Below are 53,550 nucleotides of genomic sequence, written 5' to 3'. Positions count from 1 at the left end.
CCGCCCGCTGCCGCACGGCGCCGCATTCCTGTCGCGGCCTGGCTGCTCGGCGTGCCCGGTCTCGCGGCCCTGGGCGCCGGGCTCGCTTTGCTCCTCGGCGACTTCTCGGGCCTTCACCCCATCCTCGCCGAACCCGGCACCGCCCTCGCGCTGATCGTCTCGGCGCTGGCCCTGCTCGGCAGCGCTGCATTTCCGCTGGTGCTCGCGCACCTGGCGCGGCAGGACGGCCCCGCGCCCGGTCAGTAGAAGCGCGCCTCTCCCGGCGGACGGGTCTTGAAGCGGCGGTGCACCCAGTAGTACTGCTCCGGCATCGTCCGCACCTTGGCCTCGATCCACGCGTTCATGCGTGCGGTATCGGCCTCCACGTCGTCACTGGGAAAGTCCGGCCAGGGCTCGCCGATCTCCACCTTGTAGCCGCCGCCACCGGGCAGGATGTGGGTGACGCAGGGCAGCACGGCGGCGCCCGACAGCCGCGCCAAGCGCGGCAGCCCGGTGATGGTGGCGGCGGGCACGCCGAAGAAGGGCACGAAGATCGCGTCCTTGCGGCCGTAGTCCATGTCCGGCAGGTAGTAGAACGGCCGCCCTGCCTTCATCGCCTTCACGGTACTGCGCACGCCGTCCTGGCGCGACAGCAGCAGTTGGTCGCCGAAGCGGCTGCGGCCGTGGTAGAGCCAGCGGTCCAGCACCTTGTTCTTCTGCCGCGCGTAGATGCTGACGAAGTCGCCCAGCATCGACAGCCGCGTGCCGCCCATGTCCAGCCCGAGGAAGTGCGGCGTCAGCAGCAGCACCGGCCGGCCTTCGGCCTGCAGCGCGCGCAGCCGCTCCAGCCCTTCGACCGCCACCAGGCGCTCCAGGCGCGCCGGGCTGGCCCACCACAGCAGGCCGCGTTCGAGCAGGCTGCGGCCGATGATGCGGAAATGGGCGCGGGCAAGGCGCCGGCGTTCGCCGTCGGACAATTCCGGAAAACACAGCCTCAGGTTGGTGGCGACCACCCGCCGGCGCGGCACGGCGAACAGGTAGAGCAGCAGGCCGAACAGTTCGCCGATGCGCGCGAGCAGCGGCAGCGGCAGCCAGTGCAGCAGCCAGAACACGGCGACGCCGAGACGGGTCAACATGGCGTTCCCTGACGGAATTGGAGCGGGCTCATTGCGCCTCCTTGGCACGTGCGCCCTTGGGACGCTTGTAGCGGTGGTAGCCCCACAGGTACTGGGCGGGACATTGCAGGATCAGGCGCTCGATCTCGCGGTTGATGGTGGCGCAGCGCGCTTCAAGGTCGCCTTCCAGCGGCTCGGTGGGGCCGAACATGCGGAACACGTAGCCCTCGCCGCGCGGCAGGCGTTCGGCCCAGCAGTAGATGACGTGCACGCCCTTCACCTCGGCCAGCCGGGCGCCGAGCGTCATCGTCCATGCCGGTCGGCCGAAGAACGGCACCCACATGCCCTCGCCCGCGGCGGGCACCTGGTCGGGCAGCATCCCCACCGCCTCCTTGCTGCGCAGCGTCTTCACCAGCGCACGCACGCCCGAGATGTCCGCCGGCGCGATGCGCATGTTGCCGCGCGCGCGGCCCGCTTCCATCAGCGGCTGCAGCGCAGCCTTGCGCGGCGGGCGGTAGAGCACCGTGATCGGGGCGTGGGCGGCGTAGCAGGTAGCGGTGATCTCGAAGCAGCCCAGGTGCGGCGTGAAGAACAGGATGCCGGCGCCGGCCCTCTCGGCGGCCTCGACCAGCTCCCATCCTTCCACCCGCACCACCTTGGCGACGACCTGGTCGAGCGGCCGCAGCCACAGCCAGGGCAGCTCCAGCGCCTGCCGCCCCGCTTCCGCCACCGCGGCATGCAGCAGCGCGCGGTCCTCGCGCCCGGTGGCGAGTGCGAGGTTGCGCCGCAGGCGCCGGCGGTAGCCGGGGGCGCACCAATAGACGAGCCAGCCCATCCAGCCGCCCAGGCGGTGCAGCCACGACAGCGGCAAGCGGGAGGAGAGTCTAAAAAGAAGGGAAACGAGCACGTTTACGGGATTTTTCAATTTGCGTGGCGGGCGCGGCTTTGACGCCGCGGGTCGGCAGCCTATAATTATCGCTTAGCCGCCGAGTTAATTCGACAACTTGCAGGGCGGCCGCCATGTTCCCGGACTACTCCGTTGCGAACGGGCACCAGAAATACTGCTAAAGCGTCGGCTGCTCGCCGAAATCCCCGGAGCTGGCCACGACGCCACAGAACCGGGGATTTTTGTTTTTCAGGAGCAGAACGCATGGCAAACGAGTTTCTCTTCACCTCCGAATCGGTCTCCGAAGGCCACCCGGACAAGGTTGCCGACCAGATCTCCGATGGCGTGCTCGACGCCATCCTGGCCGAAGACCCCAAGGCGCGCGTCGCCTGCGAAACCCTGGTGTCCACCGGCCTGGTGGTGATCTCCGGCGAAATCACCACCTCCGCCCACCCCAACTACCGTGAGATCGCGCAGGATGTGGTGCGCCGCATCGGCTACGACAACTCCGACATCGGCTTCGACTACAAGTCGTGCGCCGTGCTGGCGGCGATCAATCGCCAGTCGTCCGACATCGCCCAGGGCGTGAATGAAGGCGAAGGGCTCGATCTCGACCAGGGTGCCGGCGACCAGGGCCTGATGTTCGGTTACGCCACCAACGAAACCCCCAGCCTGATGCCGCTGCCGATCTACTACGCGCACCGCATCATGCAGCGCCAGGCCGAAGTGCGTAAGGACGGCCGCCTGCCCTGGCTGCGCCCGGACGCCAAGAGCCAGCTCACGGTGAAGTATGTCGACGGCAAGCCAGTGGCGATCGACACCGTGGTCGTGTCGACGCAGCACAACCCGGAAGTGTCGCACGCGCAGATTTCCGAGGCGGTGATCGAGGAGATCATCAAGCCGGTGCTGCCCAAGGAGCTGATGCAGGGCGAGGTGCGCTACCTGATCAACCCCACCGGCCGCTTCGTCATCGGCGGCCCGCACGGCGACTGCGGCCTGACCGGGCGCAAGATCATCGTCGACACCTACGGCGGCGCGGCCCACCACGGCGGCGGTGCGTTCTCCGGCAAGGATCCGTCCAAGGTCGACCGCTCGGCCGCCTACGCCGGCCGCTACGTCGCCAAGAACGTGGTGGCCGCCGGCCTGGCCGACAAGTGCGAGGTGCAGGTCGCCTACGCGATCGGCGTCGCCAAGCCGGTGTCGCTGATGGTGAATACCTTCGGCACCGGCAAGGTCGCCGACGACAAGATCGTCGACCTGATCCGTGCCCACTTCGACCTCCGCCCCAAGGCCATCATCCAGACCCTGGACCTGCTGCGCCCGATCTATTCCCGCACCGCCGCCTACGGCCACTTCGGCCGTGACGAGCCGGAGTTCACGTGGGAGCAGACCGACAAGGCCGCCGCGCTGCGCGCCGCCGCCGGTCTCTAAGCACCGTACTGCCGCGGGCGTGCGCGCCCGCGGCACGGCTTACTGGAATGTGGACAGACGTTCGCCCGCGCCCTGCAGCGGGCCCAGCGGGTTGCGGCTGACGCCCACCTCGCGGATCGAGGGCTGGCCGGACCACTGCTTGAACACCACGTGGTTGTCGATCAGCACCACCAGCGCATTGAAGCGCCAGCCGGTTGTCAGCGTTTCGCGGTGGAAATTGAGGAAGTCGCCCCAGAAGCCGCCGACGCGGTTGCGCTTGATGCGGCTTTCCTCCAGTTGGTAACCCACGCAGCGCTCCTGCGCCAGCACGCATTTGCGGATCGCGGTGGGCACCTCGCCGTCCGGGATCAGGCGGTCGCCCGGCAGCACGACATGCGCGATCTGCGAGTAGTTGAGGATCTGCACGTTGGGCGTGGAGGACGGGTTGAAGCCGAGCTGGTGCACCGCCTCGCGGTCGGTCGCGCCGAGTTCGATCTTGTCGAACGCGGCTTTCGCTTCTTCAAAGGTGTTCCACGGCGACACCGTTTCCTGATGGCTCTTCGGCAACATCGCCGAACAGCCTCCGACCACCAGAACCAGGACGACCACGTCGAATCTCGTTTTCATCGTCATTCCCCCCTCGTTCTGCCGATGCGGACGGCATCGCGCGTTTTGCCGGTTTTGACCGGCCGGCCGATGTGCCGTTCTCGGCGGACACCATCGCTAACAAGACGCCACGCGAGGACGGCGGGTATATAATCGACGACCACCGAGGAGCGCTGCGAGACGTCCGTCCCAGGCTCGGTCCCTTCAGAACTGCGCTCACCTAATAACCCGTGCCGGGCACGGGGTGACGAGGTGAGATCACCGTTGCACCCCCTCCCGGCCACACGTTCAAGGATTACGACATGAACACTGTGGCTGACATCAAGGATTACGTGATTGCCGACCTGTCGCTCGCCGACTGGGGACGCAAGGAAATCCGCATCGCCGAAACCGAAATGCCGGGCCTGATGGCGATCCGCGAGGAATACGCCGCCCGCCAGCCCTTGAAGGGCGCGCGCATCACCGGCTCGCTGCACATGACCATCCAGACCGCGGTGCTGATCGAGACGCTGACCGCGCTCGGCGCCGAAGTGCGCTGGGCCTCGTGCAACATCTTCTCCACCCAGGACCACGCCGCCGCCGCCATCGCCGCTTCGGGCGTGCCGGTGTTCGCGGTCAAGGGTGAATCGCTGGAAGACTACTGGGACTACACCCACCGCATCTTCGAATGGAAGGACGGCGGCTACAGCAACATGATCCTCGACGACGGCGGCGATGCCACCCTGCTGCTGCACCTGGGCGCCCGCGCCGAGCAGGACATCGCGGTGCTGGACAAGCCGGACAGCGAGGAAGCGACCGTGCTGTTCGCCAGCATCAAGGCCAAGCTCAAGACCGACCCGACCTGGTACTCCACCCGCCTCGCGCAGATCAAGGGTGTCACCGAAGAGACCACCACCGGCGTCCACCGCCTGTACCAGATGCACGCCAAGGGCGAACTCAAGTTCCCGGCGATCAACGTCAACGATTCGGTCACCAAGTCCAAGTTCGACAACCTCTACGGCTGCCGTGAATCCCTGGTGGATGGCATCAAGCGCGCCACCGACGTGATGATCGCCGGCAAGATCGGCGTGGTGCTCGGCTACGGCGACGTGGGCAAGGGCTGCGCCCAGTCGCTGCGCGGCCTCGGCGCCACCGTGTGGGTTACCGAAATCGACCCGATCTGCGCGCTGCAGGCGGCGATGGAAGGCTTCCGCGTGGTCACCATGGAAGACGCCGCTGCGCTGGGCGACATCTTCGTCACCACCACCGGCAACGTCGGCGTGATCACCCACGAGCACATGAAGGCGATGAAGAACAACGCCATCGTCTGCAACATCGGCCACTTCGACTCCGAGATCGAAGTCGCCAGCCTGCGCCAGTACGAGTGGGAGAACATCAAGCCCCAGGTCGACCACATCATCTTCCCGGACGGCAAGCGCATCATCCTGCTGGCCGAGGGCCGCCTGGTGAACCTCGGCTGCGCCACCGGCCATCCGAGCTTCGTGATGAGCAACTCCTTCGCCAACCAGACCCTGGCGCAGATCGAGCTGTTCACCAAAACCGGCGACTACCCGGTCGGCGTGTACGTGCTGCCCAAGCAACTGGACGAGATGGTCGCCCGCCTGCACCTGAAGAAGATCGGGGCGAATCTCACCGTGCTGAGCCAGGCCCAGGCCGACTACATCGGCGTGCCGGTCGAAGGCCCGTACAAGCCCAACCACTACCGCTACTGATCGCGGCGGCGGGCGGCCTGCGGGCCGCCCGTCCTCTGCCGAAAGGGCACGCGCGATGAAATCCTTCCACCGCCGCAGCAGCCGTCCGGCCGCGGAGCGGCCGCTTGCGCCCGCCGCGGTCGCGCGCGGCCTGCCACGTGCCGACCAGTTGCTGGTGCAGCAGGGCTTGGCGCCTTCGCGCACCGCGGCGCGGGTGCTGATCGAGGCCGGGCGCGTCAGCGCCGACGGCGTGGCGGTGACCAAGCCGGCACAGGAGCTGCCGGAATCGGTGACGCTGACGGTGACGGCGGACGAAGCCGACCGTTTCGTGTCGCGCGGCGGACTCAAGCTCGCCGGCGCGCTCGCGGCGAGCGGGCTGGACCCGACGGGCCGCATCTGCCTGGATGTCGGCCAATCCACCGGCGGTTTCACCGATTGCCTGCTGCAGGCCGGCGCCGATACGGTGGTCGGGGTCGAGGTCGGCCACGGCCAGCTGCACCCGCGCCTGGCGGGTGAGCCGCGCTGCATCACGCTGGAAGGCGTCAATGCGCGTCACCTGACGGCGGCGAATCTGGCCGGGCACTGCCCGCCGGGCGGTTTCGGCCTGATCGTCTGCGACGCCAGCTTCATCTCGCTGACGCTGCTGCTGCCGCAGTGGCCGGCGCTGCTTGCAGCCGACGGCGACATCCTGGCGCTGGTCAAGCCGCAGTTCGAGGTCGGCCCGCAAGGGCTTTCCAAGGGCGGCATCGTGCGCGACGCCTCGCGCTACGCCGAGGTCGAGCGCAAGCTGCGCACGGCCGCCGCGGCTGCCGGGCTGGAGGTGCTCGGCTGGTACGACTCGCCCATCACCGGCACCGACGGCAACCGCGAATTCTTCATCTGGATGCAACATGCACAAGACTGAACTTTCCATCGAATTCTTCCCGCCGCAGACGGCCGAGGGCGCAGAGAAGCTGCGCGCGGTGCAGGCCCGGCTCGCCGAGCTGAAGCCCACCTTCTTCTCGGTGACCTATGGCGCCGGCGGCTCCACCCGCGAGCGCACCTTCGCCACGGTCAAGGAGATCGCCGCCAGCGGCAGCGAGGCCGCGCCCCACCTGTCGTGCATCGGCTCCACCCGCGACAGCATCCGCGCCATCCTTGCCGAATATGCCGACGCCGGCGTCAAGCGCATCGTCGCGCTGCGCGGCGACCTGCCCTCGGGCGTGGTCGATCCGGGCGAGTTCCGCTACGCCAACGAGCTGGTGGAATTCATCCGCGCCGAGACCGGCTCGCGCTTCCGCATCGAGGTTGCCGCCTATCCGGAATGGCATCCGCAGGCCAAGACCCCCGCCGACGACCTTGCCGCCTTCAAGCGCAAGATGGACGCCGGCGCGGATTCGGCGATCACGCAGTACTTCTACAACCTCGACGCCTACCTGCACTTCGTCGACGCGGTGCGCAAGCTCGGCATCGACAAGCCGGTGGTGCCGGGCATCATGCCGATCGGCAGCTTCTCCAAGCTGGCGCGCTTCTCGGATGCCTGCGGCGCCGAGATCCCGCGCTGGATGCGGCGCAAGTTCGAGTCCTACGGCGACGACGCCGACGCCATCCGCGCCTTCGGCCTGGATGTGGTCACCGAGCTGTGCGAGAAGCTGCTCGCCGCCGGCGTCCCCGGCCTGCACTTCTACAGCATGAACCAGTCCGCGCTCACCACCGAGATCTGCAAGCGCCTCGGGCTGGCCTGAGATAGAAGGCCCCCAAGCGGGGGCTCAGCCGAGGCCGGCGGAAGCCGGCGTCGGCGGGCGCATGCCGCCCAGCGCCGGCATGCAGGCGCGCATCATCGCGTTGAACACCCGCAGCTTGGCCGGATAGTGGCGCGCGTGCGGATAGACCAGATACACCGGCAACGGCGGTGCCTCCCATTCCGGCAGCAGGTGGCACAGCTTGCCCCCCGCGACATCGTCGGCGACGACCCACGCTGACGTCACGCAGGCGCCCAGTCCGGTCAGCGCCGCGGTACGCAGCGCGTACAGGCTGTCGGTGCTCAGCCGCGGCCGGATCGGGAAGCGGCTGCGCTCACCGTCGCCGCTACGCACCAGCAGCACCTCATCGCGGTAGTAGGTGCGCAGCGCCAGCCACGGCATCGCCGCCAGCGCTTCGGGGGCCGCGGGCGGCGCGCCCTCGCCCCACGCGCCCGGCGCCGCCACCACGATGCGCGGCACCTCCGCCAGCCGCACCGCCACTACCCCCGGATCCGCAACCTCGCCGACCTGGATCGCGCAGTCGATGCCCTCGGCGAGAAAGTCCGGGCGACGGTCGTGCAGCAACCACTCCACCGCCACCTCCGGATAGCGCCGCAGGTAATCGACCAGCGGCGCGATCAGCTGGCCCTGGCCGAAGGCGTGCGGCACCAGTACCCGCAGGTTGCCGCGCGGTTCGTCGCGGGCACCATGCAGGTCGGTTTCCATCGCCTGCCAGCGCTCGATCAGGTCGCGCGCATGGGCGTAGCAGCGCTCGCCCTCGCCCGTGAGTTTCATGCCGTGGGTGGAGCGCTGCAGCAGCTTGAGGCCGAGCGCGCGCTCCAGCGCCTGCAGCCGCCGGCTCACCGTCGGCTGGGTGATGCCGAGCTGCTGCGCCGCCGCCGACAGGCTGCCGGCTTCGACGATGCGCACGAGGGTACGCAGCAGTTCGACGCGATCGGCGCCGGCGAGGGGTTCAAGGCTGAGTTCGCTCATGCGTCAAACGTATAACAGTCCTGCATCCCCCGCCACTACAAACCCGCATCGTCAAAAGGAAGAATTCATCCGTCGCCCCACACCCCGGAGCTTTCCATCATGGCCAACATTCAGGCTGCGTATGCAGCCTTCGTTCCCGCCGAGGCGGGGCCACGTCCGACGCTCGTACTGCTGCTCGCGGCCGGCGCCGGACTCAGTGTCGCCTCGATCTACTACAGCCAGCCGATGCTCGGCGTGCTCGCCGGCGACCTCGGCGCCGACGCCGCGCGCGTCGGCCTGATTCCCACGCTGACCCAGCTCGGCTACGCCTGCGGCATCCTGCTGCTGGCGCCGCTCGGCGACCGCCACGACCGCCGCGGCATCATCGCCCTCAAGGCCGCGCTGCTCGCCCTCGCACTGCTGGCCAGCGGCCTCGCCCCCGGCGTCGGCCTGCTGCTCGCCGCCAGCCTCGGCGTCGGTCTCGCCGCCACGCTGGCGCAGGACATCGTGCCGGCCGCTGCGGCGCTGGCGCCGGAGCGGCAGCGCGGCCGCATCGTCGGTACGGTGATGACCGGACTGCTGCTCGGCATCCTGCTGTCGCGGGTGGTCAGCGGCTTCGTCGCCGAGCAGTTCGGCTGGCGCACGATGTACTTCATCGCCGCCTTCGCGGTCGCCGCGATCGGCGTGGTGGCCTGGCGCGGCATCCCGCACATCCCACCCACCACGCGGGCGAGCTACCTTGCGCTGCTCGGCTCGCTGCGCGGGTTGTGGATGGCGCATCCGGCGCTGCGCCGCGCGGCCCTCGCGCAGGGACTGCTGTCGGTAGGCTTCAGCGCCTTCTGGTCCACCCTGGCGGTGATGCTGCACGACAGCTTCCAGCTCGGCAGCGCCGCGGCGGGCGCCTTCGGCCTGGCCGGCGCGGCGGGTGCGCTGGCGGCGCCGCTCGCCGGCCGCCTTGCCGACCGTCGCGGCCCCCAGCCGGTGACCGTGCTCGGCGCGGCCCTGGCACTGCTGGCGTTCGCAGCGATGTGGCTGGCCCCGCTGCTGCCGCCTTCGGCCCGGCTCGGTCTGATCGTGGCGAGCGCAATCGGCTTCGACTTCGGCATCCAGGCCGCGCTGGTCGCCCACCAGAGCATCGTCTACAGCCTGGACGCCGGCGCGCGCAGCCGCATCAATGCGCTGCTGATCACAACCATGTTCGTCGGCATGGCGGCGGGCTCGTCGCTCGGCAGCCTGGCGCTGGCCCACGCGGGCTGGAACGGCGTAATCGGCGTGGCGGTCGCCGCCAGTGCGGTTGCGCTTGCACTTCGCCTCGGTGCGCGGCGCTGACCCGGCCTCAGCGCGGCATCAGCATATTGAAACCCGCCCCGGCGCCCGCCGCCGCCGGGGCGTAAGATGCTGCAACGCACCATCCGAGCACCGCAAACCCTTCTGCCCCATGCCGCTTCCGCTCCTCGCCCTCGCCATCGCCTCCTTCGGCATCGGCACCACCGAATTCGTCATCATGGGTCTGCTGCCCGAGGTCGCCCGCGACCTCGGCGTCGACATCCCGCGCGCCGGCATGCTGGTGTCCGGCTACGCGATGGGGGTGGTGATCGGCGCGCCCATCCTCGCCGTGGTGATCTCGCGCATGCAACGCCGGCGCGCGCTGCTCGGCCTGATCGGCATGTTCATCGCCGGCAACCTGCTGTGCGCCTTGGCGCCGGACTACGCCGCGCTGATGGCGGCGCGCATCGCCACCGCGTTCTGCCACGGTGCCTTCTTCGGCCTCGGCGCGGTAGTCGCCGCCGGGCTGGTCGCGCCCGAACGTCGCGCCCAGGCGATCGCGCTGATGTTCACCGGGCTGACGCTTGCGAACGTGCTCGGCGTGCCGCTCGGCACCTTGCTCGGCCAGCACGCGGGCTGGCGCGCCACCTTCTGGGCGGTGGTGGCGATCGGCGTTGCCGCGGCGCTGACGCTGCACCGCTGGCCGCCGCACGACCTCGGCGCGGGCAGCAGCCGCGGCCTGCTCAACGAGGTGCGCGCACTGCGCCGCACGCAGGTGCTGCTGGCGATGCTGATCAGCGTGCTGTCATCGGCCAGCCTGTTCAGCGTGTTTACCTATATCGCGCCGATGCTGCTGGAAGTGACCGGCATCTCGCCGCGCGGGGTGACGCTGGTGCTGCTGCTGTTCGGCGCCGGCCTCACGCTCGGCAACCTGCTCGGCGGGCGGCTGGCGGACTGGCGGCTGATGCCGGCGGTGATCGGCATCTTCGTCGCGGTGATCGCGGTGCTGGCGCTACTGCCCACGGCGCTGCCGGTGCCGCTCGGCGCGGTGACGGTGGTGTTCCTGTGGGGCGTCGCCGCCTTCGCGCTGATCTCGCCGCTGCAGATGCGGGTGGTGAACGAGGCTGCCGGCGCGCCCAATCTGGCCTCCACGGTCAACCAGGGCGCGTTCAACCTCGGCAACGCCATCGGCGCATGGGTGGGCGGCGTGGCCATACGGCAGGGGGTCGGCTACGACGGCATCCCCTGGGTGGGGGTGGCGCTGGCCATCCTGGCGCTGGCGTTCAGCGTCGGGTCCCACCGCCTGGAGGCGCGCTCCCTCGCCGCCGCTCGGCCGGCAACCGAGGGCGGCCGCTGACCGCTGCTCAGGTGCGGAAGCGGCCGACGGTGGCACCGACCGTCGCCGCCAGTTCGTCGAGCCGACGCGCGGCGTCGGCCGCCTCGGCAGACGCGAGGCGGCTTTCCTCGCTCATGCGCGCGATCTCGTCCACGTGACGCACAATGTCCTGCCCGGCGCTGCTTTGCGCCTGCAACGCCTGGCTGATGTCGGTCACCGCGGCCGCCGCGCGCCCGGCCCCCTCCTGGATCGCCTGCACATGGCCGCCGGCCTCGCCGGCAAGCGCCTCGCCCTGGCGTGCCTCCTCCACTGCCGCTGCCATGCCCTGCGTGGACATCGCGGCCGCCTGCTCGATGCGGGCCATGATCGCGGCGATGTTGCCGGTGGCGTCCCCGGTGCGCTCGGCCAGCCGCCGCACCTCGTCGGCGACGACCGCGAAGCCGCGCCCCTGCTCCCCGGCACGCGCCGCCTCGATCGCGGCATTGAGCGCGAGCAGGTTGGTCTGCTCGGCCACCTCGCGGATCACCGCCACCACCTGCGTCACCTCGCGCAGCCCGCCGACCAGGCGGTCGATCAGCTGGCCGGCATCGCCAACACGGCCGGCAATGCATTCCATCGCGCCGAGCGTGTCGCCCAGCACCCGGCCGCCCGCCCCCGCACGTTCCCCCGCGGCCACCGACAGCTCGCGCGCTGCGGCGGCGTGGCCCGACACCTGGCTGATGCTCGCGGTCAGCCCTTCCAGCGACGCCGCCATCGCGCCAGTCGATACGTTCTGGCGCTCGGCGCGGGCGGCCACTCCCAGCGCTGCGCGCGACACCTCCGCCACCGCTTCGTGCATCTGCGCCGCCCGCTCGCGCACGTCCACCAGCGCGGCGCGGGTGCGTTCGACCAGGCCGTTGAAAGCCGCCACGGTCTCGCCCACTTCGTCCTTGCCCTCCCCCGGCGCGCGCAGCGTGAAGTCGCTCCGGGTGGCGATCTCGCGCACCGTGGTGCGCAGCGCCTCGATCGGCCGCAACACCGAGCGCAGCACCGAAAAGGCCATCCAGCACAGCGCCAGGATCGCCGCGACGCTGACCGCGGTCTGCAGCGACAGCGAACGCTCCGAACGTGCCACGGCGAGCGCGGCGTCCTCGCGCACCTGCGCCGCCGTCGCGTCCACCAGGGCCTGCAGGCTGGCCTGGGTCGCCTCCAGCGCGCGGTACTGGTCGTAGTGATATTCGTAGTAGCTGGCGAAGGCCTCGCGCTGCGCCTCGGGCGTCATGCCGCGCACCATCGCTTCGAGCAGTTCGGTCATCGGCGCATCGAGCCGGCGCCAGAGCGTGAAACTGTCGTCGAAAGCCTTCCACAACGGCTCCACCGCGGCGTCGCGCGGCAGCGCGCCATAGGCCGCAAAGGCGGCATCCAGCCGCGCCCACGCCGCCTGCTTGAGCGCAAGGACCTCGCCCAGCTCCTGCTGGCCGTAGGCCCCGGATTCATCACGCCAGATCGCCGCCTGCAGCGTGCGGCGCGCAATCGACGCCAGCGCCTCGTTGATGGTTTCCAGCTGCAGGATGGCAGGCAGGCTGTTACGGTCGATGTGCTGCAGGCCGCTGCCCACGGTGCGCATGCCCACCACGCTCACCGCGCCCGACACCACCAGCCCGATGACGCCGCAGGCGACCAGCGCCAGCAGCTTGCTTCGTATCCGCATGCCCGCTCCCATCAGAAAGGGCGCGAAGCATTGCAGCGGCAGGTGACAGCTTCGTGACGTGTAACAATCGCGCCGACGAGCGGCGCGGGGATCAGCGCCGTGGCCGCGCCACCACCATCACCCCGGCCACCACCATCGTCATGCCGAGCAACTGGAACAGGCCGATCTGCTCGCCCAGGATGATCCAGCCCAACAGCATCGTGATCGCCGGCGCGAGCGTGCCGGTGAGCGACACCGGGCCGGCACCGAGGCGGCGGATCGCCTCGGACACCATCCACACCGGCGCGACGGTGCTGAACACGGTCATCAGCCCGGCGTAGGCATACACCTGCCAGGCCTGCGCAAGCAGCACCTCCAGCGGACGCATCAGCACGAACTGGCCGAGGCTGAAGAAGCACGCGAAGCTGCTCGCGTACGCGGTGACGCGCGACGAGCCGAGCCTGCCCACCACCTGGCCATTGCCCATCAGGTACAGCGCGTAGCTCACTGCGCTGGCGAACACCAGCGCGCAACCGAGCGCCACTTCCTGCACCGTGCCCGAAACATCCAGGTCGTGCCCCACCGCGAGCGCGATGCCGAGGTAGCACAGCGCCAGCGCCGCCAGCATCCGGCGCGTGATCGGCTTGCCGAGGAACAGCGCCGACAGCACGATCACGATGGTGGGATACAGGAACAGGATCAGCCGCTCGAGCGCGGCGGAGATGTAATCCAGCCCGAGAAAATCGAGGTAGCTGGCGAGGTAGTAGCCGAACAGCCCCAGCCCCGCCATCCAGACCCAGTCGCGCGCCGACAGACGGTCGGCGGCGCGGCGGCTGGCGGCCCAGCCCATCACCAGGAAGAAAGGCAGCGAAAACGCCATCCGCAGCGCCAGCAGGGTTTCCGCATCCACCTGATGCCGGTAGGCGAGCTTGACCAGGATGGCCTTGAACGAGAAGCCGACCGCGCCGGCGATGGCGAACGCGAACCCGAGCGCACGCCCGCTCACCGCCTGGGACGCGACCGGCGGCGCACCACCGCCCTCTGCCGCCTTGCTACTTGCCGCCGTCATTACCGCCCCGCCATTCCGATCGAATCCGCGATTAGGCCATCGCCGCCGCGCGCAGACAACCGCGCGCGCGAGATGCGCTCAGCGCAGCGCGCGCTGCCACACCGCAACCGCCGCCACCAGCAGGCAGGCCAGCGCCAGGCCGGACAGCATCTGGCCGGCGGCGGTGCCCACCGCCGCCCGATGCACCACCTCGGCCAGGTGGGGCTGCAGCGGGCCGGGGGTGGCGGCCTGCATCGCCGCCTGCGCCGCCGCGGTGCCGTGGTGCAGCTGCAGCACCGCGAGCCCGGTGCCGAGCGCGTTGAGGATCTCGCGGACGATGTTCTTGAACGCGTAGGCGTGGGCAAAGTCCTCGGTCGGCATGTCGACGAAGGTCATCATCGCCACCTGCAGCAGCGCCAGCACCGGCATCGCCCCCTGCAGCACGATGGGCGGCAGCACGTCCAGCACCCCGGCACCGGGCCGCGCGCTGACGGCCATCAGCGTGAAGGCGGCCGCGAGGCCGACATAGCCGAGCGCGATATAGCGGCGCTTGCGCATGATGTAGGGCAGGCAGAGATGGAAGACGACCACCGCGCCCAGCGTGGTGAGCCCGCCGAGCGCGAGCAGCCCGCCCACCGTGTCGAGGCCGAAGCCCAGGCCGTCGACCAGCACCGCCGGGACCAGGAAGTTCCAGTAGCCGCAGATCAGGTAGAACACGCCGTAGAAGGCGAGCCCGGCCAGGTAGCGGCGGCTGGCCAGCCGGCGCGGATCGAGCCAGGGGTCGGGATGGCGCGCGAAGCGCCGCATCACCACCCCCAGCAGCACCAGCCCGAGCAGCGCGTAGGCGGCCAGCTGCGGCAGTTCCGCACGGCTGAGATAGCGCAGGTGCTCCAGCGCATGGACCAGCAGCAGCGCCCCGCCGGCAAAGGCCAGCACGCCGGGCCAGTCCAGCCGGCCGAGGGCGCGCGACGGGGTGCGCTCGACGCGCGGATACAGCCACGCCACCAGCGGCAGCAAGGGCAGCGCCAGCCCCGCCTGCAGCAGGAACAGGGTGTGCCAGCCGTGATGGGCCACCAGCCAGCCCGCCAGCCAGGGGGCGAGCGCGACGAGCGCGAAGTTGGCCACGCCGAAGCCCCAGAACAGCGACAGCCGCTCCTGCGGCTGCGAGCTGTACTGGGCCAGGATGCGTGCCGCCGCGAACAGCCCGCCGCCACCCAGGCCCTGCACCAGGCGGGCCGCGGTGAAGGCCGGCAGCGAGCTGGCCGCCGCGCAGCCGAGCGCGCCGGCGATGAAGACCGTCAGGCTGGCGAGCGTGAAGCGGCGGTAGTTCACCCGCCCCGCCAGCTGCACCAGCATCAGGTTGGCCATCACCGCCGCCACCGCGTAGCTGGTCAGCGCCCACAGGAAGTCGCGCGGTGCCACCCCCAGGCCATGCTGGACCTGGGTGCCCGCCATCGCGATCAGGATCGCGGCAACGAAATCCACCCCGGCCACCAGTCCCAGCGTGGCCCCGAAGGCATGGACGCGCAGCGGCCGCAGTTCGGGGTGGGCGCTGAGCAGCACCGCACGGGCGGGAGCGGCCGTGCACGGGACCGCGGGGGGCGGAAAGGACGGGGGCGGAGGCGACATGCACGCAACTTACATTGTGCGTAACATTGAATAAACATCTCGATATGTACGCTCTGTGCAACCATGCGAACAATCAACTGGAACGACTGGTACGCCTTCGCCACCGTCGCGCAAAGCGGCAGCTTCACCCGCGCGGCCGAGCAGCTCGACCTGCCGAAATCCTCGGTCAGCCACGCGGTGGCACGACTGGAACGCCAGCTCGGCCAGCGCCTGATCGAACGCAGCACGCGCCGGCTGGCGCTGACCGAGCAGGGCGAGCGCATGCTGGCCCAGGTGCTGCCGCTGTTCGAACGGCTGGATGCGGTGGCGGCCGAGGCCGGCGACGCGCGCGACGAACCGCAGGGCGTGCTGCGGATTGCCACGCCCTACGAGTTCGGCGCGATCCAGCTCGGCGAAGTGGTCAACGACGTGCTCAACCGCCATCCGCGGCTGCAGATCGAGATCGACGTCCGCATCCTCGGCGCCGAGCCCGCCAGCGGCGGCTATGACGTGGTGTTCTTTGCCACCGGCGAGGCGCTGCCGGATTCCGAACGGATAGTGCGCCGGGTCTATAGCGTGGCCCGGGGGCTGTACGCAGCCCCCGCGCTGGTGCGCCGGCTGGGGTTGCCGCGCAGCGTGGCGGAGCTGGAGGATTGGCCCTGCCTGTCGATGCCCGGTGAGGCGCGCTGGCACTTCGAAGCCGCCGACGGCCGCACCCACAGCGTGCAGCCGCGCGGCCCGCTACGCACCACCAACGCGGCGTTGCGCCTGCAGGCGGCGATCGCCGGCCACGGCGCAACCATGCTGGCCGCCTCGTACTGCCGGCGCGAACTCGAAGCGGGCACGCTGGTGCCGCTGCTGGCGGACCATGTGCCGCATCCGTTGAAGATCTATGCCCATCTGCCCGGCCGCGGGCTGGTGCCCGCGCGGGCGCGCGTGTTCATGGACGCGATCGAGCGCTTCCTGCGCGACTGAGCCGCACGCCCCGGGGCCGCGAGGCGACGCCTACCCTCAGCGCTTGCTGCCCAGCAGCGAGCCGAGCACGCCACGCACGATCTGGCGGCCGAGCGAGCTGCCGATGGTGCGGGTGATGGTCTTGGCGGCGATCTGCACCAGCCCGTCGCGCTTGCCGCCGCGCGGGCCGGTGGAGCCGAACAGGATGTCGTTCATGTCGATTCCGCCCGCCGCGCCGCCCACAGCACCGCCGCCGTTTCCGGCGGGTGCGCCTTCCGGCTGCGCGGCGGCGGCAGCCTTGCCCCGCAGGATCTCGTAGGCGGATTCGCGATCCACCGCCTTCTCGTAATGGCCGTAGAGCACCGAGGCGCGGATCGCCGCGTCGCGCTCCGCCGGCGCCAGCGGACCCAGCCGCGAGGCGGGCGCCACGACGAAGCCGCGTTCCACGACTTCCGGACGGCCCTTGTCATCGAGGAAGGACACCAGCGCCTCGCCGACGCCCAGTTCGGTGATCGCGGTGGCGGCGTCGAAAGCGGGGTTGGCGCGCATGGTTTCGGCGGCGGTCTTCACCGCCTTCTGGTCGCGCGGAGTGAAGGCGCGCAGCGCGTGCTGGACGCGGTTGCCGAGCTGGCCGAGCACGGTTTCCGGCACGTCGAGCGGGTTCTGGGTGACGAAATAGACGCCGACGCCCTTGGAGCGGATCAGCCGTACCACCTGCTCCACCTTTTCCACCAGCGCCTTGGGCGCGTCGGCGAACAGCAAGTGGGCCTCGTCGAAGAAGAACACCAGCTTGGGCTTGTCGAGGTCGCCCACTTCCGGCAGCTGCTCGAAGAGTTCGGACAGCATCCACAGCAGGAAGGTGGAGTAGAGCTTGGGCGAGTGGTAGAGCTTGTCGGCGGCGAGCACATTGATGACGCCGCGGCCGTCGGCATCGGTCTGCATCAGGTCGGCGATGTCGAGCATCGGCTCGCCGAAGAACACGTCGCCGCCCTGCTCCTCGAGCGCCAGCAGGTTGCGCTGGATGGCGCCGATCGAAGCCGCGGAGACGTTGCCGTACTCGGTGGTGAAACTCTTCGCGTTCTCGCCCACGTGCTGGATCATCGCCCGCAGGTCTTTGAGGTCGAGCAGCAGCAGGCCGTTGTCGTCGGCGATCTTGAACACCAGTTGCAGCACGCCGGCCTGGGTGTCGTTGAGGTTGAGCAGGCGCGCCAGCAACAGCGGCCCCATGTCGGAGATCGTCGCCCGCACCGGATGGCCGGCGGCGCCGTACACATCCCAGAACACCGTGGTGTTGGCGCGCGGGGTGAATTCGGTGATGCCGATCGCGGCCAGCCGCTGCATCAGCTTGTCGGAGGCGACGCCGGCGGCGCCGATGCCGGAGAGGTCGCCCTTCACGTCGGCCATGAACACCGGCACGCCGATGCTGGCGAAGGATTCCGCCATGCGCTGCAGGGTCACGGTCTTGCCGGTGCCGGTGGCGCCGGTGATGAGGCCGTGGCGGTTGGCCAGCCGCGGCAGCAGGCAGAGGTCCTTGTCGTGGGTCTTGGCGATCAGCAGCGGTTCGGTCATGGCATCACCCCGGTGTTGTCGGTGTATCGGGACGGGTATCAGCGCCCGTCGCAGGCGCGGTTACAACGATCATAGGCCGCCTGGCAGTCGGCGCAGCCCCCGGCCGCGCAGCGCGCCTGGCATTGGTACAGCGGCGCGGCGCAGGCGCGCACGCAGGCATTCCACGCCGGGCTGCCCGCCGCCTCCGCGCCCGGCAGGCGCAGATTGCCGCGCGACGGCGGTGGACAGGCCGAAAAGCCGATGGTCCGGCGCGGCCCCGGCAACGCCGCCCATTCGGAGTCGGAAAACCGCAGATCGGCCTCCAGCGCAGGCAGCGAGGTGTTCGCGAGCAGGCCCGAGCGCTGCAGCGTGGCGAGCGCCGCGCAGTCGGCGCGTTGCGCTTCGGCGAGGCCGAGTTCGCCATCCGCCGGGTAGCCAAGGTTGAGCCGGGCGCAGGCCTGTGCGTAAAGAAAGCTGCGGCTGGCCGCGAGCAGCCGCGGCAGCGCGTCGGGGTTATGACGGATGACCGCGCGCCCGGCCTCGGTGGCGGTGGCGACCGCGGACGGCAGTTGGGGGTCGATCAGCGTGACGACCGCCGCCCCGCGGGCATCCACGCAGCCGCCGTAGATCGGCTCCTCGTCGGCCGCAAAGGCGCTGCCGGCGAGCAGCAGCAGGAACAACAACACGGGGCGCAACAGGCACATCGAGGGGCTCTCCGGGACGCGGTGGGATTCTGGCTGCATGCAGCGCCGAATCTACCAGAGCGCGCCGGCAGTTGCCGTGCCGTCTGTATAATGGCGGGCTTCCATCGCACACGGTTGCATCGAGGTTTATATGGCTGGTCATTCCAAATGGGCCAACATCCAGCACCGCAAGGGGCGCCAGGACGCCAAGCGGGGCAAGGTCTTCACCAAGCTGATCAAGGAAGTCACCGTCGCCGCCAAGATGGGCGGAGGCGATCCTAACGCCAACCCGCGCCTGCGCCTGGCGATCGACAAGGCCAAGGCCGAGTCGATGCCCAAGGACAACATCGAGAACGCGATCAAGCGCGGCACCGGCCAGCTCGAAGGCGTGACCTACGAGGAAGCGCGCTACGAAGGCTATGGCATCGCCGGCGCCGCGGTGATGGTCGATTGCCTCACCGACAACAAGACCCGTACCGTGGCCGACGTGCGCCACGCGTTCTCCAAGTACGGCGGCAACATGGGCACCGACGGCTGCGTGGCCTTCCAGTTCAAGCACTGCGGCCAGCTGATGTTCGCCCCCGGCACCGACGAGGACGCGCTGATGGAAGCCGCGCTGGAAGCCGGCGCCGAGGACGTGGTTGCCAACGACGACGGCTCGATCGAGGTCATCACCGGGCCGTGGGAGTTCACCACGGTCAAGGAAACGCTGGAAAAGGCGGGCTTCACCGCCGAATTCGGCGAAGTGACGATGAAGGCGCAGAACGAGACCGAACTCTCCGGCGACGACGCCGCGCGCATGCAGAAGCTGCTCGACGCGCTCGAATCGCTCGACGACGTGCAGGAGGTCTATACCTCCGCGGTACTCGACGAGTAAGCACGCCCGATCCGGCCTGCAAAGCGGCGCCCGGCGCCGCTTTTTCGTTTCCGGCCCCGCCGGACCTCTCCCCCGCCAACCGCCCACCACCATCATGACCGCTTCCTCTCCCGCCCAGCGGCTGATGCCGCTGCTCTTCGTGGTGCTGTGGAGCACCGGCTTCATCGGCGCCAAGTTCGGCCTGCCCTATGCGGAGCCGCTGACCTTCCTGTCCACGCGCTATGTGCTGGTGGTGGTGCTGATGGCGGCGGTGGCACTGGCAACCCGCGCGCCCTGGCCGCGCAGCCCGCGGGAGGCGGCGCACGTCGCCCTCACCGGCGTCCTCGTGCATGCGATCTACCTCGGCGGCGTGTTCATGGCGATCCACCGCGGCCTGCCTGCCGGCGTGACCGCGCTGGTCGTGGGCATGCAGCCGCTGCTGACCGCGCTCGGCGCCGGCATGCTGCTTGGCGAGCGGGTGTCGGCACGGCAGTGGATCGGGCTGGCGCTCGGCTTCATCGGGGTGGCGCTGGTGGTCAGCAACAAGATCGGCGCCGGTGTCGACGCCGACCGCCTGCTGCACATGCTGACCCCGGCCCTGGCGGCGCTCGCCGGCATCACCGTCGGCACGCTGTACCAGAAGCGCTTCTGCCCCCGCTTCGACCTGCGCACCGGCGCGGTGCTGCAGTTCCTGCCCACGCTGCTGCTGTCGGCGCTGGTCGCCAGCCAGACCGAGACGATGCAGATCCAGTGGACCGGCGAATTCGTGTTCGCGCTGCTGTGGCTCGTGGTGGTGCTGTCGGTGGGCGCGATCAGCCTGCTCAACCTGCTGATCCGCAGTGGCAGCGCGGTCAACGTCGCCAGCCTGTTCTACCTGACGCCGCCCACCACCGCGCTGATCGCGTGGGCGATGTTCGGCGAGACGCTGAGCGGGCTGGCGCTGGCCGGCATGGTGGTCGCGGTCTCGGGCGTGTGGCTGGCGCGCAAGGGTTAGAATCGCCCGACCACCCGCGGAGGACACGCCATGCTGATGACCACCACCCCCACCCTGGAAGGCAAGCCGGTTCAGCAGTATCTCGGCGTCGTCACCGGCGAAGCCATCATCGGCGCCAACATCTTCAAGGACCTCTTCGCCTCGATCCGCAACATCGTCGGCGGCCGCGCCGGCGCCTACGAACGCTCTCTGGCGGACGCACGCGAGGTGGCGATGGCGGAGATGGCGGAACAGGCGCTCAAGCTCGGCGCCAACGCGGTGATCGGCATCGATATCGACTACGAAGTCCTCGGCCAGGACAACGGCATGCTGATGGTCTGCGTCAGCGGCACCGCGGTGATCACGGCTTGAGCGCACGCCGCAGCGGTCGCCCGGCGGCGGTGCGATGAGCAGCGCCGGCCGCATCGTCGCCACCCGCATCCTCGGGCTGGACCCGGGGCTGCGCATCACCGGCTTCGGCGTCATCGACACCCTCGGCAGCCAGCTGCGCTACGTCGCCAGCGGTTGCATCAAGACCCGCGACGGTGAACTCCCCGGCCGCCTCAAGACCCTGCTCGACGGCGTGCGCGAAGTCATCGCCACCTACCAGCCGGACGCGGTGGCGGTGGAAAAGGTCTTCGTCAACGTCAACCCGCAATCGACCCTGCTGCTGGGCCAGGCGCGTGGCGCGGTGATCTGCGGCGCGGTCTCGTGCGACCTCCCGGTAGCCGAATACACCGCGCTGCAGGTCAAGCAGTCGGTGGTCGGCTACGGCAAGGCCGCCAAGGAGCAGGTGCAGCACATGGTGCAGCGCCTGCTGGCGCTCGACGCCAGCCCCGGTCCCGACGCCGCCGACGCGCTCGCATGCGCGATCTGCCATGCTCATGGGGGCCAGGGCCTGGGCGGGCAGGCCGGTATCGGCGGCCGCCGGCGCGCAGGGCGCATCCTGAGCTTGTAACCGACTTGCAAGAAAATTCAGCGAAACGCTTGCGCAACGGCTGAACGCCGGCTAATATGCGCGCTTCTCGACGCCGGGCAACACAGCGCAGCGAGAAACGGCAAGGGGGTATAGCTCAGTTGGTAGAGCAGCTGACTCTTAATCAGTAGGTCCAAGGTTCGAATCCTTGTGCCCCCACCACAGAATTCAAGCGTCAAGGCCAGTTCGTCAGAACTGGCCTTTTTGCTTTTCTGGCTGACGTACGCGAGCACGGGCCCGGTGGCCGCTGTAACGGCGCGCCGCTTTTGGCACCGATTTGCGCGTTTTTTGTCATTGCGCGAAAAGGTCGCCGTTACTCCCGCTCTCGGGGGTCGGCGTCACCAGTTCAACGCCTCGCGCTCGCGGACTACCAACGGCCTTCGAGACCGGGTACGACGTCATCTGGTCTGCCGGGAAATCAGAGCCCAACTCCCTGACCAGATCTGCATCTGAAAGCGATGGATCGAGCCACGCCTGGTAGTGCTCGGGACGCACAATCACGGGCATGCGGTCGTGGACCGGCGCGACCGCCGCGTTCGGGACAGTGGTGAGGATCGCCAAGGTAAGCGTCGCGCCAGCGTCAGACCCTGTGCGCGTCACGATGCCGCCGAGCCCGAAGTCCCGATCTTCGTCTCGGTGTCGGAAGAAGAACGGCTGCTTCCCCGCTGCCGTCGAGAGCCATTCGTAGAAGCCAGAGGCCGGAACCAGGACACGGCTGGAGCGAAAAGCAGCACGGAACAGACGCTTTTCCGGCGCCGTCTCCAGCTTTGCGTTGATCGGGTGACCGAGCTTAGAGTCATCGCCGACCCAGGCAGGTTGGAAGCCCCACCGTGCAAGATCGACGACCCTGCTGCCATCGGACTGGGCAAGCACCACTGGAACGCACGTGCTCGGCGCGATGTTGTACGGGTTCCAGACCTCGGGAGGCAGCCGGTCGAGAATGCTGAACGTGGCTCCGAACTCATCTCTGTGACGCGATCGTGGCCCGTAAAGGGCATAGCGTCCGCACATTGGGCGTTTCCTGAAGCAGGGGATCGATCTGGCCTAAGATACGCCTCCCGCAGCTAGGCTATCTTCATGAAGCTCAAAACCTATAGTGGCGCCCAAATTCGTGCCTATCGAAAGCGCTTGGGCATGAACCAAACTAAGTTCTGGGAGTCCTTCAGCATCACGCAAAGCGGCGCCTGCCGTTACGAGTCCGGGCGAGATATCCCGGCGCCTCTACAGATCCTGCTCAACATCGCATTGGGCTCGGAGGCGACGTCGCATAGCATTGTCGAGGCTCTCCGACAGATCCGAAAACCCTCGGAACTCGCTGCTCTAAAGGAACCTGCAACGACCGAACGTGCTGCAGCAAGCCGTAAGGGTTGAGCTTGGTTTCACCGTAACGTTCGCGGTTACACCCAACACACCGGCACCGTATCAACCGCCAGCGCTCCCGTTACCGGGTGGCGACTTGCGTACACGGTGTCGCCTGCATTAATGACTGTCTCGCTGCCGATCTCATGCTGGTCGGACCTGGTCTGGACGGTCTGCCCAATTCGCTTGCGGCGCTGTATGCCATAGACGCTGCTGCTATAGGGCTGAGCGATGAAGTAGTACGCGAGATAGCCAGCGCCAGTGGTCGATCCGATACGCGCTGTGGCTTCCATCATGAGCAACGCCCGCTGGTCCTGGTAGTCCTCCGCCAGCGCATTGCCGAGCAGCCAGTTCTGCCAACCGCCACCACCGGACCGCACGTCGCCATACGCCTCGGTGGTCGTGTCCATGGCGACGAGTTCGTGAGCTGGCGTGGTCGCCGCGCCGGTCAGTTCCCACGTCTGCGTCACCACGACGGGCTCCGATACGTGCGATTCGAACTCCACGCCGTTTCGCCGCAGCGATATGGTCAGTGTCGTTGTCGTGGTCCCAGAGTGGGACACACGGTAGGCGCGGCTCTGGTGGAAGACCAGGCCGGAGGCGTAACACGCGCCGTCGCCCGCCACCCAGTTAAAGACGGTCCGCTCTTCGCGCTCGACCACCAGCTCCTGGCTGGCGTCGTTGTCCTGGTACAGGGTGTAGCGCGCCGTCGTGTATTCCAGCGCGCCGGTCGCGTCGTAGGCCACGCCGATCACAAACTCGCTGACTTGCTGCAACCACCCGCGCAGCATCGACCACTGGCTCCCTCCGAGTGGCCACTCGGCCGCGAGATAGACGTCCGCGCCGCTCAGGTCAGGGTAGCCGTCGAAGACCTCCCGCTCGAAGACCTCGCTGGTGACTGTCTCGGTGACCCTGGTCCCGCCGCAGGTCGGATAGGGCGACGTGCCCTCGTAGTAGGTAATCTCCGGCACCCGCTGGTAGAGCATGTACACATGCAGGTCCGAGTCGAACACGCTGGTGCCCACCGTCTCGCGACGCGTCTTGAGCACCACCAGCGACACCGCGGCCGACGCGCCCGCGCCGGTGATCTGCAGCTCCATCCAGCCACAGGGGCGCCAGCGCGCCTGGGAGTTGCGGATCAGCGCATCGACCTCGTGCGCGAGCTGGAAGACCGCGGCGGTGCCGCTCGGGTGGATGGCAAAGAGGCGCCCCGTCACCAGATCGGGGGCCAGCACCGATGCGCCGGTCGAGGTGGGGCGGTACAGCGTCGGCGTGGCCTGGCCGAGATCGGGCACCGTCACCGTGTAGGTGTGCGTCGCCGGCGTCCCACCGATGACCCCAAACCGCGCCAGGGTGACGGTGATCGTGCTGCCGGCCGTGAGGGTGTCCAGAGTCGCACCGTGCAGTGTCGTCGTCACCAGCCAGCGATCCCCGGCCGAATCCACATACACCCAGCGGCCGGCCCCGAGCGGCCGGCTGTAGATCTGGTAGTCGCTGCCCGAGACGATGGCGTAGGGCAACCAAGTGCGGCCGGTGACGACATCGTCGGCCGCGTCCTCGGGGGAGCGCTCCACCGCGGGCACGCCTGGCACGCGCAGCACGTAGGCGTCGCCGCTTGCCGGCTGGGCGTAGGGGCGGGTGGTCCCGTTGGGTAAGGTCAGCACGCCCGCGCGGCACAGGCCGTGCCACGGGTGGCCAATCAGACCGAGGCGGCCGAGCACCTCTCGGGCGGGCGAGTTGCGGTCGAGGCTCATTCGGCGGGCGGCGGCTCGTATTGCTGGAACTGATCGTTGTAGCCCTGCACCCGCTTAATCGGCTCAATCTCAAACGTGAACACGCCGTCCGTGGTCTCTTTGACGACCTTGGCGTGGTACTGGCGCAGGGTGTAGTCCGATTCGACGAAAGAGCCCCCGCCCGTCGAGCTGCCGGGCGTGGTCGAGGGCCGCCCGGTGGACACCGTGCCCGGCCGCGGGCCCACCGGGATCGCGTCCGCAATCTGCTTCCAGCCCTTGTTGCGATCCACGAACGCCTTAAGCGCGTCCGCCATGGGCGATGCGGGAATGCCGCTCATAGGAACTCCAACAGGTCAGTGGGTACTCTGACGCTCACGGTCTCGCTGGCGCTCAGGGTCAGCGGGTCGCGCGCGGTCTCCTCGATCTCCGGCGTCTGGATGCTCAGCTGGTGCGGGTACCACTCGCGGTCGGCTTTTTCGGCGTCGGTCAGCAAGTCCTGCGTGTTGGTCGCAAAGCCGATCATGGTCTCTTCGTCCCACGGCGCGCTCTCGACCAGGCCACCCACGTATGCCCCGATCGTGCAGCTGTAGGTGCCGGCCGGCGACGTGTCGGCGGGTGCTGCGGGCAGCGTCCAGTCCGGAAGCGCCTGGTAGGTGTTGCCGGGCAGCGCCACGGCCAGCTCGACCGACGTGCTGGCCCATCCCGCCTCCGGATCGAGCACGTGCTTGTAGGCGGCGACCTTGCCGGCCGCGCGCAGCCGCGTGCTGTTGACCGTGATCCACCAGTCCAACCAGAGGTCGGGCCGGATGGACCCACTCCAGCTCACACGGCCGGACCGGGTCGAGGCGGCCAGCCGTACCCACGCCTGGTCGAGCAGCACGCGCAGCGTCTCGTCGCGCGCCGCGGCGTCGGCACCCTCGGGTTGCCACGTCTCGATGGTGTCGCCCAGCGGCGGCGGCTCGCTGGAGGTCGTGGTTGAGACCAGGATCGGCCCCGGGCCGACACTCGGGTCTGTCTGCCACGCGGCCTGGTCGAACTCGGCAACCAGGTTGGCGCCGATCTCGTCGCCGATCTCTTTGCCGAGCGCCGTCTCCAGCGCCGTATTGACCAAGTTGAGGGTGTAGTCCTCGGTCACGGTCTGCTGCCAGCGGGCGCCAGCGTAGGCCGCAAAGCCGAGCACGAGATCCTGAGCCTGGTCGGCTGCGATCGCGAAACCACCGTCCGACCAGCCCTCATTGAGGTACAGGCCCGGCGCCGGGTGGGTGATTTGAACCGTGCCGAGCATCTCCCAGCCGCTCAGGCCCTCGCAGGCGCTCTGCACCATCGCCGTGGTAAGCCACGCGACGCTGTGCCGCGCGCCACTCGTTTCGCGCCAAAAAAAGAAGCTGATCGGGCGCGACCACTCGGCAACGATGGTGCGCGCCCGTAGGCGCTGGTAACGGTACTGCAGCCGCACGGTAACGCGCGTGCGCAGGCTGTCCCGGCTGGGCAATGTCACCTGCAGCGAGCCGTCGTCCCAGTCGTCCTCGGTGACGGTCACGGCGGTGTCGATGCCGGCGCCGCGCCACGGGAGCAGCACCGGGTTGCCGTAGGGGTCGAGCGCGATCGAGGCCGGTACCGAGGCGAGGCGCGCCTGGGCGTACTCCCAGTTGTCGGATGGGCTGCCCGAGACGACCTCGGACCAGCGCCCCCCGACGGCCGCATCGATCCAGGTGCGCGGCTGCAGGGCAAGCCGCTCTTGCAGCTGGTCGTGGCACAGGCAGGTCACGATGCCGGCCTGGATATCGATCCGCGGCTCCTCCACCACCCCGGTGAACATCCTGCGGACATAGGGCGTCGACGCCAGGCGCTCGAACTCGATCACGACCGCCTGGCCGATCACGGACAGCGGGTCGAGCGGGCCGGACGGCTGGTACGAGAACTCGGCGATCGCCGCCTCGCCCTCGGCGCCCTCGACCGATACCGGCCCCACCAGGCGATCAGAGATATCCACCCCGCCCAGCGTGACGCGGGCGCGCCACCGGAGCGTCGTCTCTCCGGCGTCAGGCGCCGGCGCCGCCGGCTGGCCGTGCCACGCCAGCGCCATGACCTCGCCCAGCGGAGACGGGATGCCGGCGATCGCCGTGGGCGTCACCCGGGCGGTGCCCATGACCTCGCCCAGCGGAGACGGGATGCCCGCGATCGCGGCGGGGGGCGCGTAGGCCACTGCGCCGAACTCTCCCAAGGGGGAGGTAAACGTCGCCTGCGCCTCCGGCTGCACCACCAAGGCCACCGCGCCAAACTCGCCAAGTGGCGATGGGAACAGCGCCCGCGCTTCGGGGGCGGCCTCGCTGAACGTGACGGCGGCGGCAGTGCCGGCCGGCGGTGTGTAAGGGGCGTCTCCGACCCAGCTGACAGCCGCTGCGGTCCCGGCAGGCGGGGTGTAGCTCATGCCGGGATCACCCGCCCGAGGATCTTGTCGTTGTATACGGCGCCGTCGTCGTCATCCAACACCACGACCTGCACCGGCATGCCGGTGAGGAATGGCGCCGAGTACTCCCCGCCGGCGCTCGATGTCCGCACGCCGAGCAGATCGCCGTTGGCGCGTCGGTAAATGCGATGCACCCGGCTGGCCGGCGCGCCCGCATCGTCCTTAACGACATTGGGCGCCACCGCAGCCACCCGCAGCGGTGCGGCTGCGCGCCAAGTGCAGCAGTTGCCCTGGTTGGCGGGGCTGTTGGCCCACGTGACTTTGGCGAGCGTCGTGGCGCTGTAGACGGTGAGGCACGGCGCGGTGGTGTGCGCGAGCGCGAGGCGCGTGCCGTCCGGAGACCAGGTCACGCCGTTGCCGGTACCGGTGGGGTTGCTGGAGAGCGTCCGCTTGGACCAGTCGGCGGCGTTGTAAACGGTCAGGTAGGGCGAGGTCGCGTGTGCCACTGCCAGGCGCGAGCCGTCGATGTTGAACGCGCACGCCCGACCCACGCCCGCCGGGGCGCCGCCCGCGATCGTCACCTTGGACCAGTCCGCGGTGTTGTAGACGGTCAAGAAGGGCGTGGTCGAATGGGCCACGGCCAAGCGGGTGCCATCCGGAGACCAGGACACACCCAACCCGGTACCGGCCGGATTGCCACCAACGAGCGAGATGCGCGTGCCCGTAGCCACGTTGTACACCGACAAGTACGGGCTGGTGACGTGGCCCACCGCGAGCATTGTGCCGTCCGGCGACCAGGCGCAAGACTGGCCCGTGCCCTCCGGCGCCGTACTGGTGAAGGTCAGCTTGGTCCAGCCTGCGGTCTCATACACCGTCAGGTAGGGCGCCGTCCCATGAGCCACCGCAAGTCGGGTACCGTCAGGAGACCACGCTACCCCATTGCCCGCGTTGGCCGGGTTGCTGCTTAGCTCCACGGTAGCGCCGGTGGCCGTATCGACGACGGCAAGGTACGGGGACACGCTGAGCGCGAGGGCCAGCAGCGTGCCGTCGGGGCTCCACGCCGCGCCGTTGATCGTGCCCGAAGAAATGCCGGCGTACAGCGAGGTGGTGTCGATGCAGCGCGAGGTGTCGGCCGCGTCATAGGCCTCGAGGAGGGCCCCCGTACACCCGACAACGAGAACGCCGGTCGCCATATCAGACCACCGAGGCGCTCAGCACCTGCGCCGGCCCGCCGGGCAGCACCGTCAGGGTGTTCATGACCACCTTGCCGGGCGCCGGCGCGGTGCCCTCCTCGGCGGGGATCGAGCGGTAGGGCGTGCCGGCGCCGTCGTAGAGGGTCCAATAGGCGATGTCGCCGCCCGCGGGGGCGCTGTCCTCCTGCACCGCGATGCTGAGGTTGAGCGCGCCGGTCACTGGATCGACGGTGCCGCAGGGGTCGCCCAGCGTAGCGGTGGCAAGCAGCACGTCGCCGGCATCGTGCGCGGTCATGTAGGCCGGATTGGTCGCGGCGTCGAGGAGGTCGCGCAGCGCGGTATGCACGGCCACTTTGGCGGCGGGGTTCCAACTGGTGAAATACGGTGCTGCCATGGCGGGCTCCTTAGATTTCTTCGGCCTGCAGATCGAACCCCGCGACGGCCCCGCCGGCGTCGTAACGCTCGGACGGGCCGTCGCTGCGCACGATCAGCAGCGGGTAGTAGAGGACTTTGTAGGCGGTCGCGCCGGCAACAGGCGCCAGCGTGGCGAGGTCGCCGGCGACGGCCAACGACGTCGGTACGAGACGGTGGCCAACGACGGCGAAACCGTAGGGCGCAGCGTCGGTGCGGCGCGCCGCGGGCAGCGCGATCGACGGCGTGTCCGACTGCCGGGCGCGCGCCGCAATGCAGCCCAGGGTCAGCTCGCCGCTCCAGTCGATGCTGTCGAGCGCGGCCGGCACCCAACCCTCTGCGGAGATGCTGGTCGAGATCCGGCGCCACGCCTCCTGGGCAATCAGGCGCCCGCTCGCCGCGCGCCGGCGCGCAAAGCCACCGATGTCGGCGTAGGTCTGCGTGATCTGGCCCGCAGCCGGCGCGGGAAACACGAGCCCGTTGATCATGAGGTCCGGTTGGCGCCTCATGCCCGTCCTCCCGCCTTAAGGCTCGCCCGACGCAGGGCGCGCTGCATGCTTTCGTAGACGTCAGCCTCGGCGCGCACAGGAAACCGCCCCACGCCGGGCACCACGAGATCCGCGCCAACGGTATCGCCGACACCTCGCATCTCCGCCATGGCGGGCTCCAGTGCGCTGGAAACGAGGCCGCCGGTCGCAAACCGCGGCAGCCGCATCGCGTTGAGACCGTGAAGAAAGTCGAGTCCGTAGCGGCGGACTGCCGCCGCGCGCAGGATGAATTCACCGTTCGAGACTCGAGCCAGAATGCTGTCACTGGTGCCGCTCCCCGGGCCGACGATGGCGCCCCCACTGGCGAAGCCGTTCACCGAACTGTTCCAGGCACTGGCCGCGTCCGCATAGCTGCTTGGGGCCGGACTGGTAACGGTCTGCGTCTCGATCGTCACCTTCTTCGTTTCCGGAATGGCGTCGAGCGCCGCCCGGAAGTTGTCGACCGCCGTCTCGGCCTCGGCCGTGTCCGCCTGCACTTCGGTAGTCGGCGCAGCGTCACCGGCCGGTGTCGGCGCACCTCCGGCGGCCGGGGCGCCCCCACCCAGCGCCTGCAGCTGGCTCTGCAGCTGCTTGATCTTCTGCTCGGCGGCCGTGATATCCACCTGGATCATCACCGGCTTCGCCAACTCCGCCTTCAGCTCCACGATGCGCTGTTCAGCGCTCTGGATCTGTCCATTGATCGCGGTGGCCAGCTCTTCCTGCTGCTTGGCCTCCTGCTGTTTGATCAGGGCTTGGGCTCGCAGCGCTTGTGCGCGGATGTCACCAAGTTGCTGGAAAAGGTCCGCCGCGGTGCCGTCGTCGGTCACCATGTCCGCAAACTGCTCGGCGCGCTCCGCCTGCTTCGCCGCTTGCTCGGCGAGTTGCTGGGCCTTCGCCAAGTCGCCCTCATAGGCGGCGATGACCGAGCGGGCCGCGCTACTGCTGGCCTGATCGCGCAGGTCGTTGGCCTCGCGCTCGGCGGCGGCGGAGCGATCCTCCTCGGTCATCCCGCGCATACGGCGGCTGTTGGCCTTGTCCGCGCCGGCCAGACTGGCGTCCTTCGCGTCCTGCGCGAGCGTCGCGGCCTCCTCGCGGGCCTGCCGCGCCTTCTGGATGGCGGTGTCCCACGCATCGCGCAGAGCGTCGCGCAGGCGCTCCGCGCCCTTCAACTGCTCTTCGGTTGCCTTCTTCGCCTCTTCGATGCGCTTGCGCTGCAGGGCCTGGTCATCCAGCAGGATGTCCGCATTCGCCTGGCCGGCAGCGACCGCGCGCATCTTTTCGAGCTTCTCGATCTCGTTGGCGAGATCCTGCTCGATCTTGAGCCGAGCGTTGCCGTTTTCCTGCGCCGCGGCCTTCTGCGCCTCGAGGCGCTTCTGCTCGGCGCCGGGCTCCAGCAGGATCTTCTCGACCTCTTTGCCGATTTGGCGATAGGTGGCCAGCGCGCCATCAAGGTCGCCTTCCAGTGCCTGCTGGATCGCCAGCGTGTAGCCGGCCAGGCCGGTGGCGACGATGCGGAACAGGCGCGCTATGCCATCCACCGCATCGACGACGAAGTCGACGAAGGGCGCGATCGTGCCGCTGGACTCGCCGAAGGCGGCGATGCCTTCGGCCACGAACACGATCGCGCGCGACAACGCTGCGAGTGCGCCGCTGCCCTGATCTGCGCTGCCGACCAGCTGCAGCAGCTCGTTGTTGAGCAGGGTCATCGCTTGGCCGATCGAGAGTGGCAGCTGGCGGAAGTCCGACTCCACTCGCGCGCTCACGCGCTCCAGCGCGCCTACGACCACGTCGGCCGTCAAGCGCCCCTGCTCGCCCCAAGTCCGGAGTTCGCCGCGCGAGATGCCGATACCCTCGGCGATCGCGTCGGCCAGCGCCGGCGTCTGCTCCAGAATCGAATTCAGCTCATCGCCGCGCAGCGCACCGCTGGCCAGACCCTGGCCGAACTGCACCAGCGAGGCCTCGGCGGCGCCGGCCGACGCACCTGACAGCGCGATCGCCTGATTGACCGTGGAGATGATGCCCACCGCAGGCGCGCCAGTCCGCCCCACTGCCGCCAACGACGGCGCCAGGCGCGAATACAGATCTACCGTCTCGGCCAGTGGCGCGCGCGTATCCGCGGCCGCCTGGCGCAGCGCGCTCTGCACCTCGGCAAAATCGCCGGTGTACTGCGTCGCCAGCCGCAGCCTGGCGTTCATCTGCTGGTAGGTGTCGGCCAGGGCGATCAGCTGCGCCGTGATCGCCGCGGCCGACAGTCCGCCCAGCGCCGCCTGCAGCGGCTTGAGCTGTGTCGTCAGCGAATTGACGCCGCCGGTCGCACGGGCGACCGATGCCGTGAACGGATCAAGGGCGCTGCCCCCCTGCGCCCCCGCGTTCCGCATCAGCGTCTGCAGCTCGGTCAGGGCGGCGCGACCCTCCTTGGTGTCCGCCGACACCCGCAGTGCGAGGGTAAGGTTGCGATCGGCCATTTACTGCCCCAACTGCGTGCGAGCGCGCTTGAGTGCCGCCAATGCCTGGCTGTAGCCCTTCCGGTCGGCCTGGGCGGCGCGGGCGATCGACAGCGCGTCCAGACTGCGATCCGCCGCGAGGCGGCCATGGGCGGCGGTGAGCTGCTCGATCTGCGCCAGCGTGTAGTTGCCGACTGCCTCAAGGGAGTGACCGCACTCCACCAGCCAAGCGGCAGCGGTGGCCCAGCTCTGCCCCCTGCCGTTGCGCGGCCCGTGCCGGGCCGGGGCGGGGTCAAACAGGATGCGGTTCGCCCGACGCATGGCTCCAAACAACTCGCCCAGCTCCGCGTCCGTCCGGCCGGAGAGCCAATCGACCGAGCGGCAGCACAGGTTGCTGAGCATCACCACCAGGCCTGCTTGCCATTCCGCCAGCGCCGCTTCGGCTTGCGGCGGCAGTTCGCCGCCCTCGGGCAGTGCTGGCCGGGCATCGTACAAACGCAGGAAGCGGGGCAACTCGCTCAGGCGCACCCCGCGCACGTCAACCCGCTCGCCGCCCACCGAGACGCATTCGGGGGCGGCGAACAGAAGGTCGAGTTCGTTGGCGACAGCGATGGACATCGGTTAAGCCTGGAGCATCACCATGCGGCCGAAGTAGCCGAATTCGCCGTTCGCAGTCTTGGTCGAATCCGCCAGCAGGCTGCCGGCCAGCGGCGCCTCCAACCGTGACTGGCCATCGTGCATCAGCGACATCGTTTCGGACGGCGGCGGGCTCCAGCGGTAGAAGTCGGCAACGACGTTCTTCCAGACGGCACCCGGAACGGTGTTGGTGCCCACGAAGCGCACCCAGTACTCCTTGGCCGCACCCGACATCATCTTGATGATGTTCGCTGCGCCGGGCGTGAGGTCGGCCACGATGTTGCCGGTGAAGGGACCACCGGTCGTTACGTCCAGGATCTCGATCTGGCCAGCCTTCGGATCCAGCCGGTAGTTGGTATCGGCGGCCAGTGTCTTCGGGGTGCCCGCAGTGCTGTCCTGGATGGTCACGGCCGAGACGTTGAAGGCATTCAGGCTGAGGATGTCGCCCACCGCCAACGGCGCTACGCCGATCACGCGATCGGTGACCGCGTCCACATCCTGCTCGACGGTTTCGCCGCGCGTGACCACCTCGAAGTTCTTGTCATGGAACTGAAGGAAGGTAACGCTCAGGTTCGCCTCGGTTTTTCCCGGAAGCACCAGGGCGTCGCCGCGTTGACCGGTGTAGTTTTCCTGGAACTTGGTTTCGTTGGGCGTGAAGCCGAACTCCATCAACGCGTCGCCCACCCAGCGCAGCGTGCCCGGCATGCCGTTGCCAAGGCGCGGGCCCATGAAGATGCTGCCCTGCCCAGAGAAGTACTCGAGAATGTCCATGTGAATGGCTCCGGTTGTGCCCGCTCAGCGGCGCGGCGTTGCAGTTACGAAATCCAGCTCGAACATGAGCGGGTAATAGGCGAATGCGGTGCTGTAGCCGGGGCGAGGCGCAGTCACTTCGCGCAGCGGCCGGCCTTCGAAGGGGGCCCAACCGCTGAGCGCGTCCGAGACACGGAGAATCAGGGGGCCGGCTTCGGCCGCCAGGGCGCTGTTGTCGCCGCCGCCGGTCGCGTTGCGGACTGCAACGACAACCATCCAGCGCTGCGCACCCTGGCGCGACATACCGGATCGCGCCCCATCCGCGTAGCGAGTGCCGTCATAGGCGACAATCCCGGCCGGGGCCTGCTTGACCCGCTCCTCGATCTTCCCGAGGTCGGTCAGCTCGGCTACCAGCCGGAACTCGCGCACCTGGTCGCGCAGCCGCTCGACCAGGTGCGGCCCTGCGGCCAGCCAGTCCCGATCCAGCATCAGCGGTCACCTCGGGCGAAGAGACGCCGGCCGGTGCTGATTTCGGCCAGCCCCATGCCGGCGCTGCCGCTGGTTTCGGGCAGGCCCAGCGTTGCGCCACCAGCCGCCACCAGCCGCAGGAACGCTATCGCCGCCTTGTAGCGCTCGGCGACGAGTTCCGGCACAGCGTTGGTGTAGAGGTGGTAGCGCGCGATGTCGCAGGCGAGTTGCACCAGGCGGTCGGGCACCGTCGCCAGCGGCAGCGTGTAGCGCGCGCCGATGTAGCCATCGATCTCCACGTCGGCATCCGCCAGCGCCTTCCCAAGCACGCCGGCATCGATCAGGCCGAGCGGCGCGTCGAACCGGTCGGTCAGCTCGACCAGCTCGCGCTCCCCGAAGCGGGACACCATCTCGGCCTGCGTGGCGTAGGGCATGCCGTTACTCCGCCACCTGGTCGGCGATGAAAGTAACGGCCAGCTCCGGCTCCTCCGTCAGCGCCAGGATCTGCTCCGGCGTGAAGTCGTCAGCCGCAACCGTCACCCCTTCACCGCCGGGCCAGTGGCGACCTGCGCGGCGAAAGCCGGCTTCCGGCCGAGCCCGCACCCGCAGGTGGGTAACCACCGGCTCACGGAAGAGGGGGTCGAACACCAACGAATCAACCGACCCGCCTGCGGGCGTCACCGCCTCAGCCTGGGCCGCCACGTCGGCCGCGGCAGCCTCGGCCGCCGGATCGATCGTGCCCGCCGCGGGAGGCGCCGGCTCCTGGCGCGCCTCCCGAGCGTCGGCTTCGGTGACAGGGGCGGCATTGGCCGCTCCCGTCACGTCGGCCTTCTCGGCGCTGGCAGTGTTGGTGCCGGGGAAACCCTCCCCGGCCGGGGTCGCGGAGGGCAGTTCGCGCGCCTCCACCTGTTTGGCGGCTTTTCCCGCCCGAGCATTCGCGGCCCCCATGGTTACACCAGCCACGGGCAGACGTGGAGTTGGGCCGAACCGCGCCAGATGTTGGTGGCGCCGGCGCTGTTGCGGTCCGCCTCCAGCAGCTCGCGAGCCTTGGCCTCGTTGCTTGGCCCCACGATCAGGTGAGTGCCCTGCACACCCAGCGGCGATCCGTCCGGGCGGAACTGCTGGGCCAGCTTCACCCGCGCGGCGTCGTACGCCGTAGCGTCCAGCGTCTGCTTGGAGCCGTAGGCGAGCTGATGGAACCCGAAGCCCGCGTTGTAGCGCGCGTCGGCGCCGAACAGGTATTCGGCCATGTCGAACACGTGCGGGTCGTCGGGCCGCGTGCGGCTCACGAACTGGGGCTTCTTCCGCTCCTGGAAGATGAGCGGCTTCATGAAGGTCCGCGAGAGATCCATCAGGAACCACGGAGCGCCAGCACCACCGCCGGTGTTGCTCCAGCTGACCTCGGCGCCATCCTTGTCGTAGCCGACGTGGTCGGTGTCGAAGAAGTACTGACCATCAAAACCCTTCGTGGCGAAGCCACTGGGCAGCAGCGACCACACCAGGTCGTCCGGATGGCGCGCGACGATCTCGCCCTGCATCGCGAACACGTTCGAGTAGATGCCGAGCTTGTCGTCCTCGATCTGGTCGCGCTTGACCGCGATGGTGTGTTCCCAAGGCTTGTTCTTGAGCTGGGCGCTGGTCGATTCCAGGTTGTTGTACTGCCGCTGGCCGATCCACTCGCGCATGCCCGGCAGGTCCTTCATCCAGCCGTAGTTTTCGGCGTCGGAGGTGCTCGGGATGAGCATCGCGATCAACTGGTAGGTCGATGCGACCGAGCCGAAGCCGCGCAGGAAGGCCGCATTGAAGCCCTGAGCGAGGGCCTGGAGATTGGCGGGGGTGATGAGCATGACGGGGTCTCCGTTACTGGCCGAGGCCGATTTGCACCCACACGCCGTCGCTCTCGACGGCGACGATCTTGCCGGCGCGCGAGCGGGTGTTGGAGCCGTTGGTTTTCGCCACCGTCTGGTCATCGACGATGTAGCAGTCCGCGCCGACGTCGGCCTGGGCGATCAGGTCGGTGCTGGCGCTGTTGCCGAACTTGAAGGTGCCGCGGCGGACCTGGACGGTGATGGCGCCGTCGGCGCCGCCGGTGTTGTCGGCGGCCTCATCGGCACGGCCGACGGCGATCAGGGTGGTTGCCACCGAGCCGGGCGCAGCGAATCCGGCCGAGAGCACAACGAGCGCGCCGGCGAAGATCTTGGCGTTGGCCTTGACCGGAAAGCCGAGGACGGCGCCGGCGCGCTCCATGGTGTTGCGAGGGGCAGTGAGAGCAGCCATGTCAGCCTCCGATCTTGGCCTTGTTGAACTCTTCGGCGGTCAGGCCCAGGACCTTGCAGACCGCGAGATCAGCGTCCGACGGACCGCCGCCGCCCGCACTCGGGTTGCCACCACCCGACTGCATGCCCTTCAGCGCGGCGATCGCCGGCGCCGTGCTCACGTAGGAGCGCAGCGCGGCGATGTCGCTCTTGCCGAGGGCGCTGGCCCACTCCCGCTGGGCTTCGACGAGCTTGCCTTGGGCGATCGCGTCCTCGATGAGGCGCGCGGCCTCGTCGCCATTGACGCGGGCCGACAGCGCGGCGACCTCCGTCTGCAGCGCCTGCATGGTGGCCACCGGCACGTACTTGGCCGGGTCGGGCGCGGCGGACTTCAAGGCGGCGATCTGGGTGTTGGCCTCGTCGGCGCGGACCTTCAGCGCGGCAACCCCGGCGATGGCATCGGCCTCGCTGGTGGTGTCGGGCAGGCCGAGCGCGGCGAGCAGCTTCTTCAGCGTCTCGTTCACGTCAGGGTTCTCCTGGTGGTGGGGGAAAGCGGATAGGCGGGCCGACAGCGCGGCCATGACCGGCTCATCGATTGCGGGGATGTTGGTCAGCGCGACGTGCGCCAGACCGAGCACCTCGCCCGTCGCGGGGTCGTAGGGGAAGACGGGGGACAGGTAGCGGTATTCGTCCGATGCGATCATCGCGCCGGCCTTCGCGGTCCATCGAATGGCGCCATACAAGCCGGGCTCGTCACCGCCTTCCTGGAACACCAACGAGCGCGGGTCGATCCAGCCGGCCGCCGGCGCGGGCTGACCGTTCTGTTCGGTCAGCAGCAGCTGGTGCTCGTAGTCGATGGCGATGTCGGTGCCGCGGGAGGCGTTGGCCGCGATGATGCGAGCCGCGCCTTGGGGCGTGAGCCGCCAGGGGCCGCTGCCCGTGAGGGCGCCGCGCGGGGCGTCGAACTCGCCGGCCGGGATCAGCCGGGAGAGCGGTTCACCGGCCTTTACGCGCAGAGCGCAGGCGGCGAGGGAAGGGAGTGCGGTGCGGGTCTGGGTTGCCATGCCGCCGATGATCGGTGGCGGCTGGCGCTATACGGGAGGGGAACTACTTCGGACGCCCGCAGAGAGGGGCAGAATCGCAGGGGCGGTAAGTCACGCCCCAAATCGCACATTACGCGACGTCTAGTTCATCGTCCTTCGGCTCCGCGGGAAGCGGCACGCCGGTAACCATGCTGATCTTCTCAAGAACCTTCCTGACGGTTGCAATGTGAGCATCCACTTCTTGCCTAGACACTGCCTGGACAACCTCATAGTCCGCCAACTCGCGCCCCGCCTTTAGGTCCCGTAGCAGCCAAGCCACCGATCTCCCTTGTGGCGTGGCTAGGGCCACGTACCGGCCGATGAGGTACTCGTGACTCCCACCTTTAACTGATGAGCGATCGATCAGGGGACAGCAGCCCTCTGCGCAAAAAGCGGCCCAGTGATACGCGGCGTAGTACGCCCGGCCCATGGCGACCCGCAGTTCAATCTCAGTGGCTGCCTTGCGCGCTAGTCCTTCAGCAAACGCCAGAAAATCAAAGGCACTGACACTCACTTTGGCATACCCATGCAAGCAATGGTGAGCACCTCCCCAACGTGATCGAGATTCGCCGCTACAACCGCATCAGCAATTTCAAAGCTCGTCTCGACGATGTCATCGGTCTGACCAACGACGCAAATGGTGACTCTCATCGTCCCGTCCGGGGTGATGCCAGTGGTCCAACCACCCGCGATCTTGAATCGCCGAGCCACGACGGCCGAGGCAACTTCCATCACTTGCGCCAGATCTTCGTACGTTAGACCGCTCTCTGCCATGCGCTCACGTAGGCGCGCTCGTTCTGGCAATCGAAGCAGGCTCCTTTCCTTGGCCGCATACATTTCGGGAGCCTTTAACTTATCGAGCATATCGATGAACCGCTCCGCCAGGTCGTACCGTAGCGTTGCGCTGGCGGATCGAGCTGCCTCCGACAGCACTTCGAAGTCACCCGGGTACTTCTCAGCGAGTTCGATCGAGGCCTTTAGGCTGTCGCTGAGACGGCAAGCCGTGCGGAGCAAGATCGCGTAATTGAGGCGAACCAACAGAGAGGAAGACAGGCGAAGGGCATTCTCCATGGCCTTCTCAAATCCCTCCACGTCGGATCGCAGCAACCGCACCGCTCCGTAGACCATGTAGGCTGCATCGACATCTACGCCCGACTTCATCTGCCGTTGTATGTCCCGCTCCAACAAGTTCAACTGGAACTCGTTGGGCACGGGGTCATCCATGAGCTTGCGAAGTCGATCTACAAAATCCCCGGTCTTCGGTAGAGGCGCGGCCATCTCGTCCGTGAGTGCGCAAAAAAACGACTTGCATACTATCCGCAGACCCTCGGGTGGTCCATGGAACCCGTTACTTTTTTGTCTGGAAATTGAATGAGGGGCGTTAACTTTGACTTGCAGTCGACAGGAGATGTCTCTCGAGCACCTCTAGAACCGCCACGATGCCCGACTCGTCCAAACCCAGAAACGGCCGCGCCGGGATACGCCCATCCCGGCTACCAAACTGATGCACCGCAGCCCCGCCATCCCACTCCCCGCTGAACCGGTTGGTCCCCACGAAGAGGTCGAGGCCTTCGACCTGGTATCGGATCGTGTCCTGCAGCACGCCGCTGTCCACGAGCGGCTTCTTACCCATCGCACGGCCAGCGCCCTTGCCGGAGAGGCGCCCGTCCTTGCCGAAGTTGCTCTTGCTTCGCCCCAGGTAGTGCAAGAACGTGGCCTCGCTGTTCGGCACCCAGCGACTGCCGTCCGGCGCGGTGCTCGTCTCGAACCGGCGCTTCGTCGCTTCAACCAGGTCTTCGCCGATCTCGCGGAGCGCCGGCGCCATGCCCTCGGGGCCGGCTGCGCGCAGCAGGCGATCCAGATGGGCCAGCACCGGCGCCACGTCCAGTTCGATTGCAATTCGGTCTGCCATGCGCGCCTCTCCGGATCGGGCTATGATGTCCGCACGAGGCGGTTGTTTCCAATGGGAACGGTTAGGGGCCGACAGGTCGCTATGATCCGGTTCGAATCCGGCGCCGCCTCATCCCCTACAGCTTGATGTAACGAGCCTGCTGCAAATCGCCGGCCTCGACGACGCCGCCAGTGCGGACGAAGTTGGACGTTACCTTCGAGCGCTTGCCCTGGCTGTCCTTCACCTTGTCCCGGTAATTGATCCGCACGAGTACCTTGCCCACGGTGCCTGCGACGTCGATCGCATACGCCAGCGCGGGGTCTTCCGCGTCGTAATACACGTCGGCTGCGTCGAGTAGCCGCGGTAGATCCCGCCATACCTGGAGCGGCAGCGACGCTTGGCGGTTCGTCTTGGTGTCCCGGAGTGCGTGCAGCAGCTCAGTATCGCGCAGCCAGATATCGGCGCTCTGCATCGGGTGGCCCAGCTCGGCCAGGGCGGTGACAACCTCCGGCGACACGGCGGAGACCAGCGCGGCCTCTCCCCCGGCCTGCATTGCGAGCGCGACGCGGTCGATCATGTCCGCGAGCGCAAGGCGCTGCTCGGCAGCGATGGCGGGCTGCAGCTCAGCCCACATAGCGGCACCGATGGGAGCGTCCAGGTTGAGCAGCTTCTGTTCGACCAGTTCGCGCAGCGGCCGTGTCGAGTTCGCGCCCGGCGCGTAGGCCCAGCCCTTGTCGATCCCGGGAAGGCTCCCATTGCCGCCTGCCGTGTTCCATCCGTCGGGCGCTTCGGTGGCGTCGCCGGCCTGCGGCGCAACGGCTGCGGTGACGCGGCAGCGGCAGCCCCAGCCGTTGGGCGGAAAGTGCGTGCGCCAGAAGGGGTGGTCGTGGCGCAGCGTCAGCCGCATGTCGCCCCAGCGCTTATGCAACGGCCGGGGGCTGAGCACGCTGTCGTTGTGGACGTAACGCCAGTAAGGCCGCTCGGCGAGCAGCGCCGGATCGGTGAGCTGAGCGTAGCGGCCTGCGGCGTAGCTGGTGCGCAGGTTGGTCTCGTAGATGACGCGCGTGCGCCAGGCCTCGCCGGCGTTGCTGCCTTCCCCCGTCCAGCCCGTCCAGCCGCGTTGCGCGACGATGCGGCGGAAGTCTTTGCGGAAGGTTTCGAGCGTGGTGCCGGTGGCGATGGCCTTATCTACTGCCTCGCGCAGATCGGCCAGCAGGTCGGCTTTGGTGGCGCCGGCGACGACGAAGGCGCGATCATGAGCTTCCTGCCAGATGTCCTGCCACGTATCGGTGGGCAGGTTGAGCTTGCGGCGGAAGAACTGCAGCTGCTCGGCAAAGGGAAGCGAAAGGGCGCCTTCGAGGCGGGTATCTGCCATTTCGATCTATCCGGCGATGTGCGACAGCCCGGCAAAGGCCGTTACTACCCCGTTACTCGGCGCCAGACGCCTCGCGCCGGTACGACGACGGCGGCCCGGTCTGGAAAATCGCACCATGAGGCTGTAAACCGATTTCCCTTCAGCGGCCATCCTGCACCTCGCTACGGCCCGCCAGATTCATCGCGGCCAGCGCGATGGCGAGCACGCTCACCATCTGCTCGGCGGGCAGGCCGGCGTAGCGCGCGAGCAGCTGCTCGCGGAACTCTTCGAGGCTGTCGGCCTGGGCCAGCATCGCCTCGATGTCGTCGCGCCAGGCGAGGATCTGCGCCTCGGCTTCGCGGCCCAGTGCTCCATTGGTGAGGTCGGCGGGATCTGGCGCGGGACGGACTCCGGGCTGTGCCAGCGCGGCGCGATGCCAGCGGGCCGCGAGCGCAGCCTGATCGGCCGGCGGCAGCGCCCCAACGGGGGGCGGAGGCTCCGCCGCCGGCGGAGCACCAAACACCGCCTCATCCTCCTCCGCCTCGGGAATGCGCAGCTTGGTGTGCACCCAGCTCACGGGAATCCGCGCGCCGCCCTGTGCGAGCTTGGGCAGCGCGTCCGCGTAGGCGGCCATGTCCTCGGCCTCGCCCAGGTCGAACACCCACCGCGGGCAGCGGCGGTAGCTGTCGATGCCGCCGCCGTTGAGCACGATCAGCGGATACACCAGGTCACGGGTCAGCGTGCCGGCCACCTGTCGCGCGTCGGCCACCAGGATGTCGTGGCGTACCTCGGCGTGGAGATCGGCGACGCCGCTGCCCAAGCCGGTGGCCTTGGCCTCGGCGCTGAGCACCTGGCCGAGGATGGCTTTGCTCTGCGCGCCGTCGGCCCAGGCCACCATGTTGAGGTGGTGGCTACCCTCGCCGCCGCCGGTGATCTTCTGGATCTCCAGCGACATGCCGTCGGGCATGATGGCGCGGGCATCGTGCCCGAGGGCCGTCACTGCCCGCATCAGGCTTGCTTTCTCCTCGGGCGTGGCGCCCGCCATGTACTTGCCGACGATGATCGGCAGACCGTAGGTCTCCAGGAACTCGGCGAAATCTCCGATCGCATAGGCCTTGTAGAGGAAGGGCCACAGCACGGCGCGGAACAGCCCGGCGCGGCCGAGGTAGCCCGTCTTCACCTTGCGGTGCTGGTGCATCACCCAGCCCATGGGCGTCGGCACCGCGCCGTCGGCCGTACCGTCGTTGAGCCGCAGCTCGCGGCGCGTGATGTCGGTCCGGAACCAGGTCTGCGGCCGCGGGTGGAATTTCGGAATCCACTCGCCCTCGATGCGCTGCCACTCGATCTCGATGGCAGCGAAGCCGTGGCCGGGCGCCTCCATCATCTGGTCGATCAGGTCTTCCAGGTCATCGACCGCGTCGCGCAGCAGCGCCTCGATGCGGGCGGCGAGCATCTTCTCGCGCGCGCCGGCGCCCTCCGGCGGCTCGATGGACCAGTCCAGCGTGAGTAGCGCGCCGCGGCGCTTGTCGTACTCGCAGCGCAGGTGGGCGTCGCGGTCGTACATGTCATCGAAGAGGCGGTGCTGGGCGACGATGTCGCCCTGGTCGGCATCGCGCAGGATGCGGGCCGCCTTGGCCGGCGTCAGGCCGTCGAGCTGCGACTGCACCAGCTCATGCTGCAGCGCTGCGATGCGCGCGGTCTGCGGCTCGCGCAGCAGGCCGGTGTCGATGGGGTTGCCGTGTTGGTCGATAATTTGGGCCATGATCTATGCCTACTGAATTTGGAGCCCAAAATGGACCCCAGCGACGCAGTTCTGAAGCCCTCTGACTGGCTGTCGATCATTGCAATCGTGGTGTCCTTGCTGAGCTTCATAGTCTCGCTGTGGGTAGCCATGCGTGACCGAGCAATCGTTGAAGCCCAAGCGACCGCCGTTATCAGCGGCGACAGCGGGGAGTACTACGTCGTCGTAGTCCGGGCAGCCAATGTGGGAAAGCGGCCGATCGCGCTGCGAACGCTGTGGGGGACGTACACGAACGGCTGTCGCTCTGGCTTTGATATTTCGGCCAACAGGGCCGCGCTCTCCGAGTACGGTGCCTATGAGGAAAGGGTCCATAAGTTCGACGGCTTCATGGTGGTCGAAAGCGACGACGGCACTTTCGCTGACCTCGTTGATCTGTACTTCGAAGATACGGGCGGTGGCCACCACCGCGTTAAGGGCGCAAAGGAAGCGATCGCCTTGGTACGCGGTAGCAAGCACCCCTTTGGAATGCGGTAACGCGGCCATCAGAACATCCTCCGCGACTCGAACCCGCCGACGTCGTCATGGGCCTCGTTGCGGCCGTGCCGGCCCAGCGACTGAAACCCGCTCGCGCCCACCCCCGCCGTCGTCGCCGCCATCCACAGCATCTGCAGCATGTCGGGGCCGTCGTCGTGGTCGGCCTTGGGGAAGTGGCGCAGCTGGTCGATCAGCGTGGTCTGGCTCGGGTGGAGCCGGATCAGGCCGTTGGCCATGTGCGGCTGCAGGCTTTCGATGCGCAGCAGCTTGTCGGTGAGCGGCTGCACCCCGCGCGCCGGCACGTGGATGCCGCGCGCCGCAGCGCGCTTCACCAGCTCCGAGTACAGAAACGCTTGGAACTGAACCGTCTCGATTACCCAAAGCAGGCAGCGGTACTCTGCCTGGTAGGCGATCACGTCTTCGATGATCCGGTCGGGCAGGCGCTTCTTAATGCCGGCCTCGACCACGTCGAGGATGCCGGTGGCGCGGTTGTAGCCGCCGACGCCGATCGCCGACGGGTCGCGACTGGCGCCGGCCTTGCCGAGTGACGGGTCGCAGGCGCCGAAGAAGATCCACTCGCGTAGGCGATTCACCCAGAAGGTGATGACCTTGGCGAAGGGCGCGTTGTCGCCGGCGACCGGGTCGTTCTGGTATTCGCTGTCGAAGGTGTCGTGGCCGTCGCGGGCGCGGATCTTCATCAGCGCGAGCAGCGGGCGGGCGGCCCAGCTGCACTGGGCGCCGGCTTCCATCGCGTCGCGGTGTTCCTGGTAGAACGCGTCGGCCTCGTCTTCGCCCTCGTTGCGCAGGCGCTCTTCCCAGCGCTCCCAGAGGTCCATGCGGTCCGGCCACTTCAGCAGCGCCTTGAACTTCGCGGACCGCCACAGCTTGTTGGCCAGCGTGCGGTTGAGCACTGAGTCGTAGTGCAGGATGGTGCCGATATACACCACGTCGAACTTGGCGCCGGCGCCGCCCAACGGCAGCACTGTCTTTGTCAGCCAGCTTTGGAGCTTGTCGCGCTGGTCAGGGTTGCGCACTTGCTCGTCGTTCTCGATATCGTCGAGCACGGCCAGGTCGGGCCGGTACGGGCCGTGGCGCAGGCCGCGCAGCTTCTTGCCGGAGCCGGCCACCTGCACCTTGGCATCGCCACGGGTAACGATGGTGCCGGCCTGCCACACCCGACCCTGGCCGACGGCCTCGGGGAAGTCCATCTGCAGGCGCGGGTTGAACTCCAGCTCGGCCTTGATCGCCTCCAGCATCGGATACGCCTGGTCGATGCTGTCCATGACGATGACCGGGTAACGCTTGCGGCCGGTGATCAGGCACCACAGCACGAAGAGCTGCGACACCAACGTGCTCTTGGCCTCGCCGCGCGGCGCAGCGATCGCGTCGGTTTCGCTCTTCTCGCTGGCGACGATCTCCGACAGGCGGGCGAACAGGTAACGGTGCAGCTCCGACTTGTGGGGGCTGCGGACGTAGTGCGGGAAGTAGGTGCCGATGAAGTACTCGAAGTCATCCCACGCCTTCTTGCGGCGCTTTTGACACTCGGCCGGATCCGGATCGAAGCCGGTGACCTCGGCCTCGATCCGCGCGCGGAAGGACGCGGCGAGGTTGGCGAGGTCGGCGAGGAATGACTTTCGACTAGACTTCACGTCCGGAAACCAAACGCCAAGGACACACGCCCATGCTCGACATGATTGCTACCGGGCTTACGGCCCTCTCGACCGCCCGGGACCTCGCGAAGGGTATTGCTGGCCTGCGAGAGGACATAGCGGTCCAGATGAAGGCTGCCGAGCTTCTGACGATCATTGCGGACGCCCAAGGGAGCCTTATCGAAGCACAGGCGAAGATCTTCGAGCTTCAATCGGACTTGCGGCTCGCGAAGGAGCAATTGGCAAAACAGGCAGATTTTGACCGCTACCGCCTTTGCGAGCCGTATCGTGGGACGTACTTGTGGAAACTGCGTGATGACATGCGTGATCCTGATGAGCCGTCCCACTACGTTTGCCCTGTCTGCAAAGAAGACGGAACGCTCTCGCACCTTTCCGGCCCTGACGACTACAGCACGTCGGTAGAGTGCCCACGCTGCAAACGCAGCTTCAGCGTCCGGGAAACCGCGCCCAGGTCGCTTTACGACTAAGAGACTCTTACGAACACCCTTAGCCATACGCCCTCGCAATCTCATCCCCGAACGCCTCGATCTGCTCGACGAACTCCCCGGCCAGCGCCGGCTTGCGCTTGGCGATGAACTCACCGAAGCGCTTGAGCACATCCATGGCGATGGCGAGCTTGTCGGTCTCGGGCATCAGCCGCTTCGAGACGGCCATGAGTTTGTGGTAGGCATCGGCCAGGCTGGCCAGCATCTGCACCTTGGTGGCCGGGTCCATGTCGGTGGCGAGGTTGATGCTCTCCACCGTGGCCTGCACCTGCTGCACGACCACAGCCAGCGTCTGGCGCACCACGTCCTCGATGCCGCCGCCAGCGAGCAGCTGGGCGCCGCGGGCGCGGTCCCAGTCGTCGCCGGCCTTCTTGGCTTCGGCCTTCCAGCGCCGGGCGGTGGCCACCGGCACGCCTTCCTTGACCGCAGCGACCTCCAGGCCCAGCTGGTCGAAGACGTAGCCGGCGCGCACGGCGCGGCGGGTATCGTCGGGGTGGGCCATGTCAGGCTTGCCCCGGCTCCGGCCGCTTCACGCCCGGCACCTGGGCGCGGCCGAGCACCACGTCAGCGCCGCGGTCGCTGAGGGTGGCGACCTCGTTGCTCCACGTGATCAGCCCGGCCTCGGCCAGCCAGGCGCAGTCGATCAGCAGGCGGTCGAGGCTCGCCGCGTAGCCCACCAGGTTGATCTGCTCGCGCAGCGCGCGGGCCGGCATCATGTAGGACGGCGCCACCATCAGGGCGGCGAGGATGGCGCGGCGGCGGTCGAGTTCGACGAGTTGTGCAGCGGTGGTCATTTCATGCCCCTTTCGGTTATGCGGCTGAGAATCAGGCGCACCGTGTCGCCCAGCCCTTTGATCTCGCCCTCCATTCGGCTGGAGGTGTTGGCGACCTGGTTGATCTTTTCGTGCATGTCGCCCAGGTCGGCATGCGTCGGGCCGCTGCGCGCCTCGACCGTGGCGATGCGGCGCGCATGGTCGTCGAGCCGCTCGTCGTGGCTCCTTTCGAGGGCGTCGATGCGAGCGTGCGTCGTGTCGCGCTTCTTCTCCAGGTAGAGCCAGACGGCAATACCGAACGTCACCGCCTTCTGCGCGATGTCGAGGTAGAAGGCCAAATCGGTTGCGATCATTCGGTTTTCCTTGCTTTGCACGTCGCGCTTGCGACCTGCCACTCCTGCTCGACCCCATGGCGATTGACCAGGACCGTATGGATTCCCAGCGCTTCGAGCTGCCCCGCAAGCGACGTGACCGTGCCGCGGTCCATGTCGCCGTGGGCCGCGAATACGCGCGCCCGGCCGTCGCCGAGCATGAAGATCGAGCACACCATCTCGTAGGCGTGCTTGTGGGCGAAGCCGTCGGGCGCGACGTAGCCGCGGCCGACGTACATCACCGGTTCAAGGTGGATGTGCAGGGCCATCAGGCGCCCTCCTGCATGGTGAGGACCGCGGAGAGCGCGAGGATCTCGCCCGCGGTGGTGGTGGCGAGGCACTTGAGAACGTAGGCGTTACCGTCCGGTCGGCCGGCGGCCATCTGCAGCACCAAGTGGCCCTGGACAACCAGGTCGCCGACCTTGACCGCTTCCGGGTCGGAGTCTTCACCAGCCAGCGTTGTGATACTGATGGTGGCGCCGGACAGCGATTCGCCGGGATTCAAGTCTTCGGCAAACGACCAGGTGAGGACACGGCGCGCTGCTGGGTCCAGGGGGCGAAAGCGTTCCATGGCCTACCTCCCCACCCGGTAACGGTGACGCACGCAAGCGACGTGGTAGCGGTGCTGGCTGCGCACCAGGTACTCGCCGCCGCCCGATTGCACGGTGAAGCGCGGGTCTGCCACGAGCAGCAGCGCCTCCTGCAGCAGCGGCGCAGCGTCACCGCGCGCGAGAGCGCCACCGACGGCTGCGAGCGGGATCTGCACTGCGACCAGACCTGAGCCCATCGCTTGCACAAACCCCTCCGCCGTGAGCGTGGTGGTGACCGACACCAACGCGCTACCGGCTGCGGACGCTGCGCCATCGGCCTGCAGGGCGACTGTGATGGTGAGCAGTGCCGAGCCCGTGGAGATCGCTCCTCCGGCGGCTGCGACGCTGGCGCTGTGGGCAGCGCTCGGCGAGGCGGAGCCGCCGCTCTGTGCGCTACCGGCCGCGGCCGCCGCGAGCAGGGCCGCGACATCCGCATGGCCGTTGCTTGCGGCGGCGCCGGCAGCCGCAAGCAGCACGTCTGCGCGCACGCCGGCGGCGCCAGCGGCGTGCGCCAGCCCGAGCGCGGAAAGGGTGACGGTGGCGGACAGTGCCGCTTCGCCGCCGGTTGTGGCAATGCCCGCGGCCGACAACGGCAAATCCACCCTGGGGGCCGCGGTGCCGCCAGCGAGCGTGATGCCGACGGCCGCCAGACCAACGACGAGCGAGGGCGTGGCTACGCCGCTGGCGGCAGCGCTGCCGGCGGCGGAAAGGTCGTACTCGCCGCCGGCGGGCACCTCTCGGTATGCCGGAACGAAGCGGGCGTTGCCTGCGGACGTGTAGGCGCTGCTGAGGCGGGCAGACTTCATAGGACACCCGCCTCAGCGAAGAACGTATCCACCTGGTCGTCGGTCCAGCCGAGCGTGCCCACGATTGCGAGCACCAGCGGATTGGTGCGCTCGATCTCGCGCGCAAACTGCCACTCGATCAGGGCGGCGGTACGTACCGGCTCTGCGAGTTGGTCGAGCGCCGCTTCGACGCCGGCGAGGAGGCCGTGCTTGAACAGGTACAGGCGCGCTTGGCGCTGCGTGATCGACGTCGCCGCGGGGGGGACCGCCAGCGCGACCATGGCGGCGTCGAGCGAATCAAACCAGTACCAGCCGTCGACCGGATAGCTGTAGGTGTCGTGCATCTCCGCCTGCAGCTCGAAGCCCGGTCCGGCCACGAAGTTTGGCGCGGTCAGCAGCGCGCTCGCCTCGTCGTCTCGTTTGAAGAAAGGCATGCGTTACCCCGTGACCGTCCAGCCCTTGGCGGTGGCGATCGCGCGATTGGTCGCGCCATCGCTGGCACCCGGGTTGCCGGTGATGGTGATGGTCCGCGCGCTCACGGTGGGCAGCGCAGTGAAGATCTCGTTGAGCGCCGCAGCCGACAACCGGCAGGACGCATACGAGTGCGTGAGGCCAAATCCAGAGACACCACAGCGGGCAAGGGATGGGCAGTTCGAGAACGGCGTGGTAGCGGCCGTCACAGCGCTGAACGCGAGCGAGCCGATGGACTGGAGCGCCTGGCAGTTGGCGAACATGTTGCTGATCGTCGTGATCAGCGTGCCGCCGGTGAAGCTCGGCACCCGTTGCAGTGCAGTGCAGTTGTTGAACATCGACGCGACGTTTACCGCCGCCGTCAGGTTGAACGGCGGTACCGTGCGCAGGTTTATGCACCCGGAAAACATGCTGGAGAGGTTGGTAACGTCCGCTGTATCCAACAGCGGAACCGTTTGCAGCGAGCTACAGCTCACGAACATGTTGGTCATCAACGTCGCAGAGCCCGTGTTGATAGCCGGGATACTCTCCAACGTGGTGCAACCGTTGAACATGTTGGTGAAGTTGGTTACTGCCGCAACGTCCAACAATGGAATGGTGCGCAGGCTAATGCAGCCGCTGAACATCCCAAGGACGCTGGTCGCCGAGTGCGTGTCTAGCAGAGGAATGCTCTGCAGACTTCGGCAGTTTGTGAACATGGTGGCAAAGCTGGCAGCTGAGCCCAAAGCCAGCTTCGGTATCTGAACCAGCCTCGTGCACTCATAAAACATGTTGTCAGCAGCGGTAACGGTACCCGTCTGAAAGAAGGGAATCCCGCGGAGCGCCGAGCATCCGTAGAACGCCGCTGAGAGTGACGTCACGCCACCAGCACCAGACAGCGATACTGACTGCAGCATGATGCAGTAGTAGAACATGTAGGCCAGGCTGGTGAGCGCACTACTACGCAGGGTAAAGCGCTCCAACCAGTACAGCCCCATCACAGTGGTGGTCGTACCAGGATAGGTGCTGGACCCAAGCCGCAGGTCAGTGAGCGCCGGGCTACCGATCTCTACGTCCAGCCACTGCGTACTCTTGACGGCCGAGTACTGGGTCGGCCTGACGTTGAGAGAGAGCATCGTCAGCGACTGCCCGGCCTGTGGCGTGACGGTCACGATCACTTGGCGATAACCACGTGACGAGGTGGTATCGGCTGAGATCGAGGAATAGGTGTACTTGTGCTGGCACTGGGTGCCGGCAGCGGAGTTCTGCAGCGCGCTCCCGTCGCCCCAATCCACCGTGTAGGCGCCCGAGGCATTGATGGCCACGTAGTTGGAGTCGTCGTCGGTGATCGCCAACAGGCCGACGAACTTTTGTTCGGTCGGCCCCACAGTGGGCAGCACCAGCCAGTCAGCCGGGCGCTCCCAGGAATCTTTGTAGGTGAGGCGTGCGCCGCCTGTGGCGTCCTCGGTGGTGATCTGGCCGGCGAAGATCAGCGAGTCCTGGTCATCGACGGCATCAGCCTTGCGCAGCAGCAGGAACCCAACGCCTCCAACCGCGTGACCCGAGACGTCCTGCAGATCAAGCGACAGCCAGCCAGTGGCGTCCGTCGATAGCCCGCTCGCCCGGCCAGTCGGCGCGACGAATTCGATCGGATCTTCCGCGTCCCACCACAGCGCGGTGATACCGCCCACATTGGCGAGCGGAACATCTGCGTCGTCGTGCAGCTGGACCCGGGCGTGGACGGACATGGCGGATCAGTCGTCGATGGAGAACTGCAGGGTCGCGGCCGGAAACTTCACGGTAACGCCCGCCCGATCGACGTCGAGCGGCAGTGTGATCGGCAGGCAGATCCACGCGTTACCGGCGGTGCTAGCGTCGTAGAAGCGCACCGCCCGGATAGTGCTCCACGCGGCGGTCGTCTCCGGCATCGAGATCAGCGCGTTGTTACTGGTGGTGCCGCTGGTACCCGAGCTTGCCGTGGTGGTCCCTACCCCTTGGGTGCCGGCCCAGTTGGCAAGACTGGCGGCAACGGCCACGCGCGCATAGGCACCGCCGCTCGGCTCGGTGCCGTTGCCGGCATCGGTGCAGGTGTCAGTGGTAACGCCGACGTACCAAGTAGCCGGCGCGCCCAGCGTCTGGCCGCGCAACAGCGCGTCGAGCGTCTTGTTCTCGCCGTGGTCGGTGAGCGATCCGGCGCTGGCCGGCGCGGCGATCGCCAGCCCGGCCACCAGGAAGGCGGCGACGGCAATGGACCGGAGGGAACGCTTCATTGCAGATCTCCTGAGCTGGGGGTGTTGAAGTCGATCAGGGCGTCGAGCTGGCGGACGCATTTGCCGTACTCGCCGGCCGCGCCGGTTGCCCAGAGGCTGACGTCGGTGTCGGTAGCGGCTTCGTCGCCGGCTGCGCGCTGCGCGGTATCGGCGGCAGCGTGGGCGGCATCCGCTGCAGGAGCGACGCCGGCGGCCGTGGGCAGTCGAGCGGGGGCGATGCCGGGGGCACGGTCGAGCAGGCGGAGAGCAGCACCATCAAGGCAGCGGCGGCCGGTAGTGATGTGGGTGAGCGCATCGGCGAGATCCTTCTGCAGGGCGGTGGCGGTGGTGTTTGCCGCGGCGAGCTGGGCGGTGAGTTCGTCGCCGCGGGCCTTGGCGACCTGATAGCGATCGAGGGCACGCCGCACGAGCTTTTCCGAGAACTCGGCGTGCTCAGTACGGAGGTCGGCAATCTCCGCGTCCTTCACCAAGGCGACCAACCAACCGCCCGCCGCGGCGCCGGCGGCGAGCAGCGCGATCGCCAGCACCAGGCGCGAGGCGTCGCCCACCTGGGCCACGTATTGCGCGACCGGGCTCACAGCCGCACCGCCTGGGTGGTCATCACCCGCAACACGGCATTGGCGATCGGCAGGACGAAGGCCATCGCGCGATAGAAGTTCACCGGCAGCATCGGCTGCAAGATGCCGAACGCGGCCTCGGCGGCGATCAGCGCGGCGGCCAAGGCGTTGAGCTGCAGCGTGCGGCTCTTCCACCAGCACTTGCAGTCATCGAGGGCGGGAGTCGGCTCCATCAGGCGGCCTCGGACGCAGCGTCGTCGGGCTGCTCGCGCACCACCAGGGCGTTACCGCCGTGCAAATGGACGGTGGCGGTAACGCCCGGAGGAACCACTTGCGCCTGGACGGGCGCATCCGAGACCTGGCCGTAGGGATCGACGTAGAACTCTTCGGCCAGCAGCGCGCGGTGGCTCTCGGCGTCGTGATGGGTGATGGAGACGCGGATGGTCATTGCTGAACCTCAAGGATGTGGCCGTCGAGCGGCGCCATGTCGCCGGCGAGCCAGTCGGCGACGCTGAAGCCGGGGCAGGTCTTCTTGGCGCCGGTGTCGCGGTGGCCGCAGATGCCGCGCCAGCCGTTCTCGGCAGTGGCGAACTGGCGGGGAATGCCGTAGGTGGCGCAGAGGTTGGCGACCTGGTCGGCGAGCGTGACCCACTGAGCGCAGCTGAACTTGTCGGTGCCAACGAGGCAGATGCCGACGCTCTTGTCGTTAAAGCCGCGCGCGTGCACGCCGGCCTCGCTCAGGTGGCGCCCGGTGGCGGGCGCGCCGTTGGTGTAGATGACCCGGTGGTAGCCGATGCTGGTGAGCGTGGGGTTCCACTTGCGGGCTTCCGGCAGCGCGGGGGCGCGTTTGTAACCCGCGTCGCGGTGCCAGTGGTCGATGTCCACCGTACTGGTCCAGCGCCCGTTGGGCGTGGCCGCACAGTGGATGACGATGAGGGAGATTTTGCGGGCGGTGACCATGCCGCCGATGATCGGCGGCGGGCCGTGCCCCGCGACAGATGAACTAGTTCAGGATGGCGCTATCGCGGGCGCTGCCCCTCAATTCACGCCGACGACGTTCCCGCTGACATCCAAGGTGAACGTCTTGTCCTCGATTACGTAGCCGCCGAAGCTGTTTCGAGCGCGGTAGCGCAGTCGCACAACATAGGTGCTTCCCATGTCGACCACCGGCCCCCAGCTGATGGCCTCGAACGATTTTGGATCCTTCAGGTAGTGCTTCATGAAGGACTCGACCTGCCACACCGAGCCATCCCACGCGCTGTTCTTGACCGGGTTCTTGGCCTTGCGGGATGCCAACAGTTTCGCTCGGTCTGCCTCAAGCCGGGCCTGCTGAGCGCGCTGAACTTCAGCGTCCGCCTTTCGCTTTTTCTCCTGCGCGTCGGCGTCCTGCAAGCGTTTGTACTCCGCCTCGATCTCCCGACGCATGTCGTCAGAGGTTTGGGCCGCCAAGGGCAGCGGAAGGCAGGCGACAGCAACAGCTACCAGCGCAAGAGACTTCACTGCGGCCCTCCTAGCGGGCAAAGCACTCACTGAAGTGCTTGTCCTTCAGCTCCTTCATGCGGTCGTAATCGCGCTGGCGCAAGGCCGGCGAAATCCACTGGTCTTTCGTGGATTCGAGCCGCTTCATCTCAGTTTGGTAGCCCTCGCAGCGGCGCCGCTTAGCGTCCTTCTCCGCCTGCACCTGGTCGGAGATGGCGCGAGTCCTCCGCTCCGCGGCGAGGCGCTCAGTGTCGTTCTCGACGTTGATGGCCCTTTGCCGTGTGGTTTGTTCGACGGCCCGCTGGCGGTCCTCGTCTGTCGGCTGATGCACCTTCAGATCCACGGCGGCTCCTGCCCCTGAACAAGGTTCCGCCTGATAGACGATTCCCTTTTCACCCTTGCACTTGAACACCTGCGCGTGGGCGGGCATAGCGAGGGTGGCTAGTGCAATGACAACGGCGCGGATCACGTCAATCCCCTTTGCATGGATGCGCCGATTGTATCGACGTCGATCCACCCCATGCCGTGAGAATTTCTCAGAACAGCCCCAATTGGCCGCCTTGCTCCAGGACGACGCCGCTCTCGTTGTCTGGCCGCTTCAGCACCAGGCTTACCCACCGAGTCGTGCAGTCGAACTCCAGCGCAATCTCTTCCAGGGTCGCCCCATCGTCGCAACGGGCCTTCATCGCCCGCATACGGGCGCGAGCGATCGCCGCCTTGCACTTCGGAATCACCAAGGTGTCACCGCCGTACTCGGCCACCAGAGCATTGGCGCCTCTGGGGCCGACGACTTCCACCAGCCGCTCGTAGCGCGCGGCGCCGGCACTGTTGTTGTCGGCACCCTTGGGTACCGGGTACGGGATTCCGCCCAGTTCCCTGATCAAGGCCTCGGCCTTTGGCCAGCCCAGCAGTCGCACCAGATCGCGGGCAGTCGCCGGTAGATCCGAGTCGAGGATAGGCGGGGCGGGCTTCTTCATCTCAGCGGGCGGCCTTGTATTGCAAAGTCCGATTCAGCGCGCCGGCAATGTTCTTCAGTGCTGCGGTATCGGCAAAGTCGACGCACTCGGCCCAGCCGTTGCGCTTGGCGATGGCGTCGGCGTACTTGAGGGTATGCACCTCGCCGGTGACGCGGTGCAGTTCGGCCAGGAGCGCGTCGATCTTGGAGAGCAGTGGCGCGCGGTCGGCGGTGGGCGTGGTGCGCTTGCGGCCGGCGTAACCCTGGCTGCCCCGGTTCAGGTGGTCGAGCACCTGTCCGAGCTGCATCAGGGTGCAGCGCGCCAGGCTGTCGCAACCGGTGAGGTTGCGCACCAGCGCCCGGCGCGCGTCGTCGTCGATGCCTTGCTGCCGACAGGCCGCGAAGATGGCGCGCTTGCGCAGCGCCATGCGCTCGGCCGGGGTTTGGGTGCGCGCGCTCATGCTGCCGCTCCCTGGGGTTCGAAGTCCGGCAGGCGTTCGATGCTGCTGCAGGTTTTCCTTAGGTGACGGCACAGCGCCTTGGCGTTCGGCCAGAGGGGGTCAAACAGCTCCGATGCGGCGGTGGCCATGCTGGCATACGACGCACGGAGTTCTTTGTGCATCCCGCGCTTCCTGGAGCGCTTCGTCAGCTCGGCGCGTTCCGCGGCCGAGTAGAGGTAGCTCTTACGTGGCCGCCAGAACTTGCGGTAAGGCCCGTCATCCTTGGAGAACATCAGATTCCATTCGATCACGCCGTCGATATAGGCAGCGATCACGTAGCGCAGCCCCTTGCCTTTCTCGACCGATAAGGTCAGCACGTGGCCATCCGCCTGCAGGCGAACCCGGCCGTACGGGTGGGAGAGCGACGCCTCGACGTCGCGCCATTCTTGCGGGGTCATCTCATTCCTCCTCGATCGGCATGAGCCACAGGAGGCCGCGCAGCAGCAGATCGGCGATTCGGTCGGCGAGTTGCGACAACATGGCGGCCTCCTGGGCGTTGGGGTTGGCGTTACCAGACTTGCCGGATGACCCGCGACCGTTACCGGGGCAGGCCATCGAGCCAGGCGGGTATCAGTCGGGA

The 53,550-nt window shown here is 68.0% G+C and carries 65 protein-coding genes, 1 tRNA gene and 1 riboswitch (2 of these 67 running past the window's edge); of the genes, 16 read left to right on the top strand and 50 right to left on the bottom strand.

What is annotated here, in order from left to right; translation table 11 throughout:
• Positions 1–246: the 3' portion of a hypothetical protein gene (locus dqs_RS03260; protein ID WP_011764328.1), read on the top strand. Its footprint begins 21 nt before the window's first position; 246 of the gene's 267 nt are visible here — the last part of the coding sequence; its start codon lies beyond the left edge, outside the window; the stop codon is at positions 244–246.
• On the opposite strand, the gene dqs_RS03255 is transcribed toward dqs_RS03260, so the two are convergent.
• Together dqs_RS03255 and dqs_RS03250 are read right to left on the bottom strand one after the other, a co-directional pair.
• Positions 240–1,112, bottom strand: coding sequence for a lysophospholipid acyltransferase family protein (locus tag dqs_RS03255; protein ID WP_065341623.1), 873 nt, complete (start codon positions 1,110–1,112; stop codon positions 240–242). The genes dqs_RS03260 and dqs_RS03255 overlap by 7 nt on opposite strands.
• 31 nt (positions 1,113–1,143) lie before the next feature.
• Complete coding sequence (locus tag dqs_RS03250; RefSeq protein WP_065339658.1) at positions 1,144–2,001, bottom strand: lysophospholipid acyltransferase family protein; 858 nt, start codon at positions 1,999–2,001, stop codon at positions 1,144–1,146.
• Positions 2,002–2,244: 243 nt separating this feature from the next.
• On the opposite strand from dqs_RS03250, the gene metK reads away from it, so the two are divergent.
• Entirely contained in the window at positions 2,245–3,411 is a 1,167-nt protein-coding gene (gene metK, locus dqs_RS03245; RefSeq protein ID WP_065339657.1) for a methionine adenosyltransferase, read from the top strand.
• Between the two features lie 39 nt (positions 3,412–3,450).
• Here the strand turns inward: metK and dqs_RS03240 are convergent, their stop codons facing one another.
• Positions 3,451–4,017, bottom strand: a complete 567-nt coding sequence (locus dqs_RS03240) for a hypothetical protein (RefSeq protein ID WP_148268710.1) — start codon at positions 4,015–4,017, stop codon at positions 3,451–3,453.
• Between the two features lie 140 nt (positions 4,018–4,157).
• Positions 4,158–4,221: riboswitch (S-adenosyl-L-homocysteine riboswitch) on the top strand.
• Between the two features lie 77 nt (positions 4,222–4,298).
• On the opposite strand from dqs_RS03240, the gene ahcY reads away from it, so the two are divergent.
• Genes ahcY through metF form a run of 3 tightly spaced genes read left to right on the top strand, consistent with a single transcriptional unit; the run spans position 4,299 to position 7,411 of the window.
• Positions 4,299–5,708: an adenosylhomocysteinase gene (gene ahcY, locus dqs_RS03235; RefSeq protein WP_011764322.1), complete on the top strand. Its 1,410-nt coding sequence runs from the start codon at positions 4,299–4,301 to the stop codon at positions 5,706–5,708.
• Between the two features lie 55 nt (positions 5,709–5,763).
• The gene (locus tag dqs_RS03230) at positions 5,764–6,591 is read left to right on the top strand and encodes a TlyA family RNA methyltransferase (protein WP_084018195.1); all 828 of its coding nucleotides are present in this window, start codon (positions 5,764–5,766) and stop codon (positions 6,589–6,591) included.
• Positions 6,578–7,411 (top strand): methylenetetrahydrofolate reductase [NAD(P)H], encoded by an 834-nt coding sequence (gene metF, locus dqs_RS03225; RefSeq protein WP_011764319.1) that lies wholly within the window; start codon positions 6,578–6,580, stop codon positions 7,409–7,411. The genes dqs_RS03230 and metF overlap by 14 nt, the downstream gene beginning before the upstream one ends.
• Positions 7,412–7,435: 24 nt before the next feature.
• On the opposite strand, the gene dqs_RS03220 is transcribed toward metF, so the two are convergent.
• Positions 7,436–8,401, bottom strand: a complete 966-nt coding sequence (locus tag dqs_RS03220; protein ID WP_065339656.1) for a LysR family transcriptional regulator — start codon at positions 8,399–8,401, stop codon at positions 7,436–7,438.
• 99 nt (positions 8,402–8,500) lie between these two features.
• Between dqs_RS03220 and dqs_RS03215 the strand changes: the two genes are divergently transcribed.
• Positions 8,501–9,709 carry an MFS transporter gene (locus dqs_RS03215; RefSeq protein WP_065339655.1) on the top strand — a complete coding sequence of 403 codons (1,209 nt, stop codon included), beginning with the start codon at positions 8,501–8,503 and terminating at the stop codon, positions 9,707–9,709.
• Between the two features lie 109 nt (positions 9,710–9,818).
• Positions 9,819–11,003, top strand: a complete 1,185-nt coding sequence (locus tag dqs_RS03210; RefSeq protein WP_065339654.1) for an MFS transporter — start codon at positions 9,819–9,821, stop codon at positions 11,001–11,003.
• Positions 11,004–11,010: 7 nt separating this feature from the next.
• Here the strand turns inward: dqs_RS03210 and dqs_RS03205 are convergent, their stop codons facing one another.
• The 3 genes from dqs_RS03205 to dqs_RS03195 all read right to left on the bottom strand — a co-directional run bounded on the left by dqs_RS03205 (position 11,011) and on the right by dqs_RS03195 (position 15,262).
• Positions 11,011–12,672, bottom strand: coding sequence for a methyl-accepting chemotaxis protein (locus tag dqs_RS03205; protein WP_065339653.1), 1,662 nt, complete (start codon positions 12,670–12,672; stop codon positions 11,011–11,013).
• Positions 12,673–12,763: 91 nt separating this feature from the next.
• The gene (locus dqs_RS03200) at positions 12,764–13,720 is read right to left on the bottom strand and encodes a DMT family transporter (RefSeq protein ID WP_065339652.1); all 957 of its coding nucleotides are present in this window, start codon (positions 13,718–13,720) and stop codon (positions 12,764–12,766) included.
• Between the two features lie 78 nt (positions 13,721–13,798).
• Positions 13,799–15,262 (bottom strand): MFS transporter, encoded by a 1,464-nt coding sequence (locus dqs_RS03195; protein ID WP_169823502.1) that lies wholly within the window; start codon positions 15,260–15,262, stop codon positions 13,799–13,801.
• 129 nt (positions 15,263–15,391) lie between these two features.
• Between dqs_RS03195 and dqs_RS03190 the strand changes: the two genes are divergently transcribed.
• On the top strand, positions 15,392–16,282 hold the full coding sequence (locus tag dqs_RS03190) for a LysR family transcriptional regulator (protein WP_065339650.1): 891 nt from the start codon (positions 15,392–15,394) through the stop codon (positions 16,280–16,282).
• Between the two features lie 36 nt (positions 16,283–16,318).
• On the opposite strand, the gene dqs_RS03185 is transcribed toward dqs_RS03190, so the two are convergent.
• On the bottom strand, positions 16,319–17,830 hold the full coding sequence (locus tag dqs_RS03185) for a helicase HerA-like domain-containing protein (protein ID WP_065339649.1): 1,512 nt from the start codon (positions 17,828–17,830) through the stop codon (positions 16,319–16,321).
• A gap of 38 nt (positions 17,831–17,868) precedes the next feature.
• Complete coding sequence (locus tag dqs_RS03180) at positions 17,869–18,513, bottom strand: hypothetical protein (RefSeq protein WP_065339648.1); 645 nt, start codon at positions 18,511–18,513, stop codon at positions 17,869–17,871.
• Positions 18,514–18,643: 130 nt separating this feature from the next.
• Between dqs_RS03180 and dqs_RS03175 the strand changes: the two genes are divergently transcribed.
• From dqs_RS03175 to dqs_RS03155, 5 genes are all read left to right on the top strand, one after another.
• Positions 18,644–19,369, top strand: coding sequence for a YebC/PmpR family DNA-binding transcriptional regulator (locus tag dqs_RS03175; protein WP_011764309.1), 726 nt, complete (start codon positions 18,644–18,646; stop codon positions 19,367–19,369).
• 94 nt (positions 19,370–19,463) lie between these two features.
• Positions 19,464–20,342, top strand: a complete 879-nt coding sequence (locus dqs_RS03170) for a DMT family transporter (RefSeq protein ID WP_065339647.1) — start codon at positions 19,464–19,466, stop codon at positions 20,340–20,342.
• A 30-nt stretch (positions 20,343–20,372) separates the two neighbouring features.
• Positions 20,373–20,693, top strand: a complete 321-nt coding sequence (locus tag dqs_RS03165) for a heavy metal-binding domain-containing protein (RefSeq protein WP_011764307.1) — start codon at positions 20,373–20,375, stop codon at positions 20,691–20,693.
• 34 nt (positions 20,694–20,727) lie between these two features.
• Entirely contained in the window at positions 20,728–21,279 is a 552-nt protein-coding gene (ruvC, locus tag dqs_RS03160; RefSeq protein ID WP_011764306.1) for a crossover junction endodeoxyribonuclease RuvC, read from the top strand.
• Positions 21,280–21,383: 104 nt separating this feature from the next.
• A tRNA-Lys gene (locus dqs_RS03155) sits at positions 21,384–21,459 on the top strand.
• A 129-nt stretch (positions 21,460–21,588) separates the two neighbouring features.
• Here the strand turns inward: dqs_RS03155 and dqs_RS03150 are convergent.
• Positions 21,589–22,308, bottom strand: coding sequence for an SOS response-associated peptidase (locus dqs_RS03150; protein ID WP_065339646.1), 720 nt, complete (start codon positions 22,306–22,308; stop codon positions 21,589–21,591).
• Between the two features lie 66 nt (positions 22,309–22,374).
• Between dqs_RS03150 and dqs_RS20650 the strand changes: the two genes are divergently transcribed.
• Positions 22,375–22,668, top strand: a complete 294-nt coding sequence (locus tag dqs_RS20650; protein ID WP_084018191.1) for a helix-turn-helix domain-containing protein — start codon at positions 22,375–22,377, stop codon at positions 22,666–22,668.
• A 26-nt stretch (positions 22,669–22,694) separates the two neighbouring features.
• On the opposite strand, the gene dqs_RS03145 is transcribed toward dqs_RS20650, so the two are convergent.
• From dqs_RS03145 to dqs_RS03045, 19 genes are all read right to left on the bottom strand, one after another.
• Positions 22,695–24,410 carry a hypothetical protein gene (locus dqs_RS03145; RefSeq protein WP_065339645.1) on the bottom strand — a complete coding sequence of 572 codons (1,716 nt, stop codon included), beginning with the start codon at positions 24,408–24,410 and terminating at the stop codon, positions 22,695–22,697.
• The gene (locus dqs_RS03140; protein WP_065339644.1) at positions 24,407–24,727 is read right to left on the bottom strand and encodes a hypothetical protein; all 321 of its coding nucleotides are present in this window, start codon (positions 24,725–24,727) and stop codon (positions 24,407–24,409) included. The genes dqs_RS03145 and dqs_RS03140 overlap by 4 nt, the downstream gene beginning before the upstream one ends.
• The gene (locus dqs_RS03135; protein ID WP_157108138.1) at positions 24,724–26,820 is read right to left on the bottom strand and encodes a hypothetical protein; all 2,097 of its coding nucleotides are present in this window, start codon (positions 26,818–26,820) and stop codon (positions 24,724–24,726) included. Before dqs_RS03135 ends, dqs_RS03140 begins: the two co-directional genes overlap by 4 nt.
• Positions 26,817–27,992 (bottom strand): WD40 repeat domain-containing protein, encoded by a 1,176-nt coding sequence (locus tag dqs_RS20410; protein WP_084018189.1) that lies wholly within the window; start codon positions 27,990–27,992, stop codon positions 26,817–26,819. The genes dqs_RS03135 and dqs_RS20410 overlap by 4 nt, the downstream gene beginning before the upstream one ends.
• A 1-nt stretch (position 27,993) precedes the next feature.
• Complete coding sequence (locus dqs_RS03120) at positions 27,994–28,386, bottom strand: hypothetical protein (RefSeq protein ID WP_065339640.1); 393 nt, start codon at positions 28,384–28,386, stop codon at positions 27,994–27,996.
• 10 nt (positions 28,387–28,396) lie between these two features.
• Entirely contained in the window at positions 28,397–28,912 is a 516-nt protein-coding gene (locus dqs_RS03115; protein WP_065339639.1) for a hypothetical protein, read from the bottom strand.
• A complete protein-coding gene (locus dqs_RS03110) occupies positions 28,909–31,395 on the bottom strand; it encodes a tape measure protein (protein WP_065339638.1) in 2,487 nt (828 codons plus the stop codon). Before dqs_RS03110 ends, dqs_RS03115 begins: the two co-directional genes overlap by 4 nt.
• Positions 31,396–31,992, bottom strand: a complete 597-nt coding sequence (locus dqs_RS03105; protein WP_065339637.1) for a hypothetical protein — start codon at positions 31,990–31,992, stop codon at positions 31,396–31,398.
• A gap of 3 nt (positions 31,993–31,995) precedes the next feature.
• Positions 31,996–32,781 (bottom strand): phage tail tube protein, encoded by a 786-nt coding sequence (locus tag dqs_RS03100; RefSeq protein ID WP_065339636.1) that lies wholly within the window; start codon positions 32,779–32,781, stop codon positions 31,996–31,998.
• Between the two features lie 24 nt (positions 32,782–32,805).
• The gene (locus dqs_RS03095; protein ID WP_065339635.1) at positions 32,806–33,249 is read right to left on the bottom strand and encodes a phage tail terminator protein; all 444 of its coding nucleotides are present in this window, start codon (positions 33,247–33,249) and stop codon (positions 32,806–32,808) included.
• Entirely contained in the window at positions 33,249–33,662 is a 414-nt protein-coding gene (locus dqs_RS03090) for a gp436 family protein (RefSeq protein WP_065339634.1), read from the bottom strand. Before dqs_RS03090 ends, dqs_RS03095 begins: the two co-directional genes overlap by 1 nt.
• Before the next feature lie 4 nt (positions 33,663–33,666).
• The gene (locus dqs_RS03085; protein WP_157108137.1) at positions 33,667–34,176 is read right to left on the bottom strand and encodes a hypothetical protein; all 510 of its coding nucleotides are present in this window, start codon (positions 34,174–34,176) and stop codon (positions 33,667–33,669) included.
• Positions 34,177–34,178: 2 nt separating this feature from the next.
• Positions 34,179–35,075: a Mu-like prophage major head subunit gpT family protein gene (locus dqs_RS03080; protein WP_065339632.1), complete on the bottom strand. Its 897-nt coding sequence runs from the start codon at positions 35,073–35,075 to the stop codon at positions 34,179–34,181.
• Between the two features lie 13 nt (positions 35,076–35,088).
• Positions 35,089–35,505: a hypothetical protein gene (locus tag dqs_RS03075; RefSeq protein ID WP_065339631.1), complete on the bottom strand. Its 417-nt coding sequence runs from the start codon at positions 35,503–35,505 to the stop codon at positions 35,089–35,091.
• A gap of 1 nt (position 35,506) precedes the next feature.
• Positions 35,507–36,547 (bottom strand): phage protease, encoded by a 1,041-nt coding sequence (locus dqs_RS03070; RefSeq protein WP_065339630.1) that lies wholly within the window; start codon positions 36,545–36,547, stop codon positions 35,507–35,509.
• Positions 36,548–37,075: 528 nt separating this feature from the next.
• A complete protein-coding gene (locus dqs_RS03060; protein ID WP_157108136.1) occupies positions 37,076–37,777 on the bottom strand; it encodes a hypothetical protein in 702 nt (233 codons plus the stop codon).
• A gap of 169 nt (positions 37,778–37,946) precedes the next feature.
• Positions 37,947–38,477 (bottom strand): phage virion morphogenesis protein, encoded by a 531-nt coding sequence (locus dqs_RS03055; protein WP_065339627.1) that lies wholly within the window; start codon positions 38,475–38,477, stop codon positions 37,947–37,949.
• A gap of 115 nt (positions 38,478–38,592) precedes the next feature.
• Entirely contained in the window at positions 38,593–39,831 is a 1,239-nt protein-coding gene (locus dqs_RS03050) for a phage head morphogenesis protein (protein WP_065339626.1), read from the bottom strand.
• Between the two features lie 139 nt (positions 39,832–39,970).
• Positions 39,971–41,572 carry a DUF935 domain-containing protein gene (locus tag dqs_RS03045; protein WP_065339625.1) on the bottom strand — a complete coding sequence of 534 codons (1,602 nt, stop codon included), beginning with the start codon at positions 41,570–41,572 and terminating at the stop codon, positions 39,971–39,973.
• A 30-nt stretch (positions 41,573–41,602) separates the two neighbouring features.
• Here dqs_RS03045 and dqs_RS03040 point away from each other — a divergent pair, with 30 nt between their 5' ends.
• Complete coding sequence (locus dqs_RS03040) at positions 41,603–42,085, top strand: hypothetical protein (RefSeq protein ID WP_065339624.1); 483 nt, start codon at positions 41,603–41,605, stop codon at positions 42,083–42,085.
• Positions 42,086–42,093: 8 nt separating this feature from the next.
• Here dqs_RS03040 and terL read toward each other — a convergent pair whose 3' ends face one another.
• Positions 42,094–43,734: a phage terminase large subunit gene (gene terL, locus dqs_RS03035; RefSeq protein WP_065339623.1), complete on the bottom strand. Its 1,641-nt coding sequence runs from the start codon at positions 43,732–43,734 to the stop codon at positions 42,094–42,096.
• Positions 43,735–43,766: 32 nt separating this feature from the next.
• Here terL and dqs_RS03030 point away from each other — a divergent pair, with 32 nt between their 5' ends.
• The gene (locus dqs_RS03030) at positions 43,767–44,222 is read left to right on the top strand and encodes a Trm112 family protein (RefSeq protein WP_065339622.1); all 456 of its coding nucleotides are present in this window, start codon (positions 43,767–43,769) and stop codon (positions 44,220–44,222) included.
• Positions 44,223–44,241: 19 nt separating this feature from the next.
• On the opposite strand, the gene dqs_RS03025 is transcribed toward dqs_RS03030, so the two are convergent.
• From dqs_RS03025 to dqs_RS02935, 20 genes are all read right to left on the bottom strand, one after another.
• Positions 44,242–44,742 carry a DUF1804 family protein gene (locus tag dqs_RS03025; RefSeq protein WP_065339621.1) on the bottom strand — a complete coding sequence of 167 codons (501 nt, stop codon included), beginning with the start codon at positions 44,740–44,742 and terminating at the stop codon, positions 44,242–44,244.
• Position 44,743: 1 nt separating this feature from the next.
• Positions 44,744–45,034, bottom strand: coding sequence for a hypothetical protein (locus tag dqs_RS03020; protein WP_065339620.1), 291 nt, complete (start codon positions 45,032–45,034; stop codon positions 44,744–44,746).
• Positions 45,031–45,366 (bottom strand): hypothetical protein, encoded by a 336-nt coding sequence (locus tag dqs_RS03015; protein ID WP_065339619.1) that lies wholly within the window; start codon positions 45,364–45,366, stop codon positions 45,031–45,033. Before dqs_RS03015 ends, dqs_RS03020 begins: the two co-directional genes overlap by 4 nt.
• Positions 45,363–45,653 (bottom strand): hypothetical protein, encoded by a 291-nt coding sequence (locus tag dqs_RS03010; RefSeq protein ID WP_065339618.1) that lies wholly within the window; start codon positions 45,651–45,653, stop codon positions 45,363–45,365. The genes dqs_RS03015 and dqs_RS03010 overlap by 4 nt, the downstream gene beginning before the upstream one ends.
• Positions 45,653–45,955 (bottom strand): hypothetical protein, encoded by a 303-nt coding sequence (locus dqs_RS03005; RefSeq protein ID WP_065339617.1) that lies wholly within the window; start codon positions 45,953–45,955, stop codon positions 45,653–45,655. Before dqs_RS03005 ends, dqs_RS03010 begins: the two co-directional genes overlap by 1 nt.
• Before the next feature lie 3 nt (positions 45,956–45,958).
• The gene (locus tag dqs_RS03000) at positions 45,959–46,780 is read right to left on the bottom strand and encodes a hypothetical protein (RefSeq protein WP_065339616.1); all 822 of its coding nucleotides are present in this window, start codon (positions 46,778–46,780) and stop codon (positions 45,959–45,961) included.
• A complete protein-coding gene (locus dqs_RS02995) occupies positions 46,777–47,193 on the bottom strand; it encodes a hypothetical protein (RefSeq protein WP_065339615.1) in 417 nt (138 codons plus the stop codon). Before dqs_RS02995 ends, dqs_RS03000 begins: the two co-directional genes overlap by 4 nt.
• A 3-nt stretch (positions 47,194–47,196) precedes the next feature.
• A complete protein-coding gene (locus tag dqs_RS02990; RefSeq protein ID WP_065339614.1) occupies positions 47,197–48,957 on the bottom strand; it encodes a BspA family leucine-rich repeat surface protein in 1,761 nt (586 codons plus the stop codon).
• Positions 48,958–48,963: 6 nt separating this feature from the next.
• The gene (locus dqs_RS02985; RefSeq protein WP_065339613.1) at positions 48,964–49,479 is read right to left on the bottom strand and encodes a phage tail fiber protein; all 516 of its coding nucleotides are present in this window, start codon (positions 49,477–49,479) and stop codon (positions 48,964–48,966) included.
• Complete coding sequence (locus dqs_RS02980; protein ID WP_065339612.1) at positions 49,476–50,057, bottom strand: hypothetical protein; 582 nt, start codon at positions 50,055–50,057, stop codon at positions 49,476–49,478. The genes dqs_RS02985 and dqs_RS02980 overlap by 4 nt, the downstream gene beginning before the upstream one ends.
• The gene (locus dqs_RS02975; protein WP_065339611.1) at positions 50,054–50,269 is read right to left on the bottom strand and encodes a DUF7940 domain-containing protein; all 216 of its coding nucleotides are present in this window, start codon (positions 50,267–50,269) and stop codon (positions 50,054–50,056) included. The genes dqs_RS02980 and dqs_RS02975 overlap by 4 nt, the downstream gene beginning before the upstream one ends.
• The gene (locus dqs_RS02970; protein ID WP_065339610.1) at positions 50,269–50,484 is read right to left on the bottom strand and encodes a hypothetical protein; all 216 of its coding nucleotides are present in this window, start codon (positions 50,482–50,484) and stop codon (positions 50,269–50,271) included. The genes dqs_RS02975 and dqs_RS02970 overlap by 1 nt, the downstream gene beginning before the upstream one ends.
• On the bottom strand, positions 50,481–50,996 hold the full coding sequence (locus dqs_RS02965; protein WP_065339609.1) for an N-acetylmuramoyl-L-alanine amidase: 516 nt from the start codon (positions 50,994–50,996) through the stop codon (positions 50,481–50,483). The genes dqs_RS02970 and dqs_RS02965 overlap by 4 nt, the downstream gene beginning before the upstream one ends.
• A gap of 78 nt (positions 50,997–51,074) precedes the next feature.
• The gene (locus dqs_RS02960; protein WP_065339608.1) at positions 51,075–51,536 is read right to left on the bottom strand and encodes a hypothetical protein; all 462 of its coding nucleotides are present in this window, start codon (positions 51,534–51,536) and stop codon (positions 51,075–51,077) included.
• Between the two features lie 10 nt (positions 51,537–51,546).
• On the bottom strand, positions 51,547–51,984 hold the full coding sequence (locus dqs_RS02955; protein ID WP_157108135.1) for a DUF4124 domain-containing protein: 438 nt from the start codon (positions 51,982–51,984) through the stop codon (positions 51,547–51,549).
• A 67-nt stretch (positions 51,985–52,051) separates the two neighbouring features.
• Positions 52,052–52,492: a Mor transcription activator family protein gene (locus tag dqs_RS02950; protein ID WP_065339606.1), complete on the bottom strand. Its 441-nt coding sequence runs from the start codon at positions 52,490–52,492 to the stop codon at positions 52,052–52,054.
• 1 nt (position 52,493) lies between these two features.
• Positions 52,494–52,931, bottom strand: a complete 438-nt coding sequence (locus dqs_RS02945) for a phage protein GemA/Gp16 family protein (RefSeq protein ID WP_065339605.1) — start codon at positions 52,929–52,931, stop codon at positions 52,494–52,496.
• Positions 52,928–53,368, bottom strand: coding sequence for a hypothetical protein (locus tag dqs_RS02940; RefSeq protein WP_065339604.1), 441 nt, complete (start codon positions 53,366–53,368; stop codon positions 52,928–52,930). Before dqs_RS02940 ends, dqs_RS02945 begins: the two co-directional genes overlap by 4 nt.
• A gap of 1 nt (position 53,369) precedes the next feature.
• Positions 53,370–53,525, bottom strand: a complete 156-nt coding sequence (locus dqs_RS20645; RefSeq protein ID WP_157108134.1) for a hypothetical protein — start codon at positions 53,523–53,525, stop codon at positions 53,370–53,372.
• Positions 53,526–53,540: 15 nt separating this feature from the next.
• Positions 53,541–53,550, bottom strand: partial view of an HU family DNA-binding protein gene (locus tag dqs_RS02935; RefSeq protein WP_065339603.1) — the final stretch only. It continues 284 nt past the right edge of the window; only the last 10 of its 294 coding nucleotides appear in the window; its start codon lies off the right edge, out of view; it ends in the stop codon at positions 53,541–53,543.

The sequence above is a fragment of the Azoarcus olearius genome (assembly GCF_001682385.1).
GTDB classification, from domain to species: Bacteria; Pseudomonadota; Gammaproteobacteria; order Burkholderiales; family Rhodocyclaceae; genus Azoarcus; species Azoarcus olearius.
This window is presented reverse-complemented; position numbering and strand designations above follow the sequence as displayed.

Bases quoted from the DNA above. Each gene is read 5' to 3' on its own strand.
- metK (WP_065339657.1), top strand. From the start codon at position 2,245: ATGGCAAACGAGTTTCTCTTCACCTCCGAATCGGTCTCCGAAGGCCAC.
- dqs_RS03240 (WP_148268710.1), bottom strand. From the start codon at position 4,017: ATGAAAACGAGATTCGACGTGGTCGTCCTGGTTCTGGTGGTCGGAGGC.
- ahcY (WP_011764322.1), top strand. From the start codon at position 4,299: ATGAACACTGTGGCTGACATCAAGGATTACGTGATTGCCGACCTGTCG.
- dqs_RS03230 (WP_084018195.1), top strand. From the start codon at position 5,764: ATGAAATCCTTCCACCGCCGCAGCAGCCGTCCGGCCGCGGAGCGGCCG.
- metF (WP_011764319.1), top strand. From the start codon at position 6,578: ATGCACAAGACTGAACTTTCCATCGAATTCTTCCCGCCGCAGACGGCC.
- dqs_RS03220 (WP_065339656.1), bottom strand. From the start codon at position 8,401: ATGAGCGAACTCAGCCTTGAACCCCTCGCCGGCGCCGATCGCGTCGAA.
- dqs_RS03215 (WP_065339655.1), top strand. From the start codon at position 8,501: ATGGCCAACATTCAGGCTGCGTATGCAGCCTTCGTTCCCGCCGAGGCG.
- dqs_RS03210 (WP_065339654.1), top strand. From the start codon at position 9,819: ATGCCGCTTCCGCTCCTCGCCCTCGCCATCGCCTCCTTCGGCATCGGC.
- dqs_RS03205 (WP_065339653.1), bottom strand. From the start codon at position 12,672: ATGCGGATACGAAGCAAGCTGCTGGCGCTGGTCGCCTGCGGCGTCATC.
- dqs_RS03200 (WP_065339652.1), bottom strand. From the start codon at position 13,720: ATGACGGCGGCAAGTAGCAAGGCGGCAGAGGGCGGTGGTGCGCCGCCG.
- dqs_RS03190 (WP_065339650.1), top strand. From the start codon at position 15,392: ATGCGAACAATCAACTGGAACGACTGGTACGCCTTCGCCACCGTCGCG.
- dqs_RS03185 (WP_065339649.1), bottom strand. From the start codon at position 17,830: ATGACCGAACCGCTGCTGATCGCCAAGACCCACGACAAGGACCTCTGC.
- dqs_RS03180 (WP_065339648.1), bottom strand. From the start codon at position 18,513: ATGTGCCTGTTGCGCCCCGTGTTGTTGTTCCTGCTGCTGCTCGCCGGC.
- dqs_RS03175 (WP_011764309.1), top strand. From the start codon at position 18,644: ATGGCTGGTCATTCCAAATGGGCCAACATCCAGCACCGCAAGGGGCGC.
- dqs_RS03170 (WP_065339647.1), top strand. From the start codon at position 19,464: ATGACCGCTTCCTCTCCCGCCCAGCGGCTGATGCCGCTGCTCTTCGTG.
- dqs_RS03165 (WP_011764307.1), top strand. From the start codon at position 20,373: ATGCTGATGACCACCACCCCCACCCTGGAAGGCAAGCCGGTTCAGCAG.
- ruvC (WP_011764306.1), top strand. From the start codon at position 20,728: ATGAGCAGCGCCGGCCGCATCGTCGCCACCCGCATCCTCGGGCTGGAC.
- dqs_RS03150 (WP_065339646.1), bottom strand. From the start codon at position 22,308: ATGTGCGGACGCTATGCCCTTTACGGGCCACGATCGCGTCACAGAGAT.
- dqs_RS20650 (WP_084018191.1), top strand. From the start codon at position 22,375: ATGAAGCTCAAAACCTATAGTGGCGCCCAAATTCGTGCCTATCGAAAG.
- dqs_RS03145 (WP_065339645.1), bottom strand. From the start codon at position 24,410: ATGAGCCTCGACCGCAACTCGCCCGCCCGAGAGGTGCTCGGCCGCCTC.
- dqs_RS03140 (WP_065339644.1), bottom strand. From the start codon at position 24,727: ATGAGCGGCATTCCCGCATCGCCCATGGCGGACGCGCTTAAGGCGTTC.
- dqs_RS03135 (WP_157108138.1), bottom strand. From the start codon at position 26,820: ATGAGCTACACCCCGCCTGCCGGGACCGCAGCGGCTGTCAGCTGGGTC.
- dqs_RS20410 (WP_084018189.1), bottom strand. From the start codon at position 27,992: ATGGCGACCGGCGTTCTCGTTGTCGGGTGTACGGGGGCCCTCCTCGAG.
- dqs_RS03120 (WP_065339640.1), bottom strand. From the start codon at position 28,386: ATGGCAGCACCGTATTTCACCAGTTGGAACCCCGCCGCCAAAGTGGCC.
- dqs_RS03115 (WP_065339639.1), bottom strand. From the start codon at position 28,912: ATGAGGCGCCAACCGGACCTCATGATCAACGGGCTCGTGTTTCCCGCG.
- dqs_RS03110 (WP_065339638.1), bottom strand. From the start codon at position 31,395: ATGGCCGATCGCAACCTTACCCTCGCACTGCGGGTGTCGGCGGACACC.
- dqs_RS03105 (WP_065339637.1), bottom strand. From the start codon at position 31,992: ATGTCCATCGCTGTCGCCAACGAACTCGACCTTCTGTTCGCCGCCCCC.
- dqs_RS03100 (WP_065339636.1), bottom strand. From the start codon at position 32,781: ATGGACATTCTCGAGTACTTCTCTGGGCAGGGCAGCATCTTCATGGGC.
- dqs_RS03095 (WP_065339635.1), bottom strand. From the start codon at position 33,249: ATGCTGGATCGGGACTGGCTGGCCGCAGGGCCGCACCTGGTCGAGCGG.
- dqs_RS03090 (WP_065339634.1), bottom strand. From the start codon at position 33,662: ATGCCCTACGCCACGCAGGCCGAGATGGTGTCCCGCTTCGGGGAGCGC.
- dqs_RS03085 (WP_157108137.1), bottom strand. From the start codon at position 34,176: ATGGGGGCCGCGAATGCTCGGGCGGGAAAAGCCGCCAAACAGGTGGAG.
- dqs_RS03080 (WP_065339632.1), bottom strand. From the start codon at position 35,075: ATGCTCATCACCCCCGCCAATCTCCAGGCCCTCGCTCAGGGCTTCAAT.
- dqs_RS03075 (WP_065339631.1), bottom strand. From the start codon at position 35,505: ATGGCTGCTCTCACTGCCCCTCGCAACACCATGGAGCGCGCCGGCGCC.
- dqs_RS03070 (WP_065339630.1), bottom strand. From the start codon at position 36,547: ATGGCAACCCAGACCCGCACCGCACTCCCTTCCCTCGCCGCCTGCGCT.
- dqs_RS03055 (WP_065339627.1), bottom strand. From the start codon at position 38,477: ATGGCAGACCGAATTGCAATCGAACTGGACGTGGCGCCGGTGCTGGCC.
- dqs_RS03050 (WP_065339626.1), bottom strand. From the start codon at position 39,831: ATGGCAGATACCCGCCTCGAAGGCGCCCTTTCGCTTCCCTTTGCCGAG.
- dqs_RS03045 (WP_065339625.1), bottom strand. From the start codon at position 41,572: ATGGCCCAAATTATCGACCAACACGGCAACCCCATCGACACCGGCCTG.
- dqs_RS03040 (WP_065339624.1), top strand. From the start codon at position 41,603: ATGGACCCCAGCGACGCAGTTCTGAAGCCCTCTGACTGGCTGTCGATC.
- dqs_RS03030 (WP_065339622.1), top strand. From the start codon at position 43,767: ATGCTCGACATGATTGCTACCGGGCTTACGGCCCTCTCGACCGCCCGG.
- dqs_RS03025 (WP_065339621.1), bottom strand. From the start codon at position 44,742: ATGGCCCACCCCGACGATACCCGCCGCGCCGTGCGCGCCGGCTACGTC.
- dqs_RS03020 (WP_065339620.1), bottom strand. From the start codon at position 45,034: ATGACCACCGCTGCACAACTCGTCGAACTCGACCGCCGCCGCGCCATC.
- dqs_RS03015 (WP_065339619.1), bottom strand. From the start codon at position 45,366: ATGATCGCAACCGATTTGGCCTTCTACCTCGACATCGCGCAGAAGGCG.
- dqs_RS03010 (WP_065339618.1), bottom strand. From the start codon at position 45,653: ATGGCCCTGCACATCCACCTTGAACCGGTGATGTACGTCGGCCGCGGC.
- dqs_RS03005 (WP_065339617.1), bottom strand. From the start codon at position 45,955: ATGGAACGCTTTCGCCCCCTGGACCCAGCAGCGCGCCGTGTCCTCACC.
- dqs_RS03000 (WP_065339616.1), bottom strand. From the start codon at position 46,780: ATGAAGTCTGCCCGCCTCAGCAGCGCCTACACGTCCGCAGGCAACGCC.
- dqs_RS02995 (WP_065339615.1), bottom strand. From the start codon at position 47,193: ATGCCTTTCTTCAAACGAGACGACGAGGCGAGCGCGCTGCTGACCGCG.
- dqs_RS02990 (WP_065339614.1), bottom strand. From the start codon at position 48,957: ATGTCCGTCCACGCCCGGGTCCAGCTGCACGACGACGCAGATGTTCCG.
- dqs_RS02985 (WP_065339613.1), bottom strand. From the start codon at position 49,479: ATGAAGCGTTCCCTCCGGTCCATTGCCGTCGCCGCCTTCCTGGTGGCC.
- dqs_RS02975 (WP_065339611.1), bottom strand. From the start codon at position 50,269: ATGGAGCCGACTCCCGCCCTCGATGACTGCAAGTGCTGGTGGAAGAGC.
- dqs_RS02970 (WP_065339610.1), bottom strand. From the start codon at position 50,484: ATGACCATCCGCGTCTCCATCACCCATCACGACGCCGAGAGCCACCGC.
- dqs_RS02965 (WP_065339609.1), bottom strand. From the start codon at position 50,996: ATGGTCACCGCCCGCAAAATCTCCCTCATCGTCATCCACTGTGCGGCC.
- dqs_RS02950 (WP_065339606.1), bottom strand. From the start codon at position 52,492: ATGAAGAAGCCCGCCCCGCCTATCCTCGACTCGGATCTACCGGCGACT.
- dqs_RS02945 (WP_065339605.1), bottom strand. From the start codon at position 52,931: ATGAGCGCGCGCACCCAAACCCCGGCCGAGCGCATGGCGCTGCGCAAG.
- dqs_RS02940 (WP_065339604.1), bottom strand. From the start codon at position 53,368: ATGACCCCGCAAGAATGGCGCGACGTCGAGGCGTCGCTCTCCCACCCG.
- dqs_RS20645 (WP_157108134.1), bottom strand. From the start codon at position 53,525: ATGGCCTGCCCCGGTAACGGTCGCGGGTCATCCGGCAAGTCTGGTAAC.